This window comes from Streptomyces sp. NBC_00637 (assembly GCF_045161545.1).
GTDB lineage: Bacteria > Actinomycetota > Actinomycetes > Streptomycetales > Streptomycetaceae > Streptomyces.
This window is the reverse complement of record NZ_CP109046.1, coordinates 4,075,446-4,131,858: the sequence shown is the minus strand read 5'-3', so window position 1 is coordinate 4,131,858 and position 56,413 is coordinate 4,075,446. Positions and strand designations below refer to the sequence as shown.

The following is a 56,413-nucleotide window of genomic DNA, read 5'->3' as shown; positions in this document are numbered from 1 at the left end:
CCTCCACCAGGTCGAATCGCTCCAGCAGCGCGGCACTGACCCGCCGCCCCTGCGCCCTGGACAGGTGGTGCAGGTCCGCCATGAGGAGCATGTTCTCCTCACCGGTGATCAGCCCGTCCACCGCCGAGAACTGACCCGTCACACCGATCGCGGCACGCACCGCCTGCGGATCGGCGGCGAGATCGTGACCGGCGACCTGGGCCTGCCCGCCGTCGGCGGCGATGAGCGTGGAGAGGATCTTGACGACGGTGGTCTTGCCGGCGCCGTTCGGCCCGAGCAGCGCGAACACGGATCCGGCCGGGATGCGCAGGTCGATGCCGTCGAGCACGAGCTTGTCGCCGTAGGACTTGCGCAGGCCGAGGGCGGAGACGGCGACAGGGGACGGACGACGGCCATCGGTCTGACTGGACGTGGGCATGACAGAAGAAGGCATGGAGCCCTCCGTTTCGAAGGCTGAAGTGGCGGGGGACGGGCCGGACGGGTGCGGGCCGGACGGGTACGGGCCGGACGGGTACGGGCCGGGGGGATGGGCCGCGTGGAGGAGCCGGGCCGGATGGCCGGGGCGGTGCTCAGGCCTTGGCGCGACGGATGTGGATGTTGCCGAACCGGGTGCGGGCGCGGATCTTGACCGTCTCCTCGGTCTTCTCCGGGGACTCGGACGCGGTGAGCGTGTTGCGCACCTGGCCGGAGTCGGAGCTGACGTCGAGCCAGGCGGCGGTGCCCTCGCGGATGGCGACGTCGATGGCGCCGTAGGAGGTCTCCAACTGGACGGTGCCGCGCACCACTTCGCCCACCCGCACGGTGCCGTGGGCGGTGGTGGCGGTGACCGAGTCCTCGGCACGCGTGACGTCGATGTCGCCGTTGGCGCCGCTCACGCGCAGTTCGCCGGTCACGGCGCCGACGGTGGTGCTGCCGTGCGAGTTCTTCAGGACGGCGGGGCCGTCGACGAAGCCGATGCGCATGCTGCCGGAGCTGGCGGTGATCTCGGCCGAGCCCTCGACGCGGTCCACCGTGATCGTGCCGTGCGACGCGGTCAGTTCCAGCGGGCCCGTGGTGTCGAGACGGACGTCGCCGGACGAGTTCTTGACCCGGACCTCGCCGAGCCTGCCCTCGCCGATCACCTGGGTCCAGGCGCCGGTCGTGTCGATCCGCGAGCCGGTCGGCAGGTCGACCGTCACGTCGACGGTGCCGGTACGGCCGAGGCCGAACAGCGTGGGCTTGGGTGTCCTGATGGTCAGAACGCCGCTCGCGTACGTGACCTCGGTCTGGGCGGCTGCCCGGGTGTCCAGGTCCTTCTCCGGGTCGCGGGGCCGCACCTCGACGACGGTGTCGGCGCGGTCGCCGGCGGTGAACTGGAGGGATCCGGCGTCCACTCGCGCGGTGACCGAGATCGCTTCGGGGGTGTCGAAAGAAGGCATGACTGTCCCGTCCTCTTGGGTCTACAGGGCGTCCCCGCTGGTGGGACGTGGTGTGGGTGAAGTGGTGCGGGTGCGGGTGGTGCGAGAGGTGGTGCGGGTGCAGGGGTGTCGGCGGCGGTGCGGTGCGGTCAGCGCACCCAGCCCGTGAAGCTCTGTCCGAGGGCCTGGGTCTTCTCCGTGCGCGGTGGCCTGGTGCCGCCCTCGACCGCGGCGGACACGGCGCGCACCAGCCACGCGTTGACCGACAGGCCCTCGCGGGTCGCCGCCTCCTCGGCGCGGGCCTTGAGGTGGGCCGGCAGCCGCAGGTTGACGCGGGCGGTGCCGCCCTCGTCGCCGTCGGCCGGTGCCTTGAGCGGTTCGGTGGGCGCGACCGGCTCCGCCGTGGCGCCGTCGTCGTGCGGCGGGAGGGTCACCACGAAGTGGGGGTCGAGCCCGCGCAGCCGTACGTCGACCGAGCCGGGGGCGAGATCGCGGGTGATCTCGTCCATCGCGGCGGAAAGCACATGGAGCATGGTCAGCCGGGTCGCCGACTCCAGCGGAGCGGTGAGCCTCTCCGCCAGTTCACGGGCTTCGTCACCGCCGGCCTCGGCGGCCACCGCGAGTTCGCGGCGGAGGGTGTCGACATACGGGGTGAGGTCCATGACGCCATCATGGCACCACAATGGCGCCACACGCAAGCCATGTGGTGGCATTCTGCGGCTTCCCCTCCAGGAGAACGCTCTGACCTGCGGAGATGGCATGGCGCCTGGCGATGCGACTGTGGCGTCATGGGTGCTCGTCGCGCCGCGATGGCACCGGAATGGCACCCCATGGCATCACCTGGCACCTGGGTGGCGCACGATGGCGCCCGAGGGGGTCCCCATGGCGCCGGGTGGCGTCGGCGGCTGGGGCATCGTCCCGTCACTCGTCCGGGGAGGCCCCCTCCTCCAGCAGCCGTTCCGCGATGTCCGTCGACCAGCTCTGGGCCCATGCCCGCAGGTCCGTGAGCTGGTCGACGGTGAGGCCGTACGCCGTGAACGCCGAGTCCGGGTAGTGGTCCGTGCCCGTCAGCCGGGTCTGGAGGGTGGGCAGGTCGAAGTCGTCCCGGGCGTGACGGCGGGCCAGCTCCTCCAGGTCCGGGTGGGTGAAGCGGGCCGATGCCGCCCTCGCGTCGATCAGGTCGACGGCCAGACCGCGGTCGTAGAGCGCCCTCACCTTCGTGCCCACCGCGTCCGGGAGAGAGAGCGCCGGACCGTACGGGGTCGGGACGGGCGGACTCCAGAAGGTTTCCTTGTGCAGGGCCAACCGGAGGACCGTGTCCGAGGTGCGGTCCAGCACGGCCAGGTGCGCGGACAGCGGGTCCGTGTCCTGGACCGTCGCCTCGTGGGCGCCCCGGGAGGTGAGCGCCGCGCCCAGCGCCTCGGCGAGCCGGGGCATCGGCTCCGCACTCTCCGTCGCCAAGTCCACGTTCGCGTGCGGGCGTTGGAGCAGCTCGTGCGCTTGGAGCGCGTAGCCGCCGGCCAGGGCCCAGGGGGCGCCGGGAGCGGCCGGGTCGAAGACCTCGGCGAGGAGCCGGAGGTGGGGTTCGAGAAGGTCCACCGAGTAGTCGTACCAGGTGCGGTGACCGTCGCGGGGTGCGGCGGGACGGGGGTCGGCCGGGTGAGGGCGACCGAGGCGGCGTCCGTCGTGCGAGCGGCCGTCCATGTTCATGACTGTCTCTGTTTTTCCCCCGTACTTCTCAAAGTCGCTTAAGGAATCTCCAAGGGGCGGCACAGGGAGTGAACTCATCGTCATGTCATGAGCACCCAACCGGTCCTGGTGGCCACGGACCTCGTCGCCGTCTCCGTGCTGGCCTTCGCCGTCTACTTTCCCCGCCATCACCGCCGGGAACTGATCACGGCGTTCCTCGGCATGAACGTCGGCGTCCTCGCCGTGGCGATGACGCTGAGTTCGTCCTCGGTGGGGATCGGGCTGGGGATGGGCCTGTTCGGGGTGCTGTCGATCATCCGGCTCCGGTCCTACGAGATCGCGCAGCACGAGATCGCCTACTACTTCTCGGCGCTCGCGATCGGGCTGCTGAACGGCATTCCCGAAGAGACGTCGGTGCTGCCGGTCTCTCTCACGGCGCTGATCGTCGCCACGCTGTACGTCGCCGACCACCCGCGCCTCTTCGCCCGGCACCGCACGCGCGGCCTGCGCCTCGACACCGCGTACATCGACGAGGACGCCCTGCGCGCCCACCTCGAGGAACTGCTCGGCGGGCGGGTCGTGAACCTGTCCGTCAAGAGCATCGACCTCGTCAACGACATCACCCAGGTCGAGGTCCGGTACGTGGTGCCGGGCAGGGCGACGGCCACACCGGCGGTCCCCGATCCCGTACGGCGGCCGGAGGTGCGGGCGTGACCGCGCTCGACTCCCTCGGCGTGGCCGTCGGCGCCCTGCGACCCGTGGGGCTCGCCGAACTCGTCTCCCGCGCCGAGCTGTTGACGCGCGTCGACCGCAAGTACGTCCTGCCGCCCGCCGACCTGCCCTTCGTGCTCGGCGGCCTCGACACCGGCGCGCGGGTCCTGGAGATCGACGGGGCACGGGACTTCGGCTACCGGTCCCTGTACTTCGACACCCCGCGTCTCGACGCCTACCTGGGCGCGGTCCGCGGCCGCCGGCGCCGGTTCAAGGTGCGGATCCGCAGCTATCTCGACTCCGGGACCGACTTCCTGGAGGTCAAGACGCGAGGCCCGCGCGGCACGACCGTCAAGCACCGCATCCCCTACGAGGACGGGCCCCAAGACCTCCGGGACCTCGGGGGCCTCCGGCTGGACGCGCGCTGCCGTGCCTACGTCGACACGGTTCTCGCCGGAGCGGGCATCGACTCCCGGGGCTTCGGCTTCCGGCCCACGCTGACGACGACGTACCGGCGCACGACGCTGCTCCTGCCCGACGACGGCAGCAGGCTGACCGTCGACACCGGCCTGGTCTGGCGTCTGCCCGACGGCAGCGAGAACAGCGAGAACAGCAAGAACACCGGGAACAGCGAGACCAGCGTGAGCAGCGACGGCAGCCGGGCGCTGGCCGTTCCCGGCCGGGCCGTCGTCGAGACGAAGTCCGGGCGGGCCGGTTCCGGCGCCGACCGACTGCTGTGGTCGCTCGGGCACCGGCCCTGCACGGTCTCCAAGTACGGCACCGGGCTCGCCGCCCTGCGTCCCGAACTGCCCGCCCACCGCTGGCTGCCGGTCCTGCGGCGCCACTTCCCCACCGCACTCGACGGGAGCCTCGCATGAGCAGAAGAACGGCACGGCCGCTGCGGCACCGGGCGGCGGCGGCGCTCGCCTGCGCCGCCCTCGTCTCCGCCACGCTGTCCGGATGCTCCTCGGACTCGTCCGACGAGGCCGACAGCGGTTCCGCCGCGTCGGCCTCGACCTCGCCCGGCGTCGAGGTCGACGGCACGCAGACCGCCGCCGCCGTCCTCGCCGCCGACCGGAAGGCCCACGACGCCGACACCGGCGAGGACGTCTCCGACGCCGTGACCATCGCGCTCGACGGCGACTCGGCCACCGTCGACGGCGAGGGGGCCGAGGCCGACGGGTCCACGGTGACCATCACCGCCGCCGGCACCTACCGGATCGGCGGCACGCTCTCCGACGGACAGATCGTCGTCGACGCCCCCGACGCGACCGTGAAACTGATACTCGACGGTGCGAAGGTCTCCAGCTCCAAGGGTGCCGCGATCGCCGCCACCGCGGTCGACGCCCTCGTCGTCGTCCTCGCCGGGGGCAGCTCCAACACCCTCTCCGACGCCGACTCCTACGCCGACGACGCCGAGGTGAACGCGGCCCTGTTCAGCGCCGGTGACCTGACCGTCGGCGGGACCGGCTCCCTCACCGTGCGCGGCAACGGCGACGACGGCATCACGAGCAAGGACGGCCTGGTCATCGCCTCCGGCACGGTGACCGTGACGGCAGCCGACGACGCCGTCCGCGGCAAGGACTACCTGGTCGTGCGGGACGGAGAGCTCACCGTCACGGCCGGCGGCGACGGCCTCGAGGCCGACAACGGGGACGACGCGGACGCGGGCTATGTGTCGGTCGCGGGCGGGACGACCCACGTCACCGCCAAGGGGGACGGGATCGACGCGGCGACCGACCTGGTGGTCACGGGCGGCCGGCTGACCGTCTCCAGCGGCGGCGGCAGCGGGAACGAGCCCGACGACGACACCTCCGCCAAGGGACTGAAGGCCGGGGTCATCATCGTGCCGGCGGGCGGAACGGTCTCGGTCGACGCCGCCGACGACGCCGTGCACAGCGACGGCGCCGTCCACTTCGCCGGGGCCACCGTGTCGGCCGCGAGCGGCGACGACGGCGTGCACGCGGAGGGCGACCTGGTCGTGGACGAGGGCACGCTGAAGGTGACGAAGGCGTCCGAGGGGCTGGAGGGCTTCGACATCGCCGTGAAGGGCGGCTCGGTCTCGATCGTCTCCGGCGACGACGGCATCAACGCGTCCGGCGGCAGCGGGAGTTCGGCGCAGCAGGGCGGCGGCCCGGGCGGCGGTGGCGGCGAGAGTGCCGGCGCGTACAAGCTGACCGTCTCCGGCGGCACCCTGCTCGTCGACTCCGAGGGCGACGGCCTCGACTCCAACGGCACCGCCGAGATCACCGGCGGCACGGTCGTCGTCAACGGCCCCCAGCAGGGCGGCAACGGCGCCCTCGACGTCAACGGGACCTTCACCGTCAGCGGCGGCACGCTGCTCGCCGCCGGCAGTTCGGGCATGGCCGTCGCCCCCGCCGAGGACTCCCCGCAGGGCTGGCTGTCGGCGACCCTCGACTCCTCCGTCCCGGCGGGCACGACCCTGCACGTGGTCGACGCCGCCGGGAAGGTGGTGGCCACGTACGTCACGTCCAAGCAGATCCAGAACGTCGTCTACTCGTCGTCCGCGATCCAGTCCGGGAAGGAGTACCGCGTCTACTCCGGCGGCACCGCGTCGGCCGGCGGCACGGGCGGCCTGACGGCGAAGCCGGGCACCCTCGGCTCGGCACGGCAGGTCGGGACGGCGAGGGCCGGGGAGGCACCGGCGGGCGGCGGCTTCGGCGGGGGTGGCGGCCGGCGCGGCTGACCACGGGCGTGCCACCGGGCCGGACGGGGGAGGGCGTGAAGGCGCGAAAAAAAAAGATCTCGGCGGGCGGCAACTCTTCACACGGCGGCGACCACTGACAGGACGTACGTCCGCTCCTCCCCCGTAAGGATCCCCCGTGGCAGCTCCCTCCCACCGCCGGTCCCTCCGCTCGCGCCGCGCCCTCGTCGTCTCCGCCGCCGCCGTGGCCGCGGCTGTCGGCGCGGGTGTCGTCGTGATGAACGCGAACGCCGGGACCGTCGACCTGTACCACCAGACGCTCGCCGCCAAGGACGGCTGGGCCTCCTCGGGCACGGGCACCACCGGTGGTACGAAGGCCGACGCCGCGCACACCTTCACCGTCTCCACCCGCGCGCAGCTGGTGAAGGCGCTGGGTTCCGCCACCGACACCACCCCCCGGATCATCAAGATCAAGGGCACGATCGACGCCAACACCGACGACGCGGGCAAGAAGCTGACCTGCGCCTCCTACGCGTCGGGCACGGGCTACTCGCTCTCCGCCTACCTGAAGGCGTACGACCCCTCCTCCTACGGCACGTCGAAGCTGCCCTCCGGCACCCAGGAGAAGGCCCGCGCCGCCGCCCAGGCCAAGCAGGCGAAGAACATCGTCTTCAAGGTGCCCGCCAACACCAGTGTCGTCGGGGTGCCGGGCACCGACGCGGGGATCTCCGGCGGCATGCTCCAGATCCAGAACGTGGACAACGTCGTCGTCCGCAACCTGACCTTCGCCGCCACCGAGGACTGCTTCCCGCAGTGGGACCCGACCGACGGCGACGACGGCAACTGGAACTCCAACTACGACTCCGTCACCCTGCGCGGCGCGACCCACGTGTGGGCCGACCACAACACGTTCACCGACGCGCCCCACCTCGACAGCGCCAACCCGAAGTACTACGGGCGCGAGTACCAGATCCACGACGGCGCCCTGGACATCACCAAGAGCTCGGACCTGGTGACCGTCTCGCGCAACCAGTTCACCAATCACGACAAGACGATGCTGATCGGCAGCAGCGACAGCGAGCCCAGCGGCAAGCTGCGCGTCTCGATCCACCACAACATCTGGAAGGGCATCGTCCAGCGCGCCCCGCTGGCCCGGGTCGGCCAGGTGCACATCTACGACAACCTCTACGACGTCACGACCCTCAACGGCTACGCGACGCAGTACAGCATCAACTCCCGCGCCAAGGCCCAGGTCGTCGCCGAGAACAACTACTGGAAGGTCCCGGCCGGCGGCAAGGTCGCCAAGCTTCTCAGCGGCGACGGAACCGGCGCGGTCAAGGGCTCCGGCAACCTCGTCAACGGCACGGTCACCGACGTCGTCGCCGCGTACAACGCAGCCGCGTCGAAGAAGCTGAAGACGACCGTCAACTGGACCCCGACCCTGACGGCGGGCCTGGAGACGTCCGCGAAGAACCTGCCCACCACCCTCGCGACGACCACCGGCGCGAGCGTCCTGAAGTAACACCCAGACTCGCGAGGGCCGGGTGACCACGAGCCCCCGGCCCTCGCGACCTCCCCCGGCGGCGCCCCGGCCCGTCAGGTGTCGTACGTGCCGTCCCACGGCTCGGCGAAGGCCAGGCGGTCCGGGTAGAGCTCCGCCCAGGTCTCGGGGACGCCGTCCTCGTCCTTGTCCTCACGGATCACCAGGCCGAACAGCACGCCCTCGTAGGTGAGTCGGAAGGGACGGATGGAGATGTCCGTGTAGGAGCGGCGGGGCAGGCTGCGCAGGAGGGTGGCCAGGCGGACGCGGGCCCGGGTGAGGACCGAGTCGTCGCCGTACGGGTCGCGCTGCTGCTCCGCCCAGGTGCCGGCACACCAGATGTCCGAGTCGCGGTAGGTGCCGTCCGCGTCGAAGGTGTGCAGCACGGTGTAGAGGCGTTTGTGCTCTTCCCAGCCGTCGTCGAGACGGAACCCTTCGGGGAAGGCGTAGGTGACCGACGCGAGGAACTGGCCGTCCGCGTACCGCCCGATGGACTCGGTGCGGTGCTTCGGCTCGTAGGCGACCGGGATGACGTTGGGGACTGCCATGGCGGAAACCATACGGCTTGGCGGGAAGGCGCCGGAGCCGGGGGAACCTCCGCGGCCCTTCCTCTGCATCTTCCGACCAGGGGCCCGGAGGAGTGTGTCCCCGGACCCCCTGGTCGGTGGTCGACGCGCTACGCGGTCGGCTTCTCCTCCAGGCGCGGGAAGAGGACCGCTCCCTTGGTGACCGTCGTACCGGCCGGGAGCGTGCCCCAGGTGCCGGCCTCCTGGACCCGCTGGTCCGCGAGAGCACCCAGGACCGCCTCGGCGCCCAGCGAGTCCCAGAGCTTCTGGGAGGTGTCCGGCATGACGGGGTTCAGCAGGACGGCGACGGCGCGCAGGGACTCCGCGGCGGTGTAGAGGATGGTCGCGAGACGGGCCCGGCCCTCGGCCGAGTCGTCCTTCGCGACCTTCCACGGCTCCTGCTCCGTGATGTAGCCGTTGACCTGCTTGACGAAGTCGAACACGGCCAGGATGCCGCCCTGGAAGTCCAGCTCCTCGCCGATCTTCCGGTCCGCCACCGCGACCGCCTTCGCCAGGCCGTCGTGCAGCGCCTTCTCGGCCTCGCTGTCGGCGGCGGCCGCGGGCAGGACGCCGTCGAAGTACTTGCCGACCATCGCGGCCACGCGGGAGGCGAGGTTGCCGTAGTCGTTCGCCAGCTCGCTCGTGTAGCGGGCGGAGAAGTCCTCCCACGAGAACGAGCCGTCCTGGCCGAAGGCGATGGCGCGCAGGAAGTACCAGCGGTACGCGTCCACGCCGAAGTGCGAGGTCAGGTCCTGCGGCTTGATGCCGGTCAGGTTCGACTTCGACATCTTCTCGCCGCCGACCATCAGCCAGCCGTTCGCGGCGATCTTCCCGGGCAGCGGGAGGCCCTGCGCCATCAGCATCGCGGGCCAGATCACCGCGTGGAAGCGGAGGATGTCCTTGCCGACCAGGTGGACGTCGGCCGGGAAGGTCTCTTCGAACTTCTGCTGGTTCTCGTTGTAACCGACCGCCGTGGCGTAGTTCAGCAGCGCGTCGACCCACACGTAGATCACGTGCTTCTGGTCCCACGGGATCGGGATGCCCCAGTCGAAGGTGGAGCGCGAGATGGAAAGGTCCTGCAGACCCTGCCGGACGAAGTTCACGACCTCGTTGCGCGCGGACTCGGGCTGGATGAAGCCCGGATTCGCCTCGTAGAGGGCGAGGAGCTTGTCGCCGTACTCGCTCAGCTTGAAGAAGTAGTTCTCCTCGCTGAGGATCTCCACGGGCTTCTTGTGGATGGGGCACAGCTTCTGACCTGCGAAGTCACCCTCGCCGTCGAGCAGCTCGCCGGGGAGCTTGTACTCCTCGCAGCCGACGCAGTACGGGCCCTCGTAGCCGCCCTTGTAGATCTCGCCCTTGTCGTACAGGTCCTGCACGAACTCCTGGACGCGGTCGGTGTGCCGCTGCTGCGTGGTGCGGATGAAGTCGTCGTTCGCGATCTCCAGGTGCTCCCACAGGGGGCGCCAGGCCTCGTCGACGAGCTTGTCGGCCCACTGCTGCGGGCTGACGCCGTTCGCCTCCGCGGTGCGCATGATCTTCTGACCGTGCTCGTCCGTGCCGGTGAGGTACCACACCTTCTCGCCACGCTGGCGGTGCCAGCGGGTGAGCACGTCGCCTGCGACGGTCGTATAGGCGTGGCCCAGGTGAGGAGCGTCGTTGACGTAGTAAATGGGGGTGGAGACGTAGAACGCCTTGCCACCCTGCTTCTCGGTTCCAGTGGCCGCCATGCCCGAAATCCTACTGGGCCCGCGAAGATCCACTCACATGCGTTTCGGGGGGTGGACGTGTCGCTCCACCCCCCGAAGGGTCACAGGGCCTACGGGCGCCAGGTGGCGAGTACGCCTTCGTAGAGCTCGGCGTCCGTCAGCTCGCGCGGGGCCGGGCCCGCGTGGAAGAAGGACGTGTTCGGGGTCTTCAGCTTGCGCAGGTAGTCGAAGGCCTTGTTGTCGTGCTCGCCGAAGGCGACGAACGAGAAGAAGACGCCGGAGTGGGTCTTCGCCGCGTCGGTGAGGGACTGGGTGGCCGGGGTCTTCGCGTCCGGGGCGCCGTCCGTCTGGAAGACCACCAGCGCGGGGGTGTCCGCGGCTTCCTTCTCGTGGTGGGTGAGGACCGCTTCGACCGCCGCGTGGTAGCTGGTACGGCCCATGCGGCCGAGCCCTGCGTGCAGGTCGTCGATCTTGTTCTCGTGGTCGGTGAGGGTCAGCTCGCCGGTGCCGTCCACTTCCGTGGAGAAGAAGACGACGTGGACCTTGGCCTCGGGGTCGAGATGCGCGGCGAGGGCCAGGGTCTGCTCGGCGAGGGCCTGCGCGGAGCCGTCCTTGTAGTACGGGCGCATGCTCGCGGAGCGGTCCAGCACGAGGTAGAGCTTCGCTCGGGTGCCGGTGAGGTGGGTTGCCTCCAGGGCGGTGGCGGCCGCGGCGTAGGCCGTGGCGAGGCCGGCGGGGAGGTCCGGGGCGGGGTGGGTCCCGGCGGCGACCGGCTCGGCTTCGGCCTTGGCGGCGACGGGCGCGGGCTTGGCCTCCGGCTCGGCTTCGGCCTTGGCGGCGACCGGCTCGGGCTTGGCCTCCGGCTCGGCTTCCGCCTTGGCGGCGACCGGCGCGGGCTTGGCCTCCGGCTCGGCCTCGGCCTTGGCGGCGACCGGCTTGGCCTTGGCCATGGCGGTGACCGGCTTGGTCTTGGCGGCGGCCGGCTTGGCCTTGGTCTTCGCGGGGACCGGCTCGGGCTTGGTCTCGTCCTCGGCTTCGCCTTCGGCCGAGCCGTTCCCACCCGCACCACCCTTCGTCGCCGGCGGGGCAGCGATCTCGGGCTCGGCGTGGGCCTTCGCCGCAGGCTCGGCGGCCTTGGGCTTCTCGGCCTTCGCCGCAGGCTCTGCGGCCTCTGGCTCGTCGGCGACAGCGGTCGGCGCAGCGGCCTCGGTCTTGTCCTCGGCGGCCTTGGGCTTCTCGGCCTTCGCCGCAGGCTCTGCGGCCTCCGGCTCGTCGGCGACAGCGGTCGTCTCCGGCTCCGGCGCGGCCGTGGGCTCGTCTGCCGTTTCCGGTGCGGGCTCCTCCGCCACCGGCTGGTTCTCCGGCTGATCCGCCGCAGGCTCCGTGGCGGCCGTCGTCGGCGTCGGCTCCTCGGCTTCCGCGACCACCGTCGGCTTGTCCACGTCGGCCTCGGCCTGGGGTGCTGCCTCGGCCTCTGCGGCTTCCGCCGCCTCTGCGGCCTCTGCGGCTTCCGCAGCCTCCCTCGTCGGCTCCACGTCCGCCCTGGTCTCGGCGGCCTCGGCCTCCAGGGCCTTGGCGGCCCTCGCGGGCGGCTCGGGTGTCTCCGCCGTCGCCGCGGGGAGGTCTTCGGTCGACTGGGTCGGCTTGGGGACCGAGACGTTGTCGAAGGCTGCCGAGACGAGGTCGTGCTCGTCCTGGGATGCCGGGCGGGGTTCCGGGACCTGGGCCGTGGGGGTGGCCTTCGGGGTGGCCTTCGGGGTGGGTTCGGGGGAGGGGGACGGGACCGTCGGTTCGGGCGCCGGGGTCGGCGCGGCCGTCGACGTGGGGGTAGCCCCGGTCGACTCCTGGTCCCGCTCCTCGGAGGCGGTCTGTTCCTGCGAAGGAACCTGTTCCGCACCCTCTGCCTCGGCGGCCCGCTCTTTGCGTGACCGTCCGAACGCGTTCCGCAGGAGAGTGAGAATGCCCATGTGCGCAACCCTTCGCGTGAGTTGAAGCCCGTCAATCCCTGGCCAGGACGGACACGTAAGGTTAGCGGCCCGGGATGGTGATCTTGGGCAGGGGTGAGTGTAAGGAATCCGGGTGTGTCAATACCGCCTCGGCACCCCCTCCGCGCAAGTCCAACACCCCTTTGGGTACCGGGGCTTCACTCTCCGTACATCGCGCGGCAGCGCCTCCGCACATACGTGCCCCTGACGTCACGGTCACGTCACGGGCATGCAAGGGGGGAGCAAAGGTGCTCAAGCTTCTGCCGCTGATCGTCGAGCTCGATCCGTACGACCCGGCCTCCAGGATCGTCCGCCCGGCGGTCGTGGGCGTGTGGCGCAAGGACGGCGAGGACATCGGCGTCTAGGCGCCGGACCCGGCGCCCCCGCCCCCGCCTCGGCCCCCGCCTCGGCCTTCGCTCCCGGCTCGGCCTTCGCTCCCGCTGCCGCCGAGGAGCTCCGGCGGCGGGTCCTGGTCGGCCGCGTGCGGTGAGGCGATCGCCCTCGCCGCCGCGACCTCCTGGCGCAGTGGCTCCAGGATGCTGCCGGGCGGTCCGGTCAGGTCGGTGCGGACGGGGTACAGCACGTCCGTGTCGCGCAGCCCCTCGGCCAGTTCCCTCAGCTGCATCGCCACATGGGCGACCTCCCGCCCGGACGGCGGCCCGGCTCCGTGCTTCACCCGGACCCGGGCCGCCGTCGTCGCGTCCACGATGCGTTCCACCGCGACGACCAGCGGCCACCAGGCCGCGGCCCGCCGTCCGGTCGGCGGGGGCTCGGTCAGGGCGCGCTGGAACTCCGTACGGATGACGGACAGGTCACGGTAGAGACGACGGCGCTTGCGGGCGCGCTCGGCGGGGTCGACGTCCGGGCCGAAGGCCGCGTCGACGTAACGGGCGGTGTCCGCGACGGCGTCCGCCAGCCGGTCGCCGACCCTGGTGTGCCAGCTCTCCGGCCACAGCAGGTAGCCCGCCACGAGCGCGATGCCGCAGCCGATCAGCGAGTCCACCAGGCGGGGGAGCAGCAGTGCCGTGCCCTGGTGGTTGAGGATGTCCGACAGCAGCAGGATCACCGGGGTGATCGCCGCCGTCTGGTAGCCGTACCCGCGGGGCGTCAGGGCCGGGATCAGCGAGGCCAGCAGCAGCATGGCCGGTACGTCCCAGTAGCCGCGCGGCACCTGGGACAGCACGGCGGCCGCGACCACCAGCCCGGCCACCGTGCCCAGCGCGCGCAGCAGCGCCCGCGAGAACACCGAGCCGAAGTCGGGCTTCATCACGAAGGTGATGGTCAGGGCCACCCAGTACGAGCGCGGCACCGGCACGATCGAGACCAGCACCTGGGCGAGACCGATGCACAGGGCGAGCCGCAGGCCGTAGCGCCAGGACGCGGCGGACAGGGCGACGTCACGGGTCGCGCGGGCGGCCCGTACCCGCAGGGCGGCCGGACGGCCGAGCCGGTCGTCGATGCCCCGGGGGTCGACGTCGGGGGCGGCCACCACCTCGGCGGCGTGCCGCAGGGCGTGGTCGACGGCGCGCGCGGTCTCCGAGTCGGGGTCGGGCAGCCGGAGCCCGATCGGTCCGGTGAAGCCGGTCTCCACGGCCCGCGCGAGGTGGAGCACGGCCCCCGGGACCTCCGCCGGGAGCGGGCGGCCGGCCAGATGGGCCGCGGGGGCCGCCTCCACCACCGGCGTGATGGCGTTCAACTCGGCCACCAGGCGGGTCAGTTCGGGGCTTCGGCCGTGCTGTCCCGTGCGTCGGGCGAGGACCAGGTCGTAGGACTGGTTGAGGGACTGGGTGACGGTGTGCCGGGCGTCCTCGTACGCGCCGGGGACCTCGCTGCCGCAGGCGGCCAGCAGATCGGCGACCGCGCGGTAGGCGGCGGCGACCGCCGTGCGCTCCGGCACCCCGGAGCGCAGCGGCCAGGCCAGCAGGGCGAGCAGGAGCACGAGCAGCCCGCCGCCGGTCATCAGCAGCGGTGCCAGCCACCACTCCCCCGGCATCGACAGTCCGGCCCCCACCACGGAGTTGAGCAGGAGCAGCAGCCCGGACACGGACGCCACGGCCCCGATCGTCGAGATCATCCCGGAGACCAGTGCCACGCCGGTGACGGCGGCCACCGCGTACCACCCGTGTCCGTACACGGCGGACCCCAGGGTGACGCCCACCGCTCCGAAGAGCTGCGGGATCGCGATGTTCATGATCCGCATGCGGTAGGCGTCGGCGGTGTCGCCGATGACGCCGGACAGGGCGCCCATGGAGGCGAGCGCGCCGTACGCGGGCTGTCCGGCGGCGAGGCCGATCAGCAGCGGCAGCGTCATGGCGAGCGCGGCGCGGGCGACGGCGGGCCGGTTGACGGCGGACTGCTGGGAGCGCAGGTTCCGGACCAGCCAGTCGGGAGGGGTGAGGCCGATGGGGAACGCGCGGGACATGCGCCCATTATGGGCACCCCGCCCCGGCGGCCGGCCCTCGGCCACGAGCATCCCGCCCGGGCGGCCGGCCCTCGGCCACGAGCATCCCGCCCCGGCGCCCGGCTCTCGGCTGTCAGTCCTGGTGGAGGGTGACGTCCACGACCAGCGCGCGGTGGTCGGTGCCGTCGAGGTGGAGGAAGCGGGCGTCGCTCGCGGAGAAGTCCCGGGACACGAGCACATGGTCGATCTGCGCGCCGAAGGCGGGCGCGGTGCGGCTGGGCCAGCTCGGCTCGCGGTCCTCGCCGGCGAGCCGGGCCGCGTCGCGCAGCCCGGTGCCGAGGATGCGGCGGAAGGCGGCGTGGTCCTGGGAGGCGTTGAAGTCCCCGGCGAGGACGAGCGGCCCGTCGTCGTGCCGGGCGGCGAAGTCCCGCAGCCGCCCCAGCTCGCGTTTCCACAGGGACACCTGGCGGGGCAGCGGGGGCTTGGGGTGCGCGAGCTGGAGCCGTACGGCCTGCCCGTGGACGTCGGCCACCGCGCCGGGCATGCCCATGCTGCCGGGCACGCCCGCGGCGGCCGTCAGCGGGAACCGGCTGAGGACGACGGACCCGACGGAGCCCTCACCCGCGACGGCCCTGCGGTACGGATAGCGGGTCCCGAGCTCCTCGGCCACCGCCGCCTGGCAGGTGTACTCGCACTCCTCCACGAACACGATGTCCGGCCGCTCGCGCCGCACGACCGGGATCAGGGCCTCGGTCGCCCACCCGAACTCCACGTTCGACGTCAGTACCCGCAGCCGCGCGAGCACCGGCCCGTCCGGCTGCACGCCCGTTCCGTGCGGCTCGGCGAACCGGGCGAGCAGTCCGAGCACGACCGCTCCCCAGATCAGTCCGCTCGGCCACCGGGCGAGCAGCGAGAGGGCGATGGCCGCCGCGGTGGGCACGGCCAGCCACGGCAGGAAGGCGAGTAGTTGGGGTACGGGGGTCACGGCGTCGATGTCGGCGACCCGGCAGCCGACGACCACGCTCACCCCGGCCAGCGACAGCCCGGCACACCAGGCGCCGAGGAGCCGTCCGCGCTTCGACCTCATCCCGCCGAAGGCTACGCCCCGGTCTTCGCCAGGAACTCCGCCAACACCCTGTTGAACTCGCCCGCCCGCTCCAGGTTCGGCAGGTGGGCCGCGCCGGCCACGATCCGCAGCTCGCCGTGCGGGAGTGCCGCGTGCATCGCCTCCGCGTCCGAGACCGGGGTGTAGGTGTCGTCCTCGCCGACCACGACCAGGGCGGGGACGCCGACACGGGTCAACACGGGCCGGTAGTCGGGGCGTTCGGCCCGGCCGCGCAGTGCGGCGGCGGCGCCCTCGGGGGACGTCGACGTCATCATGCGGTGGACGTGGGCCTTGACCTCGGGGGTCGCGTAGGGGGCGACCATCTTCTCCAGGACCTCGTCGGCGTAGCCTCGCATGCCCTCCGCGAGCAGCCGGTCGGCCATCTCGTCGCGCGCCAGTCTGCCGTCGGGGGTCTCCGGGGCGGGGAAGGTGTCGGCGAGGACCAGGCCCCGGACGCGGTCGGGGAACTGCCGGTAGACGTCCATCGCGATCTGGCCGCCCATCGACAGCCCGGCCAGGACGAAGTTCTCCACCTTCAGCTCGTCCAGGAGCGCCACGATGTCGCGGGCGAAGTCGGAGAGCAGGGTGATGCCGGGGACCACCGGGGACGCGCCGTAGCCGCGCAGGTCGGGGGCGATCACCCGGCGGGTGGGGGAGAACGCCTCGATCTGCGGGGCCCACATGGTGCGGTCGAAGGGGTGGCCGTGGACGAGGACGAGGGGGAGCGCCGGGGGCGAATCCACACCTTTGTCCTCGAATGCGAGGAAGGGTGCCATGGGGCGACGGTAGGGCGGCCCGACCTGTCGGTGCAATAAGATCTTTGCTCTCGGTGCAATCTCGACCAGGGGCATCGCGGGTATCGCGGGTGACGCGGGCACCCCGTACCCGCAGGCACCCGTACCCGCAGGCACCGCAGGCACCCCAAGGGCACCGCAGGCGTCGCGGCAACGAGGGAAAGGTTGCGACACCCCTATGGCCGACTTCCGGCTCATCGCCGACCGCATCGCCGGTGACATCGCCGCCGGGCGGCTCCGCCCGGGCCAACAGCTGCCCCCGCAGCGGTGGTTCGCCCGGCGGCACCGCATCGCGCCCTCGACGGCCGGACGGGTCTACGGCGAACTCGTGCGGAGGGGGCTCGTGGTGGGCGAGGTGGGGCGCGGGACCTTCGTGCGGGCCGCGCCGGCCGTCGCGCAGGGGCGGGCGCTCGTCGAGACGGCCACCTCCGCGCCCGTCAACCTGGAGCTCAACTACCCCTCGGCGGCCGGGCAGTCGGAGCTCCTCGCGGCCTCCCTCGCACCGCTGCTGCGGACCGATGTGCTGACCCAGGCCATGCGTCCGGGCGCCGCCGACGGGACGGCGGCCGCCCGCGAGAGTGCCGCCCGGCTGCTCGCCCTGCCCGGCTGGCGGCCGGAGCCCGCGCAGCTGCTGTTCACCGGCAACGCCCGGCAGGCCATCACCGCCGCCCTCGCCTCCCTGGTCCGGCCGGGCGGCCGGGTCGGGGTGGAGGAACTGACGTATCCGCTGGTCAAGGAGATGGCCGGCCGGCTGGGGGTGGTGCTCGTCCCGCTCGCGGGCGACGCGGAAGGAGTACGGCCGGACGCCGTGGCCGCCGCCCATCGCACGGCCCCGCTCGCCGCCCTCTACCTTCAGCCGACGCTGCACAATCCGACGTCCTCGACCATGAGCGAGCGGCGGCGGCACGAACTGGGCCGTCTGGTCGTCGCGTCGGCGCTGCCGGTCGTCGAGGACCGCATCTGGTCCTTCCTCCGTCCGGACGCCGCGGCGTTCGCCGCGCACGCGCCCGGGCTCACCCACGTCGTCGACGGGTTGTCCAAACGGGTCGCGCCGGGGCTGACCGTCGGCTTTCTCGTCGTACCGCGCGACCGGGTGGACGCCGTGGCGGCGGCTGTGCGGTCCGGTGGGTGGAGCGCGGGACGGTTCGCGCTGGAGGCGGCCGTGCGGTGGGCGGAGGACGGGGTGGTGCGGCGGCTCGTCGAGGCGAAGCGGGCGGACGCGGCCCGCCGGCAGGCGATCCTCACCGAGCACCTCACCGAGCACCTCACCGAGCACGTCACCGGGCACCTCACCGCGAACCTCGGCGGGCGGCTCGCGGGGGGCGCGGTCCGGACCGCTCCGGGCGCCTACTTCGCCTGGTGGGAGCTGCCCGCGCCGTGGCGGGCCGACACCTTCACCGCGGCCGCCGCCGCGCACGGCATCGCCGTGACCCCGGGGACGGCGTTCGCCGTCGACCCGCACCGCACCCCGAACGCCGTCAGGCTCGGACTCGCGTCGGCTCCGGAGGGGGAGTTGGCACGGGCGTTGCGCACACTCGCCGCCGTCGCAGCAGCCGGGCCGCCGGGGAGGACCGGCGGATGAGCCAGCTCGCGGCCGCCACCGTCAGGCCCAGCGCGAGCAGCAGCCAGGACGCCGTCCGCAGGGTGGCGGTGAGGGCGTCGTACACCGCGCCCGCGGCCGGACGGTGGGCCTCGTCGGGGAGGTCGGAGAGGGTCAGGCGGCGGGCGAGCGCGACGGCGAGACCCAGCAACGCGCCGCCCAGGGCGGTGCCGAGGGCCGTCGCCGTGACGGCCCGGCGGCGGGAGACCGCCACGGAGATGCCGGCCACCGCGAACACGACGGCTGCCAGGGGCAGCCAGAAACCGGCTACGTCGAGCACGTGGTAGCCCTTCCGGAGAGCGGCCAGTCCAGCTGGCGGGAGGAGTGCGACGCGGGTGTGCTCCACCGGCACGCGGTCGGCGAACGGCACGTGGTCGGCGGTCAGTTGACGCTTGAGCGGGGTGGTGACGGTCGCGAGGTCCACGGTCACCGGGCGGGAGTCGCGGTCGGCGCTGTCGTCGTTCAGCGCTCTCATCACGGCCGTGTGGGCCGCCTCGTTGCCCGCGTCCCAGGCCGTGCGGTAGGCGCGGGTCGCGGTGAAGGAGCGGACCGCGTCCCGCAGGAAGAGCGGGTTCATCCCGGCCTCGCGTGCCACGCCGTCACCCACCGTGTCCGCGACGGCGTTCCGTACGGCGGGGTCGGAGGCGAGCGGCGCCATCGTGGCGACGTAGCCGCGGGTGTCGGTCAGGCCGTACGCCGCCCAGGCCGCGAGCGTGCCGAACGGCACGAGCAGGCAGGACAGCGCGACGAGGACGGCCGAGACGGCGGTCCGCAGGCTTGGGGACACCCTTCCAGGCAACGGGGTCGGGGCCGGGAACGCGAGCCCATGACGGCCGTCCGGGTGGCGCCCCATCAGCGCCCCGGAGAGGCCCGCGCGGCGCCCTCGCGGCCTCCTCCGGTGGAGGGTTCACCCGAACGGGTGTTTCCTGGAGCTGGGGAGAAGGAGGTCGATCATGCGCACCACTTTGGCCCTGCGGACTCTGGCCGCAGCCCTGCTCACCGGTGGCACCCTCGCCGGCACGGCACTGGGAACCACGGCGGCCGCGGCCCCTCCGACCAGCGGCGGCGACGGCAACGGCTCGATCCGGGGCACCGTCGTCTCCCGCTCCGAGCTGAGTGTGCGACAGGAACCCACCACCCGCTCGTCCGTCGTCGCGACCCTCGCGCCCGGCAGCCATGACCGTGTGCAGTGCGTGGTCAAGGGGCAGAGCGTCGACGGCAACCCGGACTGGTACTGGCTCTTCGGCGCCCAGGGCTGGGCCAGTGCCGCCTTCGTGGACACCGGCGGCGTGCGCGTGCCCGACTGCGCCGATCCGTGCCCGCGGTGGAAGAACGGCGACTGGACCAACTGGGACGACCCCTTCACCAACAGCGCGTTCGGCGTCTCGGCCTCCGGGACGTTCAGCTTCTCCGGCTCCTGGAGCTTCAGTGCCACCGGGACATCAGGAACCTCGTCGGGCGACTGGGAGTGGGTCCCGGTCGGCCGGTGAGTGGAGGGATGAGGGAAAGCACGGGCCCCGGCGTACAACGCCGGGGCCCGTGTACGTCCTGAGGCGGACGCTGTCGGTGGCTGTCGGTTCAGCGGATACGGTGTCCCTCCGCGTCCTCGTGCGTGTAGAAGCGGTAGAAGAGCGTCACGAAGACGCCCGCCGCGACCGCCAGCGACATCCCCACGGAGCGCAGGATGCTCTCGCCGGTCACGCTGTACATGAAGCCGAAGGCGCAGCCGGCGAACGCCGTCCACAGCAGGGCGTGCAGCTCGCGCCGCATGTGGGGGGCCAGGGCGTGGATGCCCCTCCACAGCAGCGCGAACACGAGCGCGCTCACGAAGCCGAGCAGAAGGTTCCAGCCGGTGATGGGGCCTCCGGAGCGGCTGTTGGCCGCGACCCAGTAGCCGTAGACGAGCCCGAGTGCCACGGGGGCCGCCCACGCCGCGGTCCGGTGGGCGCGTTCGCTGAAGACGTCGGGTGTACGGGTCCGTACGGACGGGGTCCGTACGCCTGACGCGGGTGCCGCATGAGCCATGAGAGGACTCCTCTCTCCTCGCCCCCGTCTTCCAGGGCACACCTGGGCGGGGACGGTGGCAAGTCGGGTGCACCGGGTTTCGCGCTCGGGATCACCGCGGGCGGATCCGTGCGCGGGTTCCCGGATGCGGAGGGTGGGCCCCCGTGTTTCGCTGACCTCATGGAGTCCGGCGGTCACGGCCTGCTCGACCGCTATCCGCGGGCCCGGCGCCGGGATGTCCTGCAACGGCACCAACTGCTCCAGATCCGGGGCCGCAGCGTCACCTGGCTGGTGCCGCTGGTGATGCTCGTCGCCATCACCTACGCCGACTTCAACACCACCGGCGAGTTCCGCATCGTCTCCTGGTGCGTCTTCGTCGCCGCCATCGCCGCCGCGCTCTGCGGGGTGTGGACGACGGCGCTCTTCGCGGCGCTCGCCCTGCTCACGTACACCCTGAGCGACGCCGCCTGGCCGTCCGAGTACCGCGAGGGCGCGGCCGACTTCGTGCTGGTGCTCGTCGGCGGGGTGCTGTCCGTGCTCGCCGCGTCGGTGCGGGTGCGCGGCGAGCGGCGGATGGTGCACATGATGGACATCGCCGAGACGACGCGCCGTACGGTGCTGCGTCCGCTGCCGCCGCGCTGGGGCGGCCTCGACCACGCGGCGGTCTATCTGGCCGCCGACGCCGAGGCCCGGGTGGGCGGCGACTTCTACGACATCCAGCCCGGCCCGCACGGCACCCGGATCCTCCTCGGCGACGTCCAGGGCAAGGGGCTGGGCGCGGTGGAGGCGGCCGCCGCGCTGCTGGGCACCTTTCGCGAGGCCGCGTACCACGAGGCGGATCTGGCGGCCGTGGCCGACCGGCTGGAGACCCGGATGCGACGGCACCGTGCGCACACGGCGGCCCTCGGGTGGGCGGACGGCGACCGCTTCGCCACGGCCGTACTGATCGCGTTCCCCCGGCGCGGGAACGGGGACGGGGACGGGCGCGGGCGCGGGGACGGCGACAGCGACAGGGGCGTGGGCGCAAGCGGGACCGAGGGAGTGCGGGACGGCCGGACGGCCGTGGGGGAGCGGGGCGTGGTGGAGATCGTCGGATTCGGGCACGAGCCGGCGCTCGCGGTCGGCGGCCCGGAGGGGGTGCGAACCCTGCCGAACGGCGAGGGACTGCCCCTCGGACTCGGTGAACTCGTCGCCCGGGACGACGGGCTCCCGCCGGTGCTGCGGGTGGCCGTGGCGCCCGACGAGACGTTGCTGCTGGTCACCGACGGGGTGACGGAGGCGCGGGACCGCGCCGGTGCGTTCTATCCGCTGGCCGAGGAGGTCGCCGCGGCCCTCGAACGCGATCCGCGGACGGCGCAGCCGGGCCGGCTGGTGGCCTTCGTCCGGGACGGCACGCTGCGGCACTGCCGGGGGCGTCTCGCCGACGACACGACGGTCTTCGCGGTGCGGCCCGTGCCGCCCGGGACGCCCGGGCCGCCTGTACCGCCCGTACCGCCCGGGACGGCGTCCGACGAAGGCCCCGTGGAGGGACGTTTGCAGGGCTGAGGCTCCCCTTTGCACCCGCAGCGGTTACGGTGCTGAGGTACGTGATCGACAGGGGAGGGCACCATGCGGGAGGGGACCATGCCCGGGACCGTGCTGCTGCTCGCGGCCTCGCCCATGGGCAAGGGATGTCTGGTGGACGCGGCCTCCGTGCTCCCCGTGCTCGCCGCCGTGCCGCCTCCCGTGCTGGCCGGCACCGACACCGCGAACGTCGTCGAACTCGCCGATCCGCTGGATCCCCAGGCCGTCCTCACCCGGCTGCGGGCCGCCGCGGTGGCCCCCGGCCCGCTCACCCTGTTCGTCACGGGCCAGCTCCAGCTCGACCGGCGGCAGCGGCTGCCCCACCTGGCGCTCGCCCGTACGACTCCCCCGACCGTGCGGTACACGGCGTTCCCGTGGCACTGGTTCCGCGAGGAGCTGCGCCTGCGGGCGCCGGGTTCCACGACCGTGGTGCTCGATCTGCGCGCGGACCCCGAGACGTGGGACTGGCTGCGGGCGAACGCCCTGGACTGCGGTCCCGCGGCCGCCGTCTACGGGCGGATCGCGCCGCCGCCGGGCCGCCGGGCCGTCGCCGCGCCGTCGTACATGAGGGCGGTCGCGACGATACTGCGCAGCGGCGGCCGTCCGGCCGTCGACCGCCTGCACCAGGCGGCGCTGGCCCGCATCGCGGGCGACGGCGAGGTGGGCGACCTGGTGCTCACCGCCTCCGGCGGACCTGTCGCCCCGGCGGCGCCCGGCGCCTTCCGCGCCCCTGCCGCGGCCACGGGCGTACCGCTCGCCCGGACGGCCCTTGAAGCCTTCGGCGCGCCCGTCGGCTCGGGTGCGCCTCTCGACCCGGGCGTAGTTCTCGACCCGGCGGTATCCGAAACTTCCGGTATGCCGGCCGGCTCGGCGGCGACCCTGACCCCTGCGGTGGCCGGCGCCTTCGGCGTGCCGGCCGGCTCGGGCGCGCCCCTTGCTCCGGTGCTTCCGGTGGCCGCCGGTGTACCGGTCGGCTCCGCCGCGTGGGCCGCCGCGCCCGCCGTCTCGGACACGTCCCCCGTCTCGGACGCGTCCCCCGTCTCTCACGTGTCCCCCGACTCGGACGTGTCCGCCGTCCCCCTCGCTGCGGAGGCTGCCCGCCCCCGGATTCCCGGGCCGGCGGCTCCGGCGTCCGGGGCGCGTGCGGCCGGGGTGGTCGCGTCCGTGGTGCCCGCGTCAGGGGTGGCCGGTGTGTCCTCGGGCGGGCCGGAAAGACGTGACTCCGATCCGCACGTCGCCATCTCCACGGCCGTGCGGGACGGGCGGCATGCCGAGGCCGACGTGCTGGCCGCGCGGCTTCAGGAGGAGGCCGCCCTCGCGCGCGGAGCCGGGTCGGAGGAGGCGCTGCACTGGGGTGAGGTGCGGGCGGATCTGGCGATGTTCGCGGGGGACGCCGAGCGCAGTTGCCGCACGTGGATGGCGGTCGCCGCCGCCCGGCTGGAGGCCGGGCAGCCGGCCGACGCGCCCGCCGTGGAGGCGGCGGTCGACCGGGCGCACCACCAGTGGGGACGGATCCCCGACGTGCCGCGGGCCCGCGCCCTGGGCCCCGCGATCGCACAGCTGCGCGGCCGGGTGCCGGGCCGCCGCGAGGGCGCGCTCGACCACGTCCGGCAACAGCTGCGGCAGCTCCGGACCCAGGGCTGAGCCGCCCCGGCGGTGGGGGCGTAGCGGACGCGCCGTACCGACGCGCCCGTTCCGACCGAGCACGTGTCGACCGAGCACGTGGCGGCCGGTGTGCGACCGGAAGGTCTCCGGCGGCAGGTTCTAGCGGTGTCCCGGTGTCTCGGGCCGGGCCGACGGGGAGGGCGGGCCGGCGTCCGTCGCTCTGGCCGGGCCCGCGTTGGCCGCGGTGATCAGGGCCGTCACGGCCAGGAGCGCCGCGGCGACGGCCCTGGCATAGGGCGCGGAAGGGCGTGCGGAAGGGCGTGCGGAAGGGCGTCCGTGCACGGCTACCTCGCAACGTCGGCGACTGCGATACTCACGTCAGCCAGCTATTAAGCATGCTTAACTCGCCGTTTAACCTAGGGGCTGCGATAGTCCAACGGCAAGAGGCATAGGGGTCGTTGGGGGAGTCGGACGTGGGAGAGCGGGACGAACCGGAGGTCGTCGGTCGCCGGGTGCAGCGGTTGCGGGTCGAACAGGGTCTGACACAGCGGCAGTTGGCGGAGCCGACGTACACCCCCGCCTATGTCTCCACCCTGGAGGCCGGCCGGGTGCGGCCCTCCGACGAGGCGCTCAAGCACATCGCCGAGCGGCTCGGCGTGGACTTCGAGGAGCTGGCGACCGGCCGGCCCGCCCGTCTCGTCACCGACCTGCGGCTCCGGCTCACCGAGGCCCAGCGGGCGCTGGCCACCGGGGCGGCCGAGGAGGCGGCGCTCCAGTACACCGCGCTGCTCGCGGAGGCGCGGGAGCACGGGCTGGCGGAGGAGGAGGCCACCGCGCTGCTCGGCCTCGGCGAATGCGGGATCGATACCGGGGACCTGGACACGGCCCTGCGCTGCTTCGAGCGGGCCGAGGCCGCTCTCGCGCACGCGCCGCTCCCCGCCCGGGTCCCCGCCCTGCGCGGCCGCGCCGTCGCCCACTACCTCGCCGGTGAACTCCGTTACGCCGTCTACCTGCTGGAGTCCACGCTCGACGAGCTCAACCGGGGCGGCCTGCACGACCCCGACGCGCTGCTCCTCCTCTATGCGTCCGTCATCGGCCCGTACATGGACATGGGCGCCCAGGCCCGCGCCGCGCAGGCCGCCGAGTTCGCCCTCGCCCTCGCGCCCCAGGCCGGCGACCCCGCCCTGGTCGCCCGGATGCACCGGTCGGTCGCCCGCACCCTGCTCGCCGAGGGCCGTCTCGTGGAGGCCGACGCCTCGCTGGCCAAGGCGTCCGAGCTCTACCGGCAGCTCCAGCTCCGTACCGAACTCGCCAACTGTCACTGGATGCGCGGCTACGTCTACGCCCAGAACGGCGAACTGGAGCGCGCCGAGGACGAGTTGAAGCAGGCTCAGGCCATGCTCTCCGCGCAGCGCGCCGCCCTCTACAGCAGCCAGGTCGCGGTCGAGCTGGCCGACGTCCTGCACCGGCGGGGCAAGTCGGAGGAGGCCGCCGCGCTGCTGCACACCGTGCTCGGTGATCTGTCGCCCGAGCGCGGCGCCGTGCACTCGGCGGGGGCGCACCGGCTGCTCGGGATCATCGCCGAGGACGCCCGCGACACGGAAGCGGCGGAGGAGCACTACGTGCGCGCGCTCAGCCTGCTGGAGCGGGCGGGCGCCGCGGGGGACCTCGCCGATCTCTGCCGGATGCTGGGGGACCTGCTGCGGCGTACGGGGCGGGTGGAGGCGGCGCTCGACGCGTACCGGACGGGGCTCGGCCACCGTACGGCGCCGGGGACCACGACGCTGGGCCCGGCGCCCGCCCAGCCGCCGCTCTAGCGTTCCCGCGTCCGTCTCCGTCTCCGTCTCCGCCCCCGCCTCCGCTTCCCGGGCCGTCCGAGGTCACAGCGTCCTCATGGTCAGGGGCGTTAGCGTGCGCCGCGTGGAGAACCAACGGACGGTGGCCGACGGCCTGCGGGTCGTCGTGCGCGCGTCCGTGTACGCCGTGCTCGGCGGTGTCGCGCTCCTCGCCATCGCGACGGTCGTGTCCGTGCTCGGACCGACGCTCGCGCTCGACCTCTACACACCGCCGGTGGCGGCCTGGTGGACGGTGTTCACCGCCGTCGCCGTCCAGGGAGTGCCGTTCCTCCTCCTCGGTACGGTCGTCTCGGCGGCGATCGGCGCGTTCGTGCCGGAGCGGGTGTTCCGGCGGCTCCTGCCGCGCAACCCGGCGCTCGCCGTGCCGGTGGCCGGTATCGCCGGGGCGGTGCTGCCCGGCTGCGAGTGCGCGTCCGTGCCGGTGGCCGGGAGCCTGATGCGGCGCGGGGTCGCCCCGGCGGCCGCCCTCGCCTTCCTGCTCTCCGCGCCGGCGATCAATCCGGTGGTGCTCGTCGCGACCTCGATCGCCTTCCCCGGGCAGCCGGAGATGGTGGCGGCCCGGTTGGTCGCCTCGCTGGGCACCGCCGTGGTGATGGGCTGGCTGTGGGCGCGGTTCGGGAACGAGAAGTGGCTGCGGCTGCCGGGGCGCGGCACCCCGTCGGACCACGCCACCGGGCCGCGCGCCTTCCTCACCGGTCTTCAGCACGACTTCCTGCACGCGGGCGGCTTCCTGGTGCTGGGCGCGGCGGCCGCGGCGACCTTCGACATCGCCGTCCCGCGCTCGGTCCTCGACGTCTTCACCGGGTCGCCCTGGCTCGCGGTGCCGCTGCTGGCCGTCCTGGCCGTGGTGCTGTGCGTGTGCAGCGAGGCCGACGCCTTCGTCGCCGCCTCCCTGAGCGCCTTCCCGGCCACCGCGCGGCTGGCGTTCATGGTGGTGGGTCCGATGGTGGACCTGAAGCTGCTCGCCCTCCAGGCGGGCACCTTCGGCCGGTCCTTCGCCGTCCGGTTCGCGTCGGCGACCTGGGTGGTGGCCGTGGCCGCCAGTGTTCTCGTGGGGTGGTGGCTGCTGTGAGGCGGTTCGGACCGGCGGCGCTGCTTCTCCTGACGGGCGGGGCGGTCCTGCGGATCACCCTCTTCGGCGACCTGTACCTGCGCTACGTCCAGGCGGGCCTGCGGCCCTACCTGATCGTGTCGGGGGTCGCCCTGGTGCTGCTGGGCGTCGTGACGGCGGTCCTGCGTCGCCGCCCGCACGACCCGCACGACCCGCACGAGGACGGCGACCACGCGGACGGCGACCACGCGGACGGCGACCAGGACGCGACCCACCTGGGTGCCGAGCACGAGGACGACGACGGGTACGCCGGTCATGAGGGTCATGAGGGTCATGAGGGTCATGAGGGTCATGAGGGCCTCGAGGGACACGAGGGACACGAGGGACATTCCCACGGTCCCGCCGGGCCCCGCGTTGCCTGGCTGCTCACCCTCCCGGCCCTGGCCCTGCTCCTCTTCCCGCCCCCGGCCCTCGGCTCCTACAGCGCCGGCCGCGAGGCCGCGCAGCGGGCCGCGCAGGGCGTCGGCACCTTCCCGGCGCTCCCGGCGGGGAACCCGGTCCGGCTGACGGTCGCCGAGTTCGGCTCGCGCGCGATCTACGACAGCGGTCGCTCGCTGAAGGGCCGTACGGTCCGTCTGACCGGCTTCGTCACCCACGGCGACGACGGCGCCTGGTACGTCACCCGCCTTCTCGTCACCTGCTGCGCCGCCGACGCCACCACCGGCAAGGTCGAGATCCGGGACGCGGACGACGACGTCCTGCCCGCCGACACCTGGGTCACCGTCACCGGCACCTGGCGCCCGAAGGGCAGCCTCGGTTCCGACGTGGCCTGGCCGCCCGCCCTGGACGCGGCCACGGTCACCCGGGTGAAACAGCCCGCGGATCCGTACGAGAAGCCGTAGTCGAGACCGGTTCCGCCGGTGGGCGAGGGGTACCCGGCGCACCACGAGAGGTGCAGCGGCCCACCGGCGGAGGTGATGGCGGTGATGACCATGGGCCGCCGGGATCGGGACCGGGTCGCCGAGGTCATCGCCGAGGAGACGCGGGGCGCGGGTCCGCGGGAGGTGCCGCAGCGGCTGTGCGACGCCGTGCTGAAGCTGCTGCCGGTGAGCGGGGCCGGCGTGTCGCTGCGCGGCGACGGGATGCCGGTGCCGCTGAGCGCGAGCGGTGAGCAGGCCGCGTCCGTGATGGAGTTGCAGGTCACCCTGGGGCACGGCCCCTGCCTGGAGGCGGCCGAGACGGGTGCGGTGGTCTCCGCCCCGGACCTGATGTCCGGCCGGGACGCCTCCCGCTGGCCGGTGTTCGCCCAGCAGGCGGCGGCCCTGGGGGTGCGGTCGGTGTACGCGTTGCCGCTGGGCGACCGCGCGGTGTGCGTGGGGACCCTCGACCTCTACCGGGACAGGCCGGGCGAGTTCGCCGCCGACGAGGTCCGCACCGCGCGGGCGGTGGCCGAGATCGTGACGGAGGTGCTGGTGGCGCTGCCCCGGGCCTGGTCGGACGACCCGGACGAGGCCGGTCACTGGCTCAGCCCGCTGGCCACCGACCACGACGACGTGTACCGGGCCGTCGGGATGGTCATGGCCCAGCTCGGTGTCGCCGCGGACGAGGCGCTGTCCCTGCTGCGCGGCCACGCCTTCGCCAAGAGCCGTACGGTGCTGGAACTGGCCCACGAGGTGGTCGCCCTGCGCATGCGCCTCGACGACGACCCGCCCCTGTGACGCCTCGGCCCCGTACCCCGCCCGGACCTTCCTCGCCGCCCCTGTGACGCCTCAGACCCGTACCTTCCCCTGCTGTCTGACGTCGGCCAGCCGTCGGACGCCGAGTTGGACGGCCGCCTGGGTCGCCGCGTTCGGCGCGTCGTTGAGCCCGCCGTTGGTGAGGGCGAAGGAGTCCTCGCCGGCCCGGACGGCGGCGACGTCCAGGGTGAGGGCGGTCGGGTCGCCGCCGGGGTTCTTCTCGGCCGTCGCCCAGATCGTCAGGGTCACGCGCAGGCCCTGCCGGGCGTCGCCCACCTCCGGCAGCGGCAGCTCGGAGACCTGCGCGTCCAGCACGGTGTCGCCGGTCGCCTTCGCCGCGAACCGGGCGCACTTCTGCGGCATCGTCTTCAGCCAGGCCAGCTTTGCGTCGACGTCCGCCGGACGGCTGCCGCTGAGCTGGTAGCGCAGCTGGGCGCCGGCGTCCGGATCGTCGAGTCCGACGACCGCGCGGGCGGGGCCGCCGAGCAACTCGTCGGCGTACAGGGCGTCGAGGAGTTTCTGGCAGTCGGGGGTGGAGGTGGTCGCCTTGAGCATGCCGTCCCGCCAGGTGGCGGCCCCGTGGGTCGGGGTCCAGGGCGCGCCGAGGTCGGTCTCGGTGATGAGGGCGGCGCGGGCCTGCGCCTCGGTGAGGACGGGCGAGGTGGTCGGCGCGGTGGGTCGGGCCGAGGACCGCTCGACGGTCGGGGTGGCCGGGGCGGCGGTCGGCGGATGCTCCAGACCGAGGGTGGCGCAGCCGCTGGTGAGGGCGGCGACGGTGACCAGGAGAAGCGTGGAGGCCAGGGCGGTGGGACGAGCCATCGGGGGGTGCCTCCAGGAGTGCGCGCGGGTGCCTCCTCTCACGGCAACACCGGTGCCGCGACCCGACCAGCGCGGCGGGCCGTACGGGTTACCGGCGTTGCTGCGGGCGGGTGGCGCGCTCGGGTGGTGACGGCCGCGCGGGCCCGAGGCGGGGGGCAGGCGCGGGAAAACGCGTCGCCGCGCGCGAGGTGCCGTTGCTACGGTCGTCGGCATGAAGCGCGCCCAGCCGTCCCTCACGACGACGCCGGACCCCGTCCCGGCGCGCTGATCCACGAACTGGATGCCGAAGCCCCGGGGCGAGTGCCCCGGGGCTTCGACATGCCCTGGCCCCTCGCCCCTCCCCGACCGAGGGAGCCCCCGTGAACGACCAAGTCCACAAGCAGGACCGGGACCACGACCAGAAGCGGGACCACGACCAGGACCGGGACCACGACGAGGACCGGAACCATGACCACGCTCCGGAGCCCGGCCACGGCCAGCGCCACGGCCACGGCCACGGCCAGAACCAGAACCAGAACCAGAACCATGACCACCGGCGGCTCGGCCGCGAGCTGGGCCTGTTCGACACCGACCCCCTGATGGGCGCGGGCCTGCCGTACTGGCTGCCCGACGGGGCGGTGGTACGCCACGCGCTGGAGGAGTACGTCCGGCAGGCCGAGCGCGCCGCCGGCTACCGGCACGTCTACTCGCCGGTGCTCGGCAAGCGCGAGCTGTACGAGATCTCGGGTCACCGGGACCACTACGCCGAGGACATGTTCCCGCCGATGGAGCTGGGGGCCGAGCAGGTCGTGCTGCGTCCCAGCCTCTGCCCCCACCACGCGCTCATCTACCGGTCCCGCTCCCGCAGTTACCGCGAACTACCGCTCCGTATCGCCGAGTTGGGTGGCATGTATCGCTCCGAGCCGTCGGGGGTGCTCGGCGGGCTGACCCGTGTACGGGCCATCCAGCTCAACGACGCGCATATCTTCTGCACCCTGGAGCAGGCCGCGGAGGAGGCCGGGGACGCGCTGGAGCTCATCGGCCGCGCCTATGCGGACCTGGGGATCCGCCCGGCCCGCTACCGGCTCTCCCTGCCGGGCGAGGGCGGCAAGTACGTCGCCGATCCGGAGCTGTGGCGGCGGGCCACCGACCTGCTCCGGCAGGTACTCCGGCAGGTGGGCGTCGCCTACGAGGCGGTGGAGGGCGAGGCCGCCTTCTACGGTCCGAAGATCGACGTACAGATCACCGACCGCGCGGGCCGCGAGGCGACCCTCTCCACCGTCCAGATCGACTTCCATCAGCCCGAACGCTTCGACCTGCACTACATCGGCGCCGACGGGGCGAGGCACCGCCCGGTGATGGTGCACCGCAGCGTCATCGGCAGCGTGGAACGGGCCGTGGCCCATCTCCTCGAGGAACACGGCGGCGCGTTCCCCGTGTGGCTGGCGCCGGTCCAGCTGGTCGTGCTGCCGGTGTCGCAGGCGCAGGAGGAACAGGCGGCGGAGCTGGTGCGGAGGGCGCTGGCGGCCGGGCTGCGGGCGGAGTGCGCCGGGCCGGACCGGGGCAGTCTCGGGGCCCGGGTCCGGGCGGCGCGGCTGGTGCCGTACCAGGCGGTGATCGGGGAACGGGAGGCACGGGACGACCTGGCGGCCGTCCGGCTGCGCGACGGCCGCCGCCCGGGGGCGTTGCCCGCCGGGGAACTGCTCCGCCGGATCGGGGAGCGGGCGGCGGCACGCGGGACCGGGCTGTGGGCGTGAACGCGCCCGCGCCCACGGGGACGGTGGCCGGGAACGCGCCCGCATAGGGTCGGGGTGACGGCGACCGTGGTGCGGAAGGAGTCCGAAGGTGACCGAGCAGCCCATCCCCGTGATCATCGACTGCGACACGGGTGTCGACGACGCCCTCGCCCTGCTCTTCGCCGTACGCCATCCCGGCCTGGATGTGCGGGCGGTGACGTGTGTGGCCGGGAACACGGACGTGGACGGCGTGGTCCGCAACACGCTGACCGTGCTGGAGTACGCGGGCGCCGGGGACATCCCGGTCGCCCGGGGTGCCGAGCGGCCGCTGATCGAACCGGTCCGCACGGCGGGGCATGTGCACGGCCAGGACGGCATGGGCGACCTGGGTCTGCCCGCCCCGACCCGCAGGCCGGTCGACGTGGACGCGGTCGAGTTGCTGCGCCGCGAGATCCTGGCCTCTCCGCGCCCGGTCACCCTCATCCCCACCGCCCCGCTGACGAACATCGCCCTGCTGCTGCGCACCCACCCGGAGGTGACCCGCAACATCGAGCGGATCGTCTTCATGGGCGGCGCGGTGACGACCGGGAACGCCACGCCGGTCGCGGAGTTCAACGTGTGGCACGACCCGGAGGCGGCCGCGATCCTGCTCACCGCGGGTGTGCCGATGACCATGTACGGGCTGGACGTCTTCAAGCGGGTCCTGGTGCCCGCGGCGGACGTGGCGCGGCTGCGGGCGAGCGCGGAGCCGCGTCTGCGGCTGGCCGGCGAACTCCTCGCGCACCGCGACCCGGCCACCTCCGGCGACCCCACGCCCACCGGCGGTCTCGGCGACGCGGGCGCGGTCTGCGCGGTGGTCGACCCGGCGGGCCTGACCACCGAGCTCCTCCCGGTGGAGGTCTCGCTGGCCCCCGGCCCGGCCCGCGGCCAGACGGTCGTCGACCGCCGCCCGCGTCCCGGCGAGTCCGAGATCCACGAGGGCGTACGCGAACAGACCCTCGTGGACGTGGCGTTGGACGTGGATGTGGAGCGCTACGTCAAGCTGTGGCTGACGGTGGTGGAGGGCTAGCTCCGGAAGCCGAGGCCTCCTCGGGCGATCGGTCTCCTGAAGCCCCGCGACGGCGAACGCGGGCCTGGGGAGTCTCCCCCGGGCCCGCGTCGTACAGCCGCATCAGCCGTGCCGGCCGTATCAGCCGTGCCGGCCGTATCAGCCGCGTCGGCCACCTGGGCCGTGTCAGCCGTGCCGGCGTATCAGCCGCGCAGGGCCTTGCGGCGCCGCGTCGCGACGACGATCGCCGCGCCGCCCGCCAGCAGCGCGGCCGCGCCGCCCGCGATCAGCGGGGTGTTGCCGTCCGCGCCGGTCTCGGCGAGGTCACCGCCGCCACCGTTCGGCGTGGGGGCCGGCGCGTCGGTCGACTCGGACGCGGACGGCGTCGGCGTGCCCGACTCCGACTCCGGGGCGGACGGCGACGGAGACGCGCTCTCGGACGCCGACTCGGAGGGCTCCGACGGCTTCGTCGGTTCCGACGGGGTCGAGGCGGACGGCGAGGGCGACGAGCCGCCCCCGGCCGGCGGGGACGACGGCGGCTGCTCGGTGACCGTGCAGTCCTTCGTGCCGCCGTTCCAGGCCGCGATCAGCTTGTCCTTGATGACCGGGCGGTCCGGCCCCTTGGGCAGGTCACCGTGGACGAAGCCGTCCTTCGCGTCGAGCTCGCCGTCGAACTTGACCGCGCCCCGGTAGAGGTCGATCTGCGCGTAGCAGCCCGCGTCGGGCACCGCGATGTCGAGGGTGTCGGTCTGGCCGGGCTTGACCGTCACGCTGTCGAAGTCGACGAAGACCTGCTCGCCGGACGTGTCGAAGCCGGGGCCGTGGGCGAGGTAGGAGGCGAGGGAGGCGGTGCACGTCGACGCGTCGCCGGCCGCGCGGACCGTGACGTGGATCTTGCCGTCCCCGGTCGGCCTGAGGTTCTGGTCGTCGACCCGGACCGAGTCGTAGAAGTGCGTGCCGTCGAGCGAGAACTGGCAGCGGTCGGTGCCCGTCTCGGTGCCCGCGCCCGTCCCCGGCTGGTACTGGCCGCCGGACTTCCAGCCGTCGCCGCCGGGCGTGCCGGTACCGGCGAAGGCGCCGGAGGCGGCGGCGACGGAAGCGGCGCACAGGGTGAGCGAAGCGGCGCCCGTCCCCAGCAGGCGGCGCACGGTGACACGTCTCGCTATGGACATGCGAATCCATTCTTGGCGAATGCCAGGACTCATCGGCCGGGGGTGGAGCGGCCGGGGCTGATTGGTCAGATCAGAAGAAGAAACACCAGGCCCTCCGGTCACAGGGGCCACAGTGTGGGCTCATAGTCATGCGGACCGCCGACCGCTGTCAACCTGCGTCAAACCTCGGGGAGTTCAAGATTCCGTCACTTCTTCACCACGTGTGGAATGATCCACTCCGAACGGCCCGCACGTTCGCTTTCCGGGCACAATGGACAGACTTCCGTTCATGACCGACTTCTCCTCCCACCGCCCCGACTGGTGGCGCCAGGCCGTCGTCTACCAGGTCTATCCGCGCAGTTTCGCGGACGCCGACGGCGACGGGCTCGGGGACCTGCGCGGGGTCACCGACCGGCTGCCGCACCTGGCCGGCCTCGGCGTGGACGCCCTCTGGCTCTCCCCGTTCTACCCGTCCGAGCTCGCCGACGGCGGCTACGACGTCGCCGACCACCGGGACGTGGACCCGCGCCTGGGGTCCCTGGCCGACTTCGACGCGCTGGCCGCCGAGGCCCACCGCCTCGGCCTGAAGGTGATCGTCGACCTCGTCCCCAACCACACCTCCCACCAGCACCTCTGGTTCCGGGAGGCGCTGGCCGCCGGTCCCGGCTCCCCGGCCCGCGGGCGTTACGTCTTCCGCGACGGACGCGGCCCGAGCGGCGAACTCCCGCCCACCGACTGGCAGTCGGTCTTCGGCGGCAGCGCGTGGCAGCGGGTCCCCGACGGCCAGTGGTACCTGCACCTATTCGCCCGTGAGCAGCCCGACCTGAACTGGGACCACGAGGAGGTCCGCGAGGACTTCCGCACCACCCTGCGCTTCTGGTCCGACCGGGGTGTCGACGGCTTCCGCGTGGACGTGGCCCACGCCCTCGCCAAGGACCTCACCGACCCTCTCCGAGACCTGGGCGCGGACCTCGTGGGCGAGGACGCCCTCGCCCATCTGCCCCCCGGCACCCACCCCTTCTACGACCGCGACGAGGTCCACGAGATCTACCGCGACTGGCGCCGCGTCCTCGACTCCTACACCCCGCCCCGCACGGCCGTCGCCGAGGCCTGGGTCCCGGGCGCCCGGCGGGCCCTCTACGCCCGCCCCGAGGAACTGAACCAGGCGTTCAACTTCGAGTATCTCCAGGCGGGCTGGGACGCCGAGACGATCCGTACGGTCGTCACGGACTCGCTGGCCACCGCCCGCGCCGTCGGGGCGTCCGCCACCTGGGTCCTCTCCAACCACGACGTCCTGCGCCACCCCTCCCGTCTGATGCTGCCGCCGGGCACGGACGACAACACCTGGCTCCTCTCGGGCGGTCACGCCCCGCGCGTCGACGAGGCGGCCGGTCTGCGCCGGGCCCGCGCGGCGACCCTGCTGATGCTGGCGCTGCCGGGATCCTCGTACGTCTACCAGGGCGAGGAGCTGGGTCTGCCCGAGGTCGCCGACCTGCCCGTCGAGGTGCTCCAGGACCCGCTCTGGGAGCAGACGGGCCGGGTCCGCAAGGGCCGCGACGGCTGCCGGGTGCCGCTGCCGTGGACGACGACGGGAGCCTCGTACGGCTTCGGCGCGGCCGGGGCCTGGCTGCCGCAGCCGCCGTACTTCGCGCGGTACGCCGTCGAGGCCCAGGAGGGGGTGCAGGGCTCCACCCTGGAGCTCTACCGCACGGCCCTGCGCCTGCGCCGCAAGCTGCTCGACGGCGAGGAGCTCGGCTGGCTGCGGGACGACGTCCCGCCGGGCGTGCTGGCCTTCGCCCGGCACGACGGCTGGCGGTGCGTGACCAACCTGTCGGACGCGCCGGTGCCGTTGCCGCCGGGCGAGGTCCTGCTGAGCAGCGTCCCCCTCGACGGTGACGGGCGGCTGGGTCCCGACACCACGGTCTGGCTGGCCTAGAGGGCCCCTGCCGGGTCCGCAACGCCCACCCGGCGGCCCGGAAATCCGGCCGGGCGCCGAGCGGGTTCCGAACCGGGGCCGAAGGAGAAGTGAAACATTCCGGTCCGCGCACCACGTCTGTCGAGAGTGAGGCACATGATTCCTCGTGTGCCCGAAGTGCCTCTCTGAGGAGGACAGTTGCGCGGAAGACATCATGGTCCCGGCAAGGTCGTCATGGCGGCGGCGCTCGCGCTGGCCGCGGGAACGGCAGGCGCGCTGCCGGCCGCCGCGGCCCCGCCGGCGGCCGGGGCGGCCGCCGCCGCGGGGACGCCCTCCGGCGCCCCCGCCACCCACTGGATCACCCTGATCACGGGTGACCGGGTGGGCGTGAGCGCGGCGGGCGAGCCGGTCCGGATCGTGCCCGGCGAGGGCCGCGAGCACATACCCGTGAGGATCGAGAGAACCAAGGAGCACACCCTGGTGCTCCCGCTCGACGCCCGGCCGCTCCTGGAGGCGGGCCAGGTCGACGAGCGGCTGTTCGACCTCGGGGAACTGGACGCCGCCGCGTACCGCGAGCGCCATGCGGCGGCCACCGGGCTGATCGTGAGCTACCGCGAGTCCTCCGCGGGCACGGCCGCCGTCGGCGCGGCCCGGAGCCTGAAGTCCGCGTTGCGCGCGGACGGCGGGGCGAAGGTCCGCCGCTCCCTGCCCCGGATCGGTGCCGAGGCGCTCACCGTGCCCGACGCCTCGGCGGGAGACGTCTGGAAGACCCTGACCCGGCCTTCTGGCGCGGCCCGGAGCGGACAGCGTGCCGCCGACCCCGGTCTGCGGCGGATCTCCCTCGACGGCGTCCGCCGGGCGAGCCTGGACAAGAGCACGGCGCAGATCGGTGTGCCGGCCGCCCGGCAGGCCGGGTACGACGGCGAGGGCGTGCGGATCGCGGTCCTCGACACGGGGAGTCGACGAGACGCACCCCGACCTCCAGGGCCGGCAGGAGGCCGAGCAGAACTTCTCCGCCTCGCCCGACATGAAGGACCGCTACGGCCACGGCACCCATGTGGCGTCCATCGCGGCCGGTACGGGAGCGAAGTCGGGCGGCACCTACGAGGGTGTCGCCCCCGGTGCCCGCATCCTCGACGGCAAGGTCCTCGGCGACGACGGCTACGGCAGCGATTCCGACATCATCGCCGGTCTGGAGTGGGCGGCCGCCCAGAACGCCGACATCGTCAACCTGAGTCTGAGCGGCGAGGACCGGCCCGGGATCGACCTGATGGAGGAGGCCGTCAACCGGCTCTCGGCCGAGCGCGGCCTCCTCGTCGTGGCCGCCGCGGGCAACGCGGGCCCGGACGCGCGCACGATCGGATCGCCCGGGAGCGCCGAGAAGGCTCTGACGGTGGGCGCGGTCGACGCGGACGACGCCGTCGCCCCGTTCTCCAGTCGCGGTCCGACCGTCGACGGCCTCGTGGCCAAGCCGGACATCACGGCGCCCGGCGTGGACATCACCGCCGCGATCGCGCCCGACAGCGTGATCTCCGGGAGAGTCGGCGAGCAGCCGCCCGGATACGCCACGATCTCGGGCACGTCGATGGCCACCCCGCATGTGGCGGGCGCGGCGGCGCTGCTCAAGCAGCAGCATCCCGGCTGGAAGAGCGCGGAGCTCAAGGCCGCGCTCGTCGCGGGGGCCCGGCCGGTCGGCGCGGGCCCGTTCGCGGAGGGCGCCGGTCGCGTCGACATCGCCGCGGCCATCGCGCAGACGGTCGTCTCCGAGCCCGCCTCGGTGGCGTTCGCCCGCCAGTCCTACCCCCACACGGACGACGCACCCGTGACGAAGCAGCTCACCTACCGCAACCTCGGCGACGAGCCGGTCACCCTCGACCTGTCGGTGGCCGCCGCCGGGCCCGACGGGAAGCCCGGCCCGGCGGACATGTTCACGCTCGACGCGCAGCGGCTGACCGTCCCCGCGAACGGGACGGCCACGGTCGGTCTGACGGCCGACACCCGGCCCGGCGGCGAGGTCAACGGCGTGTACACCGGGACCGTGACGGCCCGCGGGACGGACCAGATCGTCCGGACGAGGGCGGTCGTCGAGCGTGAGGTGGAGACGTACGACGTGACGGTGCGCCACCTCGGCTCCGACGGCGCGCCGGCCACCTTCGTCCGGCCCTCGCTGTACGGGCTCACCGGCCTGGGCACCGCGGGCCACGACTATGCGACGACGGTCCGCGACGGCGCCTACACCGCGCGTCTGCCGAAGGGGGTGTACTTCCTCGACGGGCTGATCACCGACCCGGACGGCACCGACAGCCGGATCACCGCACCGCACTTCGAGGTCACCGGGGACACGACCGTCACGCTGGACGCGCGTTCCGCGAAGCCGATGGACATCACGGGCCCCGACCCCGCCGCGGAACGGGTGTACGCCGAGATGTTCACGGAGCTGAACACCCCCGATTTCGGCATCTCCAGCGGCATCGCCGACGTCTCCTTCGCGAAGTTGCGCAGCGCACAGCTCGGTCCGGACTTCTCCACCGAGGGCACTCTCTACCAGGGGTTCAACGCGCTCGACATCAACGGTACGAAGGAGTACCGCTTCGCCTACGGCGGCAATGTGACCCGTCTGGCCACCGGTTTCGCCCGTACGGCGAAGCTGGACGAGATGGCGAGGATCAGCACCGCGCTGGGGGCCACGGTCGCCGGCAAGCAGGGGATGCTCGTCGCCCGCCCCGTCGTCCCGGACGTCTTCGGCTCCATCGTCACGGCGGGAGTCATGCGCCCGCTGCCCGTGGCCACGACGACGTACGTGACGACGGCGGACACCGGCTGGGTCATCGGGCTGGACCAGTACGACGACACGGGGGACCACCCCGAGCTGTCGCACAGTACGGGGGTGGAGCGCTACGAAGCCGGCCGGTCGTACGACCGTGACCTGGGCGTGGGGGTCTTCGGCCCCGGGCTGGGGACCGGCGAGGGCGTGTCGCGCGACGGTGACACCCTCACGGGATGCCTCACCCCCTTCAGGGACGGCACCGCCAATTGGAGCTACGCGCTGGACGACACCGTCACGGCCACGCTGTACCGGGACGGTGTCGAGGTGGCTTCCTCGCCCGACCTCCTGGGCTGCTGGAGCGGTTTCACCGTCCCGGCGGAGCCCGCCGACTTCCGGCTCACGGCGACCATGACCCGGGGTGGTCCCTCCGCCACGCCCACCGAGGTCTCGTCGGCCTGGACCTTCACGTCCGGCCACACCGGCGCCCCGGAGGCGCTGCCCGTCTCCGTGGTCCGCTTCACGCCGCGGCTCGGCCTCGACTCGACGGCCGAGGCCGGGGCGGTCGTCCGGGTGCCGGTGTCGGTGCTCGGTGCCGCCGCCGGGAGGAACCTCAAGTCGCTGACCGTCGAGGTGAGTTACGACGGCAAGACCTGGAAGAGGGCGAAGGTGGGCAAGGGCGGCTTCCTGGTCCGCAACCCCGCGGCCGGGCAGAGCGTCTCGCTGCGGGCCGTCGTGGTCGACCGGCAGGGCAACACCCTGACCCAGACGATGCGCAACGCCTTCCGGGTCGACTAGGGGCGCCGCTCGTCCGATCCGCCGCACGGTCCGGGGGTGTCCGTGCGGCACCGGGGAGGCCCGGCCGACAGTCGTCGGCCGGGCCTCTTCCCTGTGTACGGCGGCGGGTTATCCGGCGTTGCCCGCCACCGCGGGGCCGAGGTCCAGCGGGGTGGAGGTGGCGGTCGCCGGCGGGGTGAGGACGACCATGGGCTGGCCGGCCGGCGGGGCCGGGGGCGTCAGGTCCGACTTGGGCAGCTTCGGTGCCGTGGTCTGGTTGAACAGCGTGGTGTCGAAGTCGACCAGGCCGGTCTTCTCCATCACCGTGATGTGGTCCAGGACCGTGTCGTTGGCCTGGTCGGCGAGGGCGCGGACCAGCGTGTTCTTGGTGGTGGACCGGATCTTGGCGATCGTGTTGAAGATCGAACCGTGCGTCATCCGCAGGATGTTGGCGAAGTCGGTGTCGAACTGCTTGCCGTTCTCGGCCTTCAACTGGGTGACGAAGCCCTCCTGCTGAGGGCTGGCCACGTTGGGCAGCGTGATGTTCAGCATCGGCGCGATCTTGCGGCAGCTCTCGTCCAGTGCGCCGTGACCGTCGATCAGGTGCTCGCTGGCGGTGAGGACCGCCTTGCTCTGCCCCTTCTGGAGCCCGATCTGGCCCAGCGGGTACTCCCACAGCCCGGCGGCCCGCACCTTCACCACGAAGTCGCGGTCGCCTTCCGTCAGCGGACCCCACTGGGTGTTGGCGATGATCCGGTCGGTGGAGGTCGACACGGTGTCAAGTCCGAGCATCGATGGGTAGGCCAGCGCGCTGAGTGTCAGCGTCAGCGCACCGCCGACGAACAGGGTTCCCATCATGTTTCGCGAAATTGGCACCGTGCCTCCTGCCCGGTCGGGGATTCCGCCGATGTGTAGATGTTCCGTGCCCGGTGGGGGCGGACACGCAGGAGTACGGACGCCGGGCCGATCGTACTCAGCGTCCCGAGTGAAAAGTTGATGGACGGGGCATCCGGGTGCCGGTAAGTTCCCATAGGGAACTGACCGAAGTCCGTGCGGGACGACGAAAGGACCCCTGGTGCAGCAGACCTGGACCGCTGTCGACGACTACTTCAACGGCCTGCTGGTGGAGGAGGACGAGGCCCTGCGGGCGGCCGGGGAGGGCAGCGAGGCGGCAGGCCTGCCGCCGCACCAGGTGGCGCCCAACCAGGGGAAGTTGCTGCACCTGATCGCCCGGATCCAGGGCGCCCGCAGCATCCTGGAGATCGGCACCCTCGGTGGCTACAGCACGCTCTGGCTGGCCCGCGCGCTGCCCTCGGGCGGCCGCCTGGTGACCCTGGAGGCGGACGAGCGGCACGCGGAGGTGGCGGCGGCGAACATCGCGCGGGCGGGCCTGGAGGCAGTGGTGGACCTGCGGGTCGGCAAGGCGTCGGACACCCTGCCGGTGCTGGCGGCGGAACTCGGTGACGAGCGCTTCGACCTGGTCTTCATCGACGCGGACAAGCCCTCCAACCCGCTCTACCTGGAGTGGGCCCTGCGCCTGACCCGCCCCGGCGGTGTCATCGTCGGCGACAACGTGGTCCGCGACGGCGCGGTCACGGACGCCGGCAGTACGGACCCCCGCGTCCAGGGCGTCCGTGACTTCACCGAACTCGTCGCGCACAACCCCCGGTTGACCGCGACGGCCGTGCAGACGGTGGGCGGAAAAGGGTACGACGGTTTCGTACTGGCACTGGTGACGGACTGACGAGGGGGCATGGGGATGACGGTCGCGAGACTGGTCGGGATCACGTACTACCCGGTGAAGGGCTGCGCGGGGACGGAGCTTTCGGAGGCGGTGCTGACCGGCACCGGCCTGCCGCACGACCGCACGTACGCGATCGCCGACGAGAAGGGCGACCTGCGCTGGCAGTGGGGCGACCCCACGCTGGCCCTGATCACACCGGAGCTGACGGCGGGCGAACTGACGCTCCGGGCGCCCGGCCGGGACCCGGTGCGGGCGGACAGCGCCGACGTGCACGACTGGCTCACGGATGTCCTGGGCACCCCGAGCACCCTGGTCCGGTCCCCGGACGGCAACAGCGGCCGCCTGCACCTCGTCTCCCGGGCCAGCCTGGACGCCCTGAACCAGCGCATCGCCGAACGCGGCGCCGACCCCCTTCCGATGAACCGCTTCCGGCCCAACCTGGTGGTCGACGGCTGGGACACCCCGCACACCGAGGACGGCGCCGCCCGGCTCACCATCGGCGGCACGGAGCTGGCCTTCACCGAGGACACGATCCGCTGCGCCATCACGATGGTCGACCAGCGCACCGGCCGCCGCTCGGGCCCGGAACCCCTGCGCACCCTGGCGGACTACCGCCGGGCGGACGACGGCGGGGTCGCCTTCGGCGCCTACTTCGAGGTACGCCGAGCGGGCAAGGTGTCGGTGGGCGACGAGGTGGTGGTGACGTCGGGCGCGAGTACGGGCGCGGACCCGGGCGCGGGTCCGGTTACGACGGTGGGTTCGGCTTCGTAGGGCACGTCCCGCCACAGCGCGCGTACGGCGGAGGTGCCGTCGTCGTGGAGGTGATCGTCCGGCACGGCCCAGACCCGCACCGTCGTGCGGTCGGCGGTGACCGCGGGCCACCCCGGGGCACCGCAGGCGGCGAAGCCGGCCCAGGCGCGGAGCATGCGCCGGGACAGCGCCCGGTCCTGTGCGTCGGGGGCGCCGCCGATGAGGAATTCCGCGCCCGTCGCGTCCAGGTTGCCGAACGCGAAGGGGATGTCGGCGGTGTGCCAGGGCCTGCTCGCGCCGCCGGGACGCGCGCGCCTGCGGGCGAATCGCGACAGGTGGGCCCGTCCGCCTCCTCGCGCGTGCTGCTCGGCGAGCCGGCTGCCGTACTCGCCGAACACCGCGTCGCCGAAGAGCGCCAGGTAGCGGTCCCGCACCGGAGCGCCGGGCATCAGCGCGCGGTATCCGTCGACCAGCCGGGCGGGCAGGGAGAGGGCTCGGGCGAGGTCCGCGAGTTCCGGCTCCGAGGTGACCTCCCGCACCGCGCCGACCTCGTGCAGGAACCAGTACTCCTCCAGGGTGTGGCACACCAGGAGGTCCACCTCGCGGGCGATGCCGGAGGCGAGCACGGCGAGCGGATCCCCGGGGAGCACCCGGCCGTCGATCACCGGCTGGAAGACCACCGGATCGAATGCCTGGACGGGCGTCGCGGGATCGGTCCCGCACCGCCCGGCGACCTCGTCGGCGGCGGCCACCAGGGCGCGCGGCGACGCGGAGAGCAGCCCCGGGCCCGTCGCGGGCACCCCGGCCGCCGCCGCGATCCTCGCCGTGATCGCGGCGGCGGCGTCGACGGTGAAGAAGGCATGGGGCGCGCTGTGGGCGATGACCCGGTGGAACAGTCCGCGCGCCTGTTCCACGACCATCAGGCAGACGGCGGATCCCGCTCCGGCCGAGTGACCGGCGACCGTGACGTTGCCGGGGTCGCCGCCGAACGCGGCGATGTTCTCGCGGACCCAGCGCAGCGCGGCCACCTGGTCGAGCAGCCCACGGTTGTCGGGAAAGCCCGGCACATGGCCGAACCCCTCGAACCCCACCCGGTAGTTGCAGCTGACGACGACCACTCCGGCGCGGGCGAGGGCGGCGCCGTCGAAGTCGGGCTGGGCGGAGGAGCCGAAGGTGTAGGCGCCGCCGTGGATCCAGAAGAGCACCGGCAGCGGGCCGCCGTCCGCCCGGGGCCGCGCCCACACGTTGACGGTGAGCACCTCCTCGTCCCCCGGCCGCCACACCGGTGACCCGGGCAGCTCCGCGGACTGCGGCGCGACCGGTCCGAACTCGGTGCAGTCACGCGACGCGTTCCAGCGGGCGGCGGGCCGCGGCGCGCGGAAGCGGTGCGCGCCGAAGGGCGCGGCGGCGTACGGGATGCCGAGCACGGCGGTGACGCCGTCGGGCGACCGTCTGCCCCGGACCGGGCCGCCGGCCGTCCGGAACCCGGCCTCCGTGCACTGCTGTTCCCCCATACGTCCGAAGCCTGCCACGCGCGGCCCACCTGATCCACCGGATCGTCTCCGGTCCGGCGGGCGGCCCCGGGCTGGTCAGAGGCTGCGCAGGAAGTCCGCGACCACGGCGGTGAACTCCTCGGGCTTCTCCATGTTGGGGTAGTGCGCGGTGCCCTCGATGACCACGGACCGGCCGTGGCGGACCGTGTCGGCCAGGCGCTGCGCCGCGGCGAGTACGTCGGCGGTGTCCAGGGCGCCGTTCAGGGTGAGCACGGGGACCTCGATCCCGGGCAGCCGCGACCAGGTGTCGGTCACCCGGACGAGCCGGTCCTGCTCTCCGGGCGTGTGCTTGGAGAGGGTGTTCAGGGCCATCTCGCTCAGCCGGCGCGGGATGTCCGGGTCCACCTCGTCGAGGGTGCGGTGCGGGCCGGGCACGTAGTTCAGGAACGCCTTCAGCCAGCCCTCGACGTCGCCGGCCGCCAGGGCGCGGGCGGTCTCGGCCTGGATCGTCCGGTGCCAGGGGTCGGAGTCCTGGAACTCACCGGTCGAGGCGCCGCCCACGACGGCCGCGCGGACCAGTTCCGGATGTTCGAGCAGGGTGTCGCTGACGATCAGGCCGCCCATCGAGACGCCGACCAGCACCGCGGGGCCCGCGTCGAGGTGGCGCAGCAGTGCGGCGACGTCGTCGGTCCAGCGGAACGGCCGGGTCGCGTTGGCGGAGGCTCCGTGCCCCCGTACGTCCGCCGCGACCACCCGGTGCGTGGAGGCGAGCGCCGGCATCACGGCGTCGAAGACACGGTGATCGACGAATCCCGAGTGGAGCAGGACCACGAGGTCTCCGGCGCCGGCCTCGCGGTAGGCGAGGTCCCCGTCGGCGGAGGCGAAGTACTTCATGTCCGAAGCAGCAGTCATGACAACCAAGGTGTCATCCTGCCCGGAATTTGGCAACCAAGGTGTCATGTTCTCTCCGGTGCATCATGGGGAGGTGAACGACACCGACCCGCCTCTCCCCGCCGGCGCCCCTCTCCCGCCCGACGAACTCGGCCACCGGCTCACCGAGGTCTTCGACCTGGTCGGCCCCCTCTACCGGCGCGCCCTGCGCAAGGTCGAGCAGGGCGAGGTCGTCGAGGGCGCCTCCGTGGGGGTGCGCTCCGTGCTCGATCTGCTGCGGCGCAAGGGAGACCTGACGGTCCCGCAGCTGAGCCGGATCCAGGCGCTGAGCCGCCAGTTCGTACAGCGCATGGTCAACGACGCGGCGGCGCACGGCTGGGTGGAGACCCTGCCCAACCCCGCACACCAGCGCTCGTCCCTGATCCGGCTCACGGAGGAGGGCCGCAGCCTGATCACCACGGTCCTGGGCCGCGAGCACATGCTGAACCGCCAGGTCGGGGGCGATCTGACCGACGTCGAGGTGCGGGCCTGCGTACGCGTCCTGACGGAGATGCTGCGGACGTTCGACCACGTCGACGTCGACGACTGAGCGGTTCTAGATGCCCTCGATGCGCTTCATGCCCTCCATGGCCTTCAGGTGGCGGCGGGTCTGGAGGGCGCGTCTGATCGTGTAGATGCGGACGACCGTGAACACGGCGACGGCCGCGCCGAGGGCGGCCCCGATCCACTCGCCGTCCCGGATGGCCGCGTAGAAGAGCAGGACGCTGAACGGGACGCCGACGGCGACGAGCAGGGGTTCGCGCACCCAGAACGGGAGGGCGCGCACGATGAGACCGATCATCCGGTCACTTCAGCAGGCGCCGCCCCCTCAGGCTGTGACGGAGGCCACAATTCCGAGAGTTCCTGTGTGTATGGCGTGCAGAAACCCGGCGAGCGGGGCCCGGGTGGTGATGAGGACGGCGCCGGGGGCGTCGGACTCACGGAGATGGAGCGTGGCGGGGGTGGCCGCGAGCTCTACGCAGTCGTTGCCGTCGCCGCCGTCGGAGTAGGTGGACTTCTGCCAGCCGGTGAGAATCATGGCGTGCCTCACAGCTCCTTCACCAGGGTGTGGATGAAGTCACGCGACCGTTCCGGTTCGAATGACGACGCTTCCACCTTACGGAAGCGGGCGCGGTATTCGGCGAGTTGAGCCTCGGAATCGACCAGGGCCGCGCCATGGGGAGCGTCGCGGATCACCGTGTCCAGCCTGGCCACCGGGCCGCCCAGGTAGGTCATGCTGCTGCCACCCCTGGAGAAACCGTCGAGGTCGAGAGGGATGACACGGATGCTGATGTGATCCGCTTCGGAGAGTTCCAGGATGCGTGTGAGCTGGGCTCGTGACGCGGCGCGGTCGCTCACTCTGATGCGCAACGCCGCCTCGTGGATGACCGCCTCGAAGCCGATGGGTGCCGCACGCTCGATGGCCACGCGACGTGCCATGCGGTGCTGGACACGCAACTCAAGTTCTTCTGGCCTGAGTTCAGGGATCCTGTTGGAGAACACGGCACGGGCGTACTCCTCCGTCTGCAACAGGCCAGGCACGAACAGAATGGCCACATTGGCTTGGCTCCGAGCGTGGTGCTCCAACTCCGACAGATCCAGGAACGACGTCGGCAGTAGTCCCCGGTACTCCTCCCACCATCCCCGCGTCCTGTCGGTGGCCATGGTGACCAGCGCGTCGATGAACTGCCCGTCCGTGCAGGCATAGTGCGATGCCAGGCGGCGCAATCGCTCCTCGCTCACACCCGCTAGTGCGGACTCGATGTGGCTGATCTGGACCGGGCTCACGCCGAGCAGTGCAGCCGCTTCGCGAGCGGTGAGCCCGGCCGCATCTCGAAGTCTGCGCAGCTCGGCCGCGAGGCGATGCTGACGTGCGGTGGGTTCGCGCCTCAGCGCCATTGACTGCTCCTCGGACCAACGCGCCCGCGGACGCTACTCGTTCGAGGGCAAGATTACGCGATCCGCTTGCTCGGTATGAAGCTTTAGGCCTACCTTCGGTGACGCAACGCACACGCTGCGGAAGTGCACCGCTCCGTCCTGCCGGGACGGCTGCGGCAATGCCACCGCGCGCTCCACCGACCACCCCCACCGGAGTTGACGCATGTCCGAGCCCTGGGAGTACTCCCTCTACATCCCCAGTGACCCGCGAGCGGTCACCGTCTGCCGCCGCACCCTGCGTCTGATCCTCACCCTGCACGGACTGATCCACCTCGTGGACACCGCCGAGCTGCTCGCCTCGGAGTTGGTGTCCAACGCCGTACTGCACACCAAGGGTCCGGCGTGCCTACGTCTCCGCTTCCGGGACGGGGTCCTCCAGATCGGTGCCTGGGACGCGGACCCCGAGCCGCCCGAGCCCCCGCGTCGGCCGGCGGATCTCGCCGAGATGGGGGCCGACGCGGAGAACGGCCGGGGCCTGGCCCTGGTCCGGGCCTGCTCCGACCTCTGGCACTGGCAACCGCTGTCGCGCATGGGACACAGGGGCAAGCTCGTGTGGTGCGAACTGAACGCGGCGTAGTGCGTGGTGCGGGAACCCCGGCAGAGCTGTCGGCCGCCGGGGTTCACCGCCGCCGCGCGTCAGGCGCCGCTCCGGGAGAGCGAGGGGTCGGCGGTGGCGGAATCCGTGACCTCCTCGGTCGGCGTGGTCGGCGGCAGGTCCGCGTCGGACCGGGCCCGGAGGTGGCGGATCACCGTCCATGCGGTCGCGGCGAGTGCCGTCGCCGCGAGGGCGGCCAGCAGCAGCGTGGTGTGGGTGCCGGCGCTGTCGGCGGCCCGCGCGACGGGGTTGGGCAGGCCCAGGCGGTCGGCCAGCCAACCGACGGCCGCCACCCCCGTCAGCACCGCCCCGGTCAGCCGCAGGGCGGGCTGGATCCGCAGGCGTCCCAGGGCCAGCAGGGAGGGCAGGGCCAGGCAGACCAGCAGGAACTGGACCAGTTCGATGCCGAGGTTGAAGCCGAGGAGGCTGGTCACCAGTTGGCCGGTGGACAGGTGCATCTCGGCGAGCACGAAGGAGAACGCCATGCCGTGGCCGAGACCGAAGACGCCCGCCACGAGCGCCTCCTTGCCCGGGAAGAGCGGGCGGATCGCGTGGACCGCGCCGACGAGGACGCTGAAGGCGATGAACGCCTCGACCGGCCGGCCGGGGATCGAGAGGTCGTTCAGCGCGGTGGTGGCCAGCGCGACGGAGTGACCGACCGTGAAGGCGAGCGTGATGCGGGCGATGCGCGCGAGGGCGGAACGGGCGCCGACGAGACCGTCCCAGCGGCGTCCACGGGCCGCCAGTGGTGCGGGCAGCAGCAGGACGAGCAGGAACAGCAGATGGTCGGTGCCGGTGAGGATGTGGTCGCCGCCGAGTTGGACCATGGCGACGAACCCGCGCCAGGCGCTGCCCGCGCCGAGGTCGACCTTCAGGGCCGGGACGGACATGGTTCCGGTGTCGATGCGGATCGTGCCGACCTGGGTGGTGCCTTCACCGTCGACCTGGCCGCTGGACCAGTCCTGGCGGACCGTCACCAGTGCGGTGTGCGTCACGACCTGGTGGACGATGACGTCGTAGTCGAACGTGAAGTGCCGTACGTCGGCGCCGGCCGGTGGAGTGAGCTCGGCCTGCGCGACCAGCTCGCGGTAGGTGCCGGTGTCGGTCTGTACGGTGCGGCTGAGGGTGAGGCGGCCGATGGCGACCTGCCAGGCCTTGCCCCGGGTGGTGGTCGGGTGGATGTGCGCGCGGAGGTAGGCGCGGATCGCCGTGGCCCGCACGGACAGCGTGGCCGAGGTGGTCTTGGTCAGGTCGATCCCGCTGGCCCGGGAGAAGTCGTCGACGGGCAGCTCCAGCCGTGCGGAGACGGAGGTCTGGTACACGTCGAGCTGGACCACCGAGTGCGGCATCGGATGCGCGGCGGCCGGCGACGCCCCGAGCAGGAGCGTCGCCGGTACCGCGATCGCGATCCCGGCAACCCAGCGGAGCGCTGTGGTCAGCCAGTTTCGCGGTCCGGTCATGAGAAGGAGAACTCGTTGCCGTAGTCGCGGGTACGGTCCCGGTACACCGTGTGGTAGTGGATCTGGTCCCGGTAGACCACGCCGTTCTGACAGACGAACTCGATCCACACGCTCGGGCCGTCGATGCGGACGTAGTCGCCCTGGGTGTCCAGGCCGGTGCCGCCGGAGTAGGCGATGTAGGTCTTGTTCAGCTCACGCTCGTACGTCTTCAGGAGCTGCTTCGCGGTGGCGTCGTCCACGTCGGCGACCCAGGGGTGGATGGCCTCCAGGACCAGCTTCTTCTGCTTGGCCGACAGGGAGCTGACCGGGATGCCTTCCTTGGTCGCCGGGAACTTGCCGTCCTGGTCCGGGCCGAGCAGGACGTCGCTGAAGGACGTCGACAGTTTGGCGGTGGCCAGCTGGGTGTCGCTCAGGCTGCCGGTCAGCTTGAGCAGGCCGTCGCGGAACTTCGCCATCGGCGCGTACGTGGTGCCGTCCTCGGCGGTCCAGCTGGTCGGCTCGACACCGGAGAAGAACGGGCTCGCGCCGGCGACCTTGCCGTCCTTGTACGTGATGTTCACGGCGAGGTGGTGGCCGCCGAAGTGCAGCTGCCAGGTGCCGGTCGCCGACGGGGTGCCCAGGAACGCCAGGAAGTAGACGCCGCTGCCGTAGCCGCCACCGCCGGGGCCACCGCCGGTGCCGCCGGAGGGCGGGGCGCCGGTCGGGACGTCGGTCGGGACCGCGGTGGACGTGGAACCGGCGGTCGCGGACGGGTCGGCCGAGGGCGCGCTGTCCGTCGGCGCGGCGGACGAGGAGCTGCTGCTCCCCGCCGAGTTGAGCACCTCGTCGGCCAGCAGGGTCTGCATGACGTGGTCGTAACCGGTGTCCTTGCCGGACCCCAGGGCCACCTTCAGCACGCTCTCGAGAGCGGTCAGCTGGTCTTCGGTCAGCGAGCCGGTCTGGATGCCTGGGCGGCAGGAGGAGCCGCACGGCAGGTTCGACCACGCGGTGGCGTTCTCCTCGGTGAAGTCCAGCAGCGTCTCCGTCTGCTGGGTCGAGTCGAGGGTGTTGAGGAACGCGTTGGCGGCGCTGACCACGGCCGCGACACCGGCGGCCTTCTTGTTCACCGGGTAGTGGACGCCCGCGGCCGCCTTCTGCGCGTCACCGCTCGTCGAAGCGTTGGCTACCGCAAATCCGCCGCCGACGAGTATGACTCCGGCGGCTACCCCGGCCGCACCTCGCCACGCTCGTCGCCTGCGCGCCTGACTGGTTCTTTCCCTACTCACGAACACTCCCTCGAGACGAAGTCCGGGATGACGTGCCGACCACGCGGGCAGCACCCGTCGACTGGTTTGGGATCGCTGAATCCGCTTCCAACCTGGGTGGTTGGGAGCGGACGGAAATGCGCGGCGGTCCGTGTGCGGCCCGTCCGCGACAGTTAAGGAAATTATCAGCGTCATTGTTGACACCTCAATGCCGGAACTTCGTGGGGAGCCCCTTTTGGGTGCTGTACGTCGCATATTCTGGGAATTTGCTAAGCCAATTGACAGGTTTCGCATATCGCGGCTTCAGCCGCGCGGCGGCACGCGGCCGACGCGGTCCCCGGCCGGTCGCGCCGGGCTGCGGTGGTTGGCGAGCCGTTGACCGGCGCGGCGAAATGTTGACCACTTCGCGGAGGAGTGCGGACGATCGGGAGGGCGAGTCATGAGGATCCCCCGACCTAGATTCGCCGCATGTCCATGCCACAGCGGCCCCACCAGCCCGTACGGGCTGCCGCCACGCTCCCCGTGCTCCCCTACCGCAAGCCCACCAGGGGCCGCGACTACTGGGTGATCGACGACGTCTTCCCCGAGGCAGACATCGCCGCGATCCGGGAGCGCTGCCTCGCCAAGGACGACTGGGTCAGGGGACACCCGTACACCTCGGAGAGCTGGCCCGGCCTGCGCGCCATGCCCGGCCTCGAACCCGGTGAACTCGGGCGCGTGGAAAGGCTGGTGAGGAAGGCGACCGGCGCACCGAAGCTGTGGGTGCAGCGGGCGCCCGGCGGCGGGACGCTCAACCACAACTGCATACAGGTGGTGGGGGCGGGCGAGAGCACTCCCCGGCCGCACTCCGACTCACGGGCGCTGTGCCGGTACGCGGCCGTGCTGTACCTCAACCCGGAGGTCCCCGAGGACTGCGGCACCAGCTTCTACCGGCAGTCCCTGCCCGGCGGCCGGCTCGGCGGCAACGTCGTCCAGGCCCCGCACCACAACCTCGTCGAGGCGCTCGGCACCCGGTTCGTCGCGCCGGACGCCTTCGAGGAGGACGTACGGGTGCCGCACAGGTACAACCGGCTGCTCCTCTACAGCGCCAACCTCGTGCACAGCGCGACCGGTTACTCCGGTACGACCCTGGCGGAGAAGCGGATGACGTCCGTCTTCTTCTGGATGGCCTGAGTCCCTATCGCCGGTGCCGCCGCCACAGCCACACCGCGCCCGTGCCCACCGATCCCGCGGTCAGCGCGATGCCCAGGACCGGCCAGTTGCCGCCCGCGATGCGCAGGTCGGCGACGAGCACGCCGACGACCAGCCCCACCGGCACCAGGAGGGACAGCAGCGCGCGGCCCGCGCCGGCGAGGGACGCCGGGTCGGGGCGGCGCGGGCGGGGCGGTGCTGCCGCGTCGTCGTCCGCCCCGGCCTGCGGGAAGTAGAAGCGGACGGCCCGGTCGTGGAGCCGGGTGGTGGCCCGGTCGTAGGAGTTCGCCATGTAGGGCAGCCAGACGAGCGGGGCGGCCAGGCCGACGACGATCACGGCGGCGAGCAGCAGCCAGCGCGCGGCCTGCACCGAGCGGCGGGGACGGCCGCCGGGGCCGGCCGGGGTGAGGAGGCCGAGCAGGCGGGCCATGCGCACGGTGAGGGTCCACAGGGCGGCCGGGTGGCCTCGCCGACGCGCGGGGCCGGCGGACTTCGAGGGGCTTGCGGGGCCTGTGAGGTCTTGGCTTTCGGGGTCGGGGTCGGGGTCGTCGGGGGTGTCGACGGTGTACGCCGTCAGGCCGGTGCGGGCGGCGGGGACGTCGTCGTACACCCCTTGCAGCACCAGGAGTTCGGCCGCACGATCCCGCTCCGTAGGATTCCGGCCGGTCAGCGCCGCCAGCTCCAGGATCGTGCGGGTCTGGCGGAGCAGGGCGGCACAGAACGCGACCGGGATGAGCACGAGGAACGGGCCGCCCACGAACGCGCCCTCGGTGACCGTGGCGCGGCGGCCCCGGGAGAGCAACAGGGCTCGTGTGGGCGGGGGTTGGGTCGAGGTCGTGCGGTACGCGACCGGGCCCAGGTGGCGCACCGCGAAGAGGGCCAGATGCTCGGGGAGGCGGTGTGGGTCGGTGACGATCTCCCGCAGCAGCCGGCCCGCGACGGACGTCTCCGTGGTCGGCGTCAGTACCGCACCGCCCGGGCCACCTCCGCCTTCACCTGGCCGGACAGCGTGCGGTTGCTGCGGGCCGTCTCCTTGCCGGTCTTGCCCGCGGCCACGTCGGAGACGGTGGTGACGACCGTGTCGAGCCGGTTGCCGGAGGAGTCCGTGAAGTCGACCTGGACGGCGAACGACCTCGACTTGTCGGTGGTGTTGGAGACGGTCACCTCGACGGTGGCCCGCCCGTCCTGATCCGTGTCCGGGGTGCCGAGCTTCACGTCGGACTTCACGTCGACGCCGTCCTTGATCTCGCCGAGCTCGCGGCCCGCCTTCGCCGTCGCCGAAGCGAGCGCCGACGACGCCCCGGAAGCGAGGTCCGAGGCGAAGCCGGAGGCGAGGGAGGACGCGGCCGCCGTGGCTTCCCTGCCCAGCGACTCGGCCGCCGAGGCGGCCTTGCTGGCCGCGGACGACACCGACGAGGGGGTGTCTTCGTCCGAGCAGCCGGTGAGCACGGTGGCGCAGCAGATCGCCGCCACGGTCAGCAGCACGCCCTTGGTGCGTGGCATCTTGTCTCCTCCTGAGGGGTCCGCGGGCCTTCCTCCAGTGAAGGGGCGGTCCCGTCCGTCCGCATGCCGGGTCACCCGTACGGCGCACCCCCGTGGTGACGGGCCTCGTCCGGACGGAGGGTCGGTGGAGCGCACCGGCGCACACCGGTGAGCACGACCAGTGCCGACGAGCACCACCGAGCACCGACGAGCACCGACACAGAGACGGGGCAGCGCCATGAGCGATCAGCCGCACTCCCAGCCGTCACAGGGCCCCCGGGTGTGGGACCCGTCCCATCAGGGCACCGGCACGCCGGGCCCGGCCGTACCCCCGCCGGCCCAAGGGGGGCTGGTCGCCGGAGGGGTCGTGTTCGGCGGCGTGCTCATGTTCGTGAGCGGCTTCCTCGCCGTGTTCCAGGGCATCGCGGCGATCGCGAAGGACGACGTCTACGCCCGGGTCGGCTCCTACGTCTACGAGATGAACCTCACCGGCTGGGGCTGGGTCCTGGTCGTCGTGGGCATCGTGGCCGTGGTGACGGGCTATGGGCTGCTCAGCGGGGGCGAGTGGGCCGGCTGGGCCCGGATCAGCGGCCTCGCGCTGGCCTCCCTGAGCCTGATCCTCCAGTTCCTGTTCCTGCCGTACGCGCCGTTCTGGGCGGTCGTCCAGATCGCCATCGACGTGTTCGTCATCTGGGCGCTGGCCGCCTACCGCCCCCGGCAGGCGTAGTACCTCCCCCGCTCACCGCCCGCGCCCAGGGCGTCGCGGTCGCCCCGGTGACCTGGACGTCCTTGCGGCGCAGCCAGGGCAGCGGCGCTACCGCGGATCCGACGTACGGGGTGATCCGCACCTCGAAGTGCAGGTGCGGGCCGGTGACGTTGCCGGTCGCGCCGGACAGGCCGATGCGCTGACCGGCCGTCACACGGCCGCCCTTGCGTACGTCGATGCGCGACAGGTGGGCGTACTGCGTGAAGTAGCCGTCGCGGTGGCGGATCACGACCTGGTTGCCGAAGCCGTCGCCGCAGGTGGTGGCGCGGACGGTGCCGGAGCCGACGGCGTACACGGGGGTACCGGAGTCCACGGCGAAGTCCTGGCCGGTGTGCCGGTGGGCCCAGCGGGAGCCCTTGGCGGCGTAGCCCGCGGACAGCCAGTAGCGGCGGGTCGGTGCCGTCCAGGGTTGGCCGCTCCGCTCCGGCGGGCGGCTGCGGTCCCCGAACGGACAGCGGCTGTCCCGCCCGGACGGATCGACGGCGACCGGATCGCCGGAGTTGCGCCCGGTGCTCCACAGCAGGTCCCACAGCCCGGAGCGGAGGGCCTGACGGCGGCGTTCGGCGTCCTTGACCTCGGTGGGGGAGGCGTCCGACTCGCGCAGCCGGTCGACCTGCTCGCGGGCCCGCTCGTGCGCGCGGACGGCCCGGGCGGCCTCCTTGCGGAACCCGTCGCCCTCGGCTCCGGCGGGCACGGCGGCGAGCGCGAGCAGCAGGAGGGCCGGGAGAAGGGCAAGGAGGAGGGCCGGGAGGAGGGCCGGCAGGGCGGCCCAGGTCGAGGCTCCGGTCGTGGCCGTGGTCGTGGCATGGAGGCGGGCCCACGTTCGTGGGAGGCGCGCGTGGTGTTCTCGTCCCATCGTGTGATCATCGGACCGGTGGGGCGGCCGCGAACGGCACCCGGCCCGCGTGGCGGCCGGGTTCAGCCGAACGGCCCCCCGACCAGCGACCGGTACACGGCCGACGACCTCGGATTGCCGGAGCACCGCCACACGCCGTGCGGGCAGTAGTCGCTGATGGTCTGGTACAGCGGCCGGTGCTCGGCGAACCAGGTGAGCATGCCCCGCACGTACTCCGGGTTGTCGCCGTTACGGAACAGCCCCCACTCCGGATACGAGACCGGCTTGCCGTGCGCCCGCGCGAACCGCACCTGCGCGGCGAGGCCGTACGGCTCGTCGACCTGCTCCTCGAAGGACATGCCGTGCGGCTGGTCGTAGGCGTCCATGCCGATCACGTCGACGAACCGGTCGCCCGGATAGCACGCGGTCCACGGGACGGCGTCCGCCCCGCGACTGGGCGTGAACTCGAACCGGAACCGCTGCCCGCCGTCCACGGACCGCATGGCGACGACGATCCGCGCCCAGTACCGCTTCCAGGCCTGCGGGTCGGGCCCGCACCGATGGGTGTAGGTGATCCCGTTCATCTCCCACCCCACCACCAGCACGGCGTCGGGCACCCCGAGCGCGACCAGCCGCCGGGCCAGCGCCCGGAAGTGCCCGTCGTAGTCCCCCCGCGCGCCCCTGCGCAGCTCGTCGCGCACGACCCGGTCGGGCACATGCTCCTCGGTGCCCTCCAGCATCGGCACGTTGAGCACGAACATCCGGTCGGCGCGCTCCTGCCGCCACCGCGCCCAGTACTCCAGATACCCCGGCGCCCCCTCGATGTTGCTCCACCGGTCCCCCGGCAGATACGCGTGCCCGACCCGGGGCACGGCCGCCCCGAGCCACCCGTCCAGCTCCGCGATCCGCCGTACACCGGCGTCGTCGTACCCGACGTACGCGCCGAAGGCCCCGGGCGGCGCGCCGACCCCCCGCCCGACCGGAACGGAGGCGGGCCCGGCGAGCAGGACACAGGCGACGAGAAGCGCGGTCAGCGGAGCCCGGAGGGCGCGCAGGGAGCGAAGGAGGCGGAACACCGGCTCATGATGGACGGAAACGGGGCCGGGGACGGGGCTCGCGCACCAGGAACACGTCTACCGGGTCCTCGTGTTCGAACGTGAAGCCGTGCCGTTCGTAAAGCCGGCGGCCCGGATTGCCCCGGAGGACGTCGATACGCAGGCGCGGGGCGCGGACGCCACGGCCGGAAGCGGCAACCTGCTCGCGCCCCGGCGGCAACCACTGGTCGAACGATCGCGGAACCCGCGAAGGCAAGTGAATCCCGTACCCCACACGAGGAGTTCACCATGCGCACCCACCCGCCACGGCCCCCCGCCCGGCATCCGGCACGGCGCCCCGCACGGCCCCTCGCCCGACTGCTCACCGTCCTCGCGGCACTCGCCGCCCTCCTCTTCCACGCGACCGGCGTCGCGGCCCCCCGAGCCGCTGCCGCCGACGAGTGGAACCCGCCCGCCGACCTGGTCCAGCCCCTGAACGAGGTCTGGAACCACGTCTCGACGACCTACCCCGACCTCTACGGCTTCCGCAACTACGGCTGGGACCAGGTCATGGCCAACAAGGGCAGCATCAACTACTGCGTCCGCTGGGAGTCCGACGCCCCCGTCAGCACCGCCCTGCGCGACCAGATCCACGCGGCCCTGAAGAAGCAGTTCGCCAAGTGGATGGCGGCACAGCTGGAGAACGGCCGCGCCTACGACAACTGGCCCTACACCACCGTCCCGGTCAACATCGTCGGCTGGGCGGTGAAGAACCGCGCCACCCTCCAGTGGACCGACAACTCCGTGGACATCTACTCCGGCGTCCTCGACGACGCCGGCGCCCCCCAGTGCGCCCCCGACTGCGGCCGCTTCTTCCACCAGGACGCCAACTACTCCAAGTGCCCCGGCGGCACCGCCCGCCACTACGACCAGTCCCTCTGGCTCACCAAGGGCTTCCAGGGCGGCGCCGGCGGCGACTGGGGCCAGCGCGTCGGCCAGGAGTACTTCACCGGCGTCCTGAACCAGGAGAACATCCACATCTACCTGCACGAAGTCGGCCACACCTTCGGCCTCGACGACTTCTACGACTGGACCCCGACCGGCCAGTGCTGCTTCCTCATGAACGCGGGCAGCGCCACCCAGATCACCGAATTCGACAAGTGGATGCTGCGGGACTTCTGGCGCCACCTGAAACCCCGCTACAACCTCTGACGTTCTTCGGCCGGCCCGGCCCAACAGGCAACCCTGGCACGCCTTTTACCTCTCTCACAGGTAGCTCGAAGCTCTGGCCGGGTCCGTGGGGACGTATCGGTCCCGGCTGGAGATCCGGGCTGTCCAGTCCGATGCCACTGACCATGGCACTCGCAGACGAGGAACCGATGACCAGATCGCAACACCGCAAGGGAATCAAGCGCGGGGCGTTCGCCGCCGGGGCCGCGCTCACCGTCGTGGCCGCCGTCGCCGGGTCCGCACCCGGCGCCGGGGCCGCGCCCGCGAGCCCGGCCGGAACGCCGAAGCTCAAGCTCGTCGCCGCGTCGAAGGCCGTGACCGCCGACCGGTACGAGGGGAACGCCGGGGTCTACCTCGACCTCGGTACGTACGTCACCGTCGACAACGCTCCGCTGGAGCTGAAGGTGACCCGTAAGTCGTACAAGGACCCGATCGTCGCCCAGCAGATCCTGCGCAACGGGTCGAAGGTGACGACGAAGACGCTGCCCGCCGGGCTCGTCAAGGACTTCGGCGGCCTCCCGGACTTCCTGGAGGTCTCCATCAAGAACGCGGCCGGGGTGGAGGTACAGAAGAGCAAGAGCAACTTCTGCCTGAACAACGCCTCCGGCCGGCTGCGCCCGGACGCCCCGGCCACCTCGCACTATCCCGAGAGCTGCTCCACCAACCCCTTCACACTCGGCTCGGTGTGGGGCGTGGAGAAGGGCTGGGCGGCCAACACCTCCGCCTTCGACTACGACAGGCCGCTGGACCTGGCCGCGGGCGAGTACACCGTCAAGGTGGCGGTGGCGAAGAAGTACCGCGACCTGTTCGGGATCCCCGACGACCGGCCGACGATCGCGCTGACCGTCCGGGAGATCAGTGACGGCGAGGAAGGCGGAACAGGGGGCGGCGGGGCCGGCCTCACCCGTTCCGGTGCCCACGGCGCGTCGCACGACATGGCGGGCATGGAAGGCATGGCGAGCATGGCCGGCATGGCGGGCGGGCATCACTACGGCCCCCGGGGCGCCGACGCCCCCACGCCCTCCGCGCTCTCGCACGCCCTGGAGGCCCGCGGTCTCGCCCACCACCTGGGCGACGGCGCCGGTCACACCGACGGCTCCCGGGTCGCGCCCGCGCTGAAGGCCGCCACCGCCCGGCCCACCGGCCGGGCCGGCGCGCCGGCCAACGTGCCCAAGCCGGACCTGCGTTCGCTGCCGGCCTGGGACATCGCGGTCACCGACGGCGAGGACGGCGACGTGGCCGGCAAGGACTACCTCGCCTTCAGCGCCAACGTCTGGAACGCCGGCCCCGCGCCGCTCGTCGTGGACGGCTTCCGCAAGCCGGGCGCGGACCTGATGGACTCGTACCAGTACTTCTACGACGCCAAGGGCAAGCAGGTCGGGTACGCGCCCGCCGGCACCATGGAGTGGGACCCGCGCATCGGTCACGAGCACTGGCACTTCACCGACTTCGCCAGCTACCGGCTGCTCGCCGCCGACCAGAAGGAGATCGTCAAGAGCGGCAAGGAGGCGTTCTGCCTCGCCAACACCGACGCCATCGACTACACGGTGAAGAACGC

The 56,413-nt window shown here is 72.7% G+C and carries 50 protein-coding genes and 2 pseudogenes (2 of these 52 only partly in view); 24 read left to right on the top strand and 28 right to left on the bottom strand.

Annotated elements, in window-relative coordinates; translation table 11 throughout:
* The 4 genes from OG440_RS18030 to OG440_RS18015 form a co-directional block, all read right to left on the bottom strand.
* Positions 1 to 433, bottom strand: partial view of an ATP-binding cassette domain-containing protein gene (locus tag OG440_RS18030; RefSeq protein WP_406007850.1) — the 5' portion only. Its footprint begins 623 nt before the window's first position; only the first 433 of its 1,056 coding nucleotides appear in the window; the start codon lies at positions 431 to 433; its stop codon lies off the left edge, out of view.
* Between the two features lie 136 nt (positions 434 to 569).
* Positions 570 to 1,418, bottom strand: coding sequence for a DUF4097 family beta strand repeat-containing protein (locus tag OG440_RS18025; RefSeq protein ID WP_406007849.1), 849 nt, complete (start codon positions 1,416 to 1,418; stop codon positions 570 to 572).
* Positions 1,419 to 1,546: 128 nt separating this feature from the next.
* A complete protein-coding gene (locus tag OG440_RS18020; protein WP_406007848.1) occupies positions 1,547 to 2,059 on the bottom strand; it encodes a toxin-antitoxin system HicB family antitoxin in 513 nt (170 codons plus the stop codon).
* A 259-nt stretch (positions 2,060 to 2,318) separates the two neighbouring features.
* Entirely contained in the window at positions 2,319 to 2,996 is a 678-nt protein-coding gene (locus OG440_RS18015) for a hypothetical protein (RefSeq protein WP_406011384.1), read from the bottom strand.
* Positions 2,997 to 3,194: 198 nt separating this feature from the next.
* Between OG440_RS18015 and OG440_RS18010 the strand changes: the two genes are divergently transcribed.
* The 4 genes from OG440_RS18010 to OG440_RS17995 all read left to right on the top strand — a co-directional run bounded on the left by OG440_RS18010 (position 3,195) and on the right by OG440_RS17995 (position 7,984).
* Positions 3,195 to 3,800 (top strand): DUF4956 domain-containing protein, encoded by a 606-nt coding sequence (locus tag OG440_RS18010; RefSeq protein ID WP_406007847.1) that lies wholly within the window; start codon positions 3,195 to 3,197, stop codon positions 3,798 to 3,800.
* Positions 3,797 to 4,675 carry a VTC domain-containing protein gene (locus OG440_RS18005; RefSeq protein ID WP_406007846.1) on the top strand — a complete coding sequence of 293 codons (879 nt, stop codon included), beginning with the start codon at positions 3,797 to 3,799 and terminating at the stop codon, positions 4,673 to 4,675. Before OG440_RS18010 ends, OG440_RS18005 begins: the two co-directional genes overlap by 4 nt.
* A complete protein-coding gene (locus tag OG440_RS18000; protein WP_406007845.1) occupies positions 4,672 to 6,504 on the top strand; it encodes a carbohydrate-binding domain-containing protein in 1,833 nt (610 codons plus the stop codon). Before OG440_RS18005 ends, OG440_RS18000 begins: the two co-directional genes overlap by 4 nt.
* Positions 6,505 to 6,640: 136 nt before the next feature.
* The gene (locus OG440_RS17995; RefSeq protein ID WP_406007844.1) at positions 6,641 to 7,984 is read left to right on the top strand and encodes a polysaccharide lyase family 1 protein; all 1,344 of its coding nucleotides are present in this window, start codon (positions 6,641 to 6,643) and stop codon (positions 7,982 to 7,984) included.
* A gap of 74 nt (positions 7,985 to 8,058) precedes the next feature.
* Here OG440_RS17995 and OG440_RS17990 read toward each other — a convergent pair whose 3' ends face one another.
* The 6 genes from OG440_RS17990 to OG440_RS17965 all read right to left on the bottom strand — a co-directional run bounded on the left by OG440_RS17990 (position 8,059) and on the right by OG440_RS17965 (position 16,541).
* Complete coding sequence (locus OG440_RS17990) at positions 8,059 to 8,550, bottom strand: hypothetical protein (RefSeq protein ID WP_406007843.1); 492 nt, start codon at positions 8,548 to 8,550, stop codon at positions 8,059 to 8,061.
* 128 nt (positions 8,551 to 8,678) lie between these two features.
* Positions 8,679 to 10,295 (bottom strand): methionine--tRNA ligase, encoded by a 1,617-nt coding sequence (gene metG, locus OG440_RS17985; protein ID WP_406007842.1) that lies wholly within the window; start codon positions 10,293 to 10,295, stop codon positions 8,679 to 8,681.
* Between the two features lie 89 nt (positions 10,296 to 10,384).
* Entirely contained in the window at positions 10,385 to 12,241 is a 1,857-nt protein-coding gene (locus OG440_RS17980) for a VWA domain-containing protein (RefSeq protein WP_406007841.1), read from the bottom strand.
* A gap of 379 nt (positions 12,242 to 12,620) precedes the next feature.
* The gene (locus tag OG440_RS17975; RefSeq protein ID WP_406007840.1) at positions 12,621 to 14,681 is read right to left on the bottom strand and encodes an FUSC family protein; all 2,061 of its coding nucleotides are present in this window, start codon (positions 14,679 to 14,681) and stop codon (positions 12,621 to 12,623) included.
* 112 nt (positions 14,682 to 14,793) lie between these two features.
* Positions 14,794 to 15,747, bottom strand: a complete 954-nt coding sequence (locus OG440_RS17970; RefSeq protein WP_406007839.1) for an endonuclease/exonuclease/phosphatase family protein — start codon at positions 15,745 to 15,747, stop codon at positions 14,794 to 14,796.
* 11 nt (positions 15,748 to 15,758) lie between these two features.
* Positions 15,759 to 16,541: an alpha/beta fold hydrolase gene (locus OG440_RS17965; RefSeq protein WP_406007838.1), complete on the bottom strand. Its 783-nt coding sequence runs from the start codon at positions 16,539 to 16,541 to the stop codon at positions 15,759 to 15,761.
* Positions 16,542 to 16,737: 196 nt separating this feature from the next.
* Between OG440_RS17965 and OG440_RS17960 the strand changes: the two genes are divergently transcribed.
* Entirely contained in the window at positions 16,738 to 18,141 is a 1,404-nt protein-coding gene (locus OG440_RS17960) for a PLP-dependent aminotransferase family protein (RefSeq protein ID WP_406007837.1), read from the top strand.
* Here OG440_RS17960 and OG440_RS17955 read toward each other — a convergent pair.
* Positions 18,038 to 18,946, bottom strand: coding sequence for a hypothetical protein (locus OG440_RS17955; protein ID WP_406007836.1), 909 nt, complete (start codon positions 18,944 to 18,946; stop codon positions 18,038 to 18,040). The two genes, OG440_RS17960 and OG440_RS17955, sit on opposite strands and share 104 nt — an antisense overlap.
* Positions 18,947 to 19,112: 166 nt before the next feature.
* Between OG440_RS17955 and OG440_RS17950 the strand changes: the two genes are divergently transcribed.
* Entirely contained in the window at positions 19,113 to 19,649 is a 537-nt protein-coding gene (locus tag OG440_RS17950) for an SH3 domain-containing protein (RefSeq protein ID WP_406007835.1), read from the top strand.
* Positions 19,650 to 19,737: 88 nt separating this feature from the next.
* On the opposite strand, the gene OG440_RS17945 is transcribed toward OG440_RS17950, so the two are convergent.
* On the bottom strand, positions 19,738 to 20,184 hold the full coding sequence (locus tag OG440_RS17945) for a hypothetical protein (protein WP_406007834.1): 447 nt from the start codon (positions 20,182 to 20,184) through the stop codon (positions 19,738 to 19,740).
* A 159-nt stretch (positions 20,185 to 20,343) separates the two neighbouring features.
* Between OG440_RS17945 and OG440_RS17940 the strand changes: the two genes are divergently transcribed.
* From OG440_RS17940 to OG440_RS17915, 6 genes are all read left to right on the top strand, one after another.
* The gene (locus OG440_RS17940; protein WP_406007833.1) at positions 20,344 to 21,708 is read left to right on the top strand and encodes a PP2C family protein-serine/threonine phosphatase; all 1,365 of its coding nucleotides are present in this window, start codon (positions 20,344 to 20,346) and stop codon (positions 21,706 to 21,708) included.
* A 78-nt stretch (positions 21,709 to 21,786) separates the two neighbouring features.
* Positions 21,787 to 23,370: a hypothetical protein gene (locus OG440_RS17935; protein ID WP_406007832.1), complete on the top strand. Its 1,584-nt coding sequence runs from the start codon at positions 21,787 to 21,789 to the stop codon at positions 23,368 to 23,370.
* A 434-nt stretch (positions 23,371 to 23,804) separates the two neighbouring features.
* Positions 23,805 to 25,148, top strand: a complete 1,344-nt coding sequence (locus OG440_RS17930) for a helix-turn-helix domain-containing protein (protein ID WP_406007831.1) — start codon at positions 23,805 to 23,807, stop codon at positions 25,146 to 25,148.
* Between the two features lie 76 nt (positions 25,149 to 25,224).
* Complete coding sequence (locus OG440_RS17925; protein ID WP_406007830.1) at positions 25,225 to 26,259, top strand: permease; 1,035 nt, start codon at positions 25,225 to 25,227, stop codon at positions 26,257 to 26,259.
* Positions 26,256 to 27,140 carry a TIGR03943 family putative permease subunit gene (locus OG440_RS17920; protein WP_406011383.1) on the top strand — a complete coding sequence of 295 codons (885 nt, stop codon included), beginning with the start codon at positions 26,256 to 26,258 and terminating at the stop codon, positions 27,138 to 27,140. Before OG440_RS17925 ends, OG440_RS17920 begins: the two co-directional genes overlap by 4 nt.
* 84 nt (positions 27,141 to 27,224) lie before the next feature.
* Positions 27,225 to 27,956, top strand: a complete 732-nt coding sequence (locus tag OG440_RS17915; RefSeq protein ID WP_406007829.1) for a GAF and ANTAR domain-containing protein — start codon at positions 27,225 to 27,227, stop codon at positions 27,954 to 27,956.
* Positions 27,957 to 28,007: 51 nt separating this feature from the next.
* Here the strand turns inward: OG440_RS17915 and OG440_RS17910 are convergent, their stop codons facing one another.
* Positions 28,008 to 28,793, bottom strand: a complete 786-nt coding sequence (locus tag OG440_RS17910) for a hypothetical protein (RefSeq protein WP_406007828.1) — start codon at positions 28,791 to 28,793, stop codon at positions 28,008 to 28,010.
* A gap of 359 nt (positions 28,794 to 29,152) precedes the next feature.
* Between OG440_RS17910 and thrS the strand changes: the two genes are divergently transcribed.
* Both thrS and OG440_RS17900 read left to right on the top strand, forming a co-directional pair.
* The gene (gene thrS / locus OG440_RS17905; protein ID WP_406007827.1) at positions 29,153 to 30,529 is read left to right on the top strand and encodes a threonine--tRNA ligase; all 1,377 of its coding nucleotides are present in this window, start codon (positions 29,153 to 29,155) and stop codon (positions 30,527 to 30,529) included.
* 88 nt (positions 30,530 to 30,617) lie between these two features.
* Entirely contained in the window at positions 30,618 to 31,577 is a 960-nt protein-coding gene (locus tag OG440_RS17900) for a nucleoside hydrolase (RefSeq protein WP_406007826.1), read from the top strand.
* 182 nt (positions 31,578 to 31,759) lie between these two features.
* On the opposite strand, the gene OG440_RS17895 is transcribed toward OG440_RS17900, so the two are convergent.
* On the bottom strand, positions 31,760 to 32,728 hold the full coding sequence (locus OG440_RS17895) for an LAETG motif-containing sortase-dependent surface protein (protein WP_406007825.1): 969 nt from the start codon (positions 32,726 to 32,728) through the stop codon (positions 31,760 to 31,762).
* 268 nt (positions 32,729 to 32,996) lie between these two features.
* Between OG440_RS17895 and OG440_RS17890 the strand changes: the two genes are divergently transcribed.
* Positions 32,997 to 34,643 (top strand): glycoside hydrolase family 13 protein, encoded by a 1,647-nt coding sequence (locus tag OG440_RS17890; RefSeq protein ID WP_406007824.1) that lies wholly within the window; start codon positions 32,997 to 32,999, stop codon positions 34,641 to 34,643.
* A 191-nt stretch (positions 34,644 to 34,834) separates the two neighbouring features.
* Here the strand turns inward: OG440_RS17890 and OG440_RS17885 are convergent, their stop codons facing one another.
* On the bottom strand, positions 34,835 to 35,089 hold the full coding sequence (locus tag OG440_RS17885) for a hypothetical protein (protein ID WP_406007823.1): 255 nt from the start codon (positions 35,087 to 35,089) through the stop codon (positions 34,835 to 34,837).
* Positions 35,090 to 35,511: 422 nt separating this feature from the next.
* On the opposite strand from OG440_RS17885, the gene OG440_RS17880 reads away from it, so the two are divergent.
* Positions 35,512 to 38,184 carry a S8 family peptidase gene (locus OG440_RS17880; RefSeq protein WP_406007822.1) on the top strand — a complete coding sequence of 891 codons (2,673 nt, stop codon included), beginning with the start codon at positions 35,512 to 35,514 and terminating at the stop codon, positions 38,182 to 38,184.
* Between the two features lie 108 nt (positions 38,185 to 38,292).
* Here OG440_RS17880 and OG440_RS17875 read toward each other — a convergent pair whose 3' ends face one another.
* Positions 38,293 to 39,018 (bottom strand): DUF4142 domain-containing protein, encoded by a 726-nt coding sequence (locus OG440_RS17875; RefSeq protein WP_406011382.1) that lies wholly within the window; start codon positions 39,016 to 39,018, stop codon positions 38,293 to 38,295.
* A 217-nt stretch (positions 39,019 to 39,235) separates the two neighbouring features.
* On the opposite strand from OG440_RS17875, the gene OG440_RS17870 reads away from it, so the two are divergent.
* Positions 39,236 to 39,907, top strand: coding sequence for an O-methyltransferase (locus OG440_RS17870; RefSeq protein WP_406011381.1), 672 nt, complete (start codon positions 39,236 to 39,238; stop codon positions 39,905 to 39,907).
* A gap of 9 nt (positions 39,908 to 39,916) precedes the next feature.
* Positions 39,917 to 40,543: pseudogene (locus tag OG440_RS17865) on the top strand (MOSC domain-containing protein); the annotation flags it as partial.
* Positions 40,544 to 40,554: 11 nt separating this feature from the next.
* Here OG440_RS17865 and OG440_RS17860 read toward each other — a convergent pair.
* Positions 40,555 to 42,171: a carboxylesterase/lipase family protein gene (locus OG440_RS17860; RefSeq protein WP_406007821.1), complete on the bottom strand. Its 1,617-nt coding sequence runs from the start codon at positions 42,169 to 42,171 to the stop codon at positions 40,555 to 40,557.
* A gap of 75 nt (positions 42,172 to 42,246) precedes the next feature.
* The gene (locus OG440_RS17855) at positions 42,247 to 43,062 is read right to left on the bottom strand and encodes an alpha/beta fold hydrolase (RefSeq protein ID WP_406007820.1); all 816 of its coding nucleotides are present in this window, start codon (positions 43,060 to 43,062) and stop codon (positions 42,247 to 42,249) included.
* Positions 43,063 to 43,135: 73 nt separating this feature from the next.
* Here OG440_RS17855 and OG440_RS17850 point away from each other — a divergent pair, with 73 nt between their 5' ends.
* Positions 43,136 to 43,630: a MarR family winged helix-turn-helix transcriptional regulator gene (locus OG440_RS17850; RefSeq protein ID WP_406007819.1), complete on the top strand. Its 495-nt coding sequence runs from the start codon at positions 43,136 to 43,138 to the stop codon at positions 43,628 to 43,630.
* 6 nt (positions 43,631 to 43,636) lie between these two features.
* On the opposite strand, the gene OG440_RS17845 is transcribed toward OG440_RS17850, so the two are convergent.
* From OG440_RS17845 to OG440_RS17835, 3 genes are read right to left on the bottom strand one after another with little or no spacing between them, the layout of a single operon-like run.
* Positions 43,637 to 43,882, bottom strand: a complete 246-nt coding sequence (locus tag OG440_RS17845) for a hypothetical protein (RefSeq protein ID WP_406007818.1) — start codon at positions 43,880 to 43,882, stop codon at positions 43,637 to 43,639.
* A gap of 27 nt (positions 43,883 to 43,909) precedes the next feature.
* Positions 43,910 to 44,119 (bottom strand): DUF397 domain-containing protein, encoded by a 210-nt coding sequence (locus tag OG440_RS17840; RefSeq protein WP_406007817.1) that lies wholly within the window; start codon positions 44,117 to 44,119, stop codon positions 43,910 to 43,912.
* An 8-nt stretch (positions 44,120 to 44,127) separates the two neighbouring features.
* Positions 44,128 to 44,979: a helix-turn-helix transcriptional regulator gene (locus tag OG440_RS17835; protein WP_406007816.1), complete on the bottom strand. Its 852-nt coding sequence runs from the start codon at positions 44,977 to 44,979 to the stop codon at positions 44,128 to 44,130.
* A 202-nt stretch (positions 44,980 to 45,181) separates the two neighbouring features.
* Between OG440_RS17835 and OG440_RS17830 the strand changes: the two genes are divergently transcribed.
* Complete coding sequence (locus tag OG440_RS17830) at positions 45,182 to 45,595, top strand: ATP-binding protein (RefSeq protein ID WP_406007815.1); 414 nt, start codon at positions 45,182 to 45,184, stop codon at positions 45,593 to 45,595.
* Between the two features lie 59 nt (positions 45,596 to 45,654).
* Here the strand turns inward: OG440_RS17830 and OG440_RS17825 are convergent, their stop codons facing one another.
* Together OG440_RS17825 and OG440_RS17820 are read right to left on the bottom strand one after the other, a co-directional pair.
* Complete coding sequence (locus OG440_RS17825; RefSeq protein ID WP_406007814.1) at positions 45,655 to 47,073, bottom strand: HupE/UreJ family protein; 1,419 nt, start codon at positions 47,071 to 47,073, stop codon at positions 45,655 to 45,657.
* Positions 47,070 to 48,338, bottom strand: coding sequence for a DUF3500 domain-containing protein (locus OG440_RS17820; RefSeq protein WP_406007813.1), 1,269 nt, complete (start codon positions 48,336 to 48,338; stop codon positions 47,070 to 47,072). The genes OG440_RS17825 and OG440_RS17820 overlap by 4 nt, the downstream gene beginning before the upstream one ends.
* Before the next feature lie 447 nt (positions 48,339 to 48,785).
* On the opposite strand from OG440_RS17820, the gene OG440_RS17815 reads away from it, so the two are divergent.
* On the top strand, positions 48,786 to 49,490 hold the full coding sequence (locus OG440_RS17815) for a DUF6445 family protein (protein WP_406007812.1): 705 nt from the start codon (positions 48,786 to 48,788) through the stop codon (positions 49,488 to 49,490).
* Between the two features lie 4 nt (positions 49,491 to 49,494).
* Here OG440_RS17815 and OG440_RS17810 read toward each other — a convergent pair whose 3' ends face one another.
* On the bottom strand, positions 49,495 to 50,376 hold the full coding sequence (locus tag OG440_RS17810; RefSeq protein WP_406007811.1) for a hypothetical protein: 882 nt from the start codon (positions 50,374 to 50,376) through the stop codon (positions 49,495 to 49,497).
* A 92-nt stretch (positions 50,377 to 50,468) separates the two neighbouring features.
* Positions 50,469 to 51,011: an FxLYD domain-containing protein gene (locus OG440_RS17805; RefSeq protein WP_406007810.1), complete on the bottom strand. Its 543-nt coding sequence runs from the start codon at positions 51,009 to 51,011 to the stop codon at positions 50,469 to 50,471.
* 217 nt (positions 51,012 to 51,228) lie between these two features.
* On the opposite strand from OG440_RS17805, the gene OG440_RS17800 reads away from it, so the two are divergent.
* Positions 51,229 to 51,717, top strand: a complete 489-nt coding sequence (locus tag OG440_RS17800; protein WP_406007809.1) for a hypothetical protein — start codon at positions 51,229 to 51,231, stop codon at positions 51,715 to 51,717.
* Here the strand turns inward: OG440_RS17800 and OG440_RS17795 are convergent.
* The 3 genes and pseudogenes from OG440_RS17795 to OG440_RS17785 all read right to left on the bottom strand — a co-directional run.
* Complete coding sequence (locus tag OG440_RS17795) at positions 51,677 to 52,612, bottom strand: M23 family metallopeptidase (RefSeq protein ID WP_406007808.1); 936 nt, start codon at positions 52,610 to 52,612, stop codon at positions 51,677 to 51,679. The genes OG440_RS17800 and OG440_RS17795 overlap by 41 nt on opposite strands.
* Before the next feature lie 62 nt (positions 52,613 to 52,674).
* Positions 52,675 to 53,667 carry a glycoside hydrolase family 26 protein gene (locus OG440_RS17790; protein WP_406007807.1) on the bottom strand — a complete coding sequence of 331 codons (993 nt, stop codon included), beginning with the start codon at positions 53,665 to 53,667 and terminating at the stop codon, positions 52,675 to 52,677.
* Between the two features lie 4 nt (positions 53,668 to 53,671).
* Positions 53,672 to 53,809, bottom strand: a pseudogene (locus tag OG440_RS17785) (GNAT family N-acetyltransferase); the annotation flags it as partial.
* Between the two features lie 125 nt (positions 53,810 to 53,934).
* Here OG440_RS17785 and OG440_RS17780 point away from each other — a divergent pair.
* Positions 53,935 to 54,837 (top strand): hypothetical protein, encoded by a 903-nt coding sequence (locus tag OG440_RS17780; RefSeq protein ID WP_406007806.1) that lies wholly within the window; start codon positions 53,935 to 53,937, stop codon positions 54,835 to 54,837.
* Between the two features lie 167 nt (positions 54,838 to 55,004).
* Positions 55,005 to 56,413, top strand: partial view of a lysyl oxidase family protein gene (locus tag OG440_RS17775; RefSeq protein WP_406007805.1) — the 5' portion only. It continues 304 nt past the right edge of the window; the window shows 1,409 of its 1,713 coding nt (coding positions 1-1,409); it begins with the start codon at positions 55,005 to 55,007; the stop codon falls past the right edge of the window.

What these genes read in the sequence shown, in the direction of transcription:
- OG440_RS18025 (WP_406007849.1), bottom strand. Translation starts at nt 1,418, where the DNA reads ATGCCTTCTTTCGACACCCCCGAAGCGATCTCGGTCACCGCGCGAGTG.
- OG440_RS18020 (WP_406007848.1), bottom strand. Translation starts at nt 2,059, where the DNA reads ATGGACCTCACCCCGTATGTCGACACCCTCCGCCGCGAACTCGCGGTG.
- OG440_RS18010 (WP_406007847.1), top strand. Translation starts at nt 3,195, where the DNA reads ATGAGCACCCAACCGGTCCTGGTGGCCACGGACCTCGTCGCCGTCTCC.
- OG440_RS18000 (WP_406007845.1), top strand. Translation starts at nt 4,672, where the DNA reads ATGAGCAGAAGAACGGCACGGCCGCTGCGGCACCGGGCGGCGGCGGCG.
- OG440_RS17990 (WP_406007843.1), bottom strand. Translation starts at nt 8,550, where the DNA reads ATGGCAGTCCCCAACGTCATCCCGGTCGCCTACGAGCCGAAGCACCGC.
- metG (WP_406007842.1), bottom strand. Translation starts at nt 10,295, where the DNA reads ATGGCGGCCACTGGAACCGAGAAGCAGGGTGGCAAGGCGTTCTACGTC.
- OG440_RS17980 (WP_406007841.1), bottom strand. Translation starts at nt 12,241, where the DNA reads ATGGGCATTCTCACTCTCCTGCGGAACGCGTTCGGACGGTCACGCAAA.
- OG440_RS17975 (WP_406007840.1), bottom strand. Translation starts at nt 14,681, where the DNA reads ATGTCCCGCGCGTTCCCCATCGGCCTCACCCCTCCCGACTGGCTGGTC.
- OG440_RS17970 (WP_406007839.1), bottom strand. Translation starts at nt 15,747, where the DNA reads ATGAGGTCGAAGCGCGGACGGCTCCTCGGCGCCTGGTGTGCCGGGCTG.
- OG440_RS17965 (WP_406007838.1), bottom strand. Translation starts at nt 16,541, where the DNA reads ATGGCACCCTTCCTCGCATTCGAGGACAAAGGTGTGGATTCGCCCCCG.
- OG440_RS17960 (WP_406007837.1), top strand. Translation starts at nt 16,738, where the DNA reads ATGGCCGACTTCCGGCTCATCGCCGACCGCATCGCCGGTGACATCGCC.
- OG440_RS17950 (WP_406007835.1), top strand. Translation starts at nt 19,113, where the DNA reads ATGCGCACCACTTTGGCCCTGCGGACTCTGGCCGCAGCCCTGCTCACC.
- OG440_RS17945 (WP_406007834.1), bottom strand. Translation starts at nt 20,184, where the DNA reads ATGGCTCATGCGGCACCCGCGTCAGGCGTACGGACCCCGTCCGTACGG.
- OG440_RS17940 (WP_406007833.1), top strand. Translation starts at nt 20,344, where the DNA reads ATGGAGTCCGGCGGTCACGGCCTGCTCGACCGCTATCCGCGGGCCCGG.
- OG440_RS17935 (WP_406007832.1), top strand. Translation starts at nt 21,787, where the DNA reads ATGCCCGGGACCGTGCTGCTGCTCGCGGCCTCGCCCATGGGCAAGGGA.
- OG440_RS17925 (WP_406007830.1), top strand. Translation starts at nt 25,225, where the DNA reads ATGGTCAGGGGCGTTAGCGTGCGCCGCGTGGAGAACCAACGGACGGTG.
- OG440_RS17915 (WP_406007829.1), top strand. Translation starts at nt 27,225, where the DNA reads ATGACCATGGGCCGCCGGGATCGGGACCGGGTCGCCGAGGTCATCGCC.
- OG440_RS17910 (WP_406007828.1), bottom strand. Translation starts at nt 28,793, where the DNA reads ATGGCTCGTCCCACCGCCCTGGCCTCCACGCTTCTCCTGGTCACCGTC.
- OG440_RS17895 (WP_406007825.1), bottom strand. Translation starts at nt 32,728, where the DNA reads ATGTCCATAGCGAGACGTGTCACCGTGCGCCGCCTGCTGGGGACGGGC.
- OG440_RS17890 (WP_406007824.1), top strand. Translation starts at nt 32,997, where the DNA reads ATGACCGACTTCTCCTCCCACCGCCCCGACTGGTGGCGCCAGGCCGTC.
- OG440_RS17875 (WP_406011382.1), bottom strand. Translation starts at nt 39,018, where the DNA reads ATGGGAACCCTGTTCGTCGGCGGTGCGCTGACGCTGACACTCAGCGCG.
- OG440_RS17860 (WP_406007821.1), bottom strand. Translation starts at nt 42,171, where the DNA reads ATGGGGGAACAGCAGTGCACGGAGGCCGGGTTCCGGACGGCCGGCGGC.
- OG440_RS17855 (WP_406007820.1), bottom strand. Translation starts at nt 43,062, where the DNA reads ATGACTGCTGCTTCGGACATGAAGTACTTCGCCTCCGCCGACGGGGAC.
- OG440_RS17845 (WP_406007818.1), bottom strand. Translation starts at nt 43,882, where the DNA reads ATGATCGGTCTCATCGTGCGCGCCCTCCCGTTCTGGGTGCGCGAACCC.
- OG440_RS17840 (WP_406007817.1), bottom strand. Translation starts at nt 44,119, where the DNA reads ATGATTCTCACCGGCTGGCAGAAGTCCACCTACTCCGACGGCGGCGAC.
- OG440_RS17835 (WP_406007816.1), bottom strand. Translation starts at nt 44,979, where the DNA reads ATGGCGCTGAGGCGCGAACCCACCGCACGTCAGCATCGCCTCGCGGCC.
- OG440_RS17830 (WP_406007815.1), top strand. Translation starts at nt 45,182, where the DNA reads ATGTCCGAGCCCTGGGAGTACTCCCTCTACATCCCCAGTGACCCGCGA.
- OG440_RS17825 (WP_406007814.1), bottom strand. Translation starts at nt 47,073, where the DNA reads ATGACCGGACCGCGAAACTGGCTGACCACAGCGCTCCGCTGGGTTGCC.
- OG440_RS17815 (WP_406007812.1), top strand. Translation starts at nt 48,786, where the DNA reads ATGTCCATGCCACAGCGGCCCCACCAGCCCGTACGGGCTGCCGCCACG.
- OG440_RS17805 (WP_406007810.1), bottom strand. Translation starts at nt 51,011, where the DNA reads ATGCCACGCACCAAGGGCGTGCTGCTGACCGTGGCGGCGATCTGCTGC.
- OG440_RS17800 (WP_406007809.1), top strand. Translation starts at nt 51,229, where the DNA reads ATGAGCGATCAGCCGCACTCCCAGCCGTCACAGGGCCCCCGGGTGTGG.
- OG440_RS17795 (WP_406007808.1), bottom strand. Translation starts at nt 52,612, where the DNA reads ATGGGACGAGAACACCACGCGCGCCTCCCACGAACGTGGGCCCGCCTC.
- OG440_RS17780 (WP_406007806.1), top strand. Translation starts at nt 53,935, where the DNA reads ATGCGCACCCACCCGCCACGGCCCCCCGCCCGGCATCCGGCACGGCGC.